Source organism: Porphyromonas catoniae ATCC 51270 (genome assembly GCF_000565015.1).
GTDB classification, from domain to species: domain Bacteria; phylum Bacteroidota; class Bacteroidia; order Bacteroidales; family Porphyromonadaceae; genus Porphyromonas; species Porphyromonas catoniae.
The window spans coordinates 115,343-173,013 of record NZ_JDFF01000009.1 but is presented as its reverse complement, the minus strand read 5'-3'; the positions used below and the strand labels follow the sequence as shown (position 1 = coordinate 173,013).

40 protein-coding genes (2 of these 40 running past the window's edge) are annotated in these 57,671 nt (G+C 50.8%); 9 read left to right on the top strand and 31 right to left on the bottom strand.

Going from position 1 to position 57,671, the window contains the following annotated elements; genetic code table 11:
* The 5 genes from HMPREF0636_RS02440 to HMPREF0636_RS02420 form a co-directional block, all read right to left on the bottom strand.
* Window positions 1-1,159, bottom strand: partial view of an LpxZ family protein gene (locus HMPREF0636_RS02440; protein ID WP_248616857.1) — the 5' portion only. 35 nt of this gene lie to the left of the window's left edge; the window shows 1,159 of its 1,194 coding nt (coding positions 1-1,159); it begins with the start codon at window positions 1,157-1,159; the stop codon falls past the left edge of the window.
* Window positions 1,160-1,618: 459 nt separating this feature from the next.
* Complete coding sequence (locus HMPREF0636_RS02435) at window positions 1,619-3,667, bottom strand: M13 family metallopeptidase (RefSeq protein WP_044168259.1); 2,049 nt, start codon at window positions 3,665-3,667, stop codon at window positions 1,619-1,621.
* A gap of 182 nt (window positions 3,668-3,849) precedes the next feature.
* A complete protein-coding gene (locus tag HMPREF0636_RS02430) occupies window positions 3,850-5,634 on the bottom strand; it encodes an aminopeptidase P family protein (RefSeq protein WP_044168258.1) in 1,785 nt (594 codons plus the stop codon).
* Window positions 5,635-5,673: 39 nt separating this feature from the next.
* Window positions 5,674-7,218, bottom strand: a complete 1,545-nt coding sequence (locus HMPREF0636_RS02425) for a DUF4301 family protein (protein ID WP_044168255.1) — start codon at window positions 7,216-7,218, stop codon at window positions 5,674-5,676.
* Window positions 7,219-7,494: 276 nt separating this feature from the next.
* Window positions 7,495-9,285, bottom strand: a complete 1,791-nt coding sequence (locus HMPREF0636_RS02420) for a hypothetical protein (protein ID WP_155807273.1) — start codon at window positions 9,283-9,285, stop codon at window positions 7,495-7,497.
* Window positions 9,286-9,465: 180 nt separating this feature from the next.
* On the opposite strand from HMPREF0636_RS02420, the gene HMPREF0636_RS08430 reads away from it, so the two are divergent.
* From HMPREF0636_RS08430 to HMPREF0636_RS02395, 6 genes are all read left to right on the top strand, one after another.
* A complete protein-coding gene (locus tag HMPREF0636_RS08430; protein WP_155807272.1) occupies window positions 9,466-9,615 on the top strand; it encodes a hypothetical protein in 150 nt (49 codons plus the stop codon).
* Window positions 9,616-10,241: 626 nt separating this feature from the next.
* On the top strand, window positions 10,242-13,175 hold the full coding sequence (gene secDF / locus HMPREF0636_RS02415; protein WP_044168253.1) for a protein translocase subunit SecDF: 2,934 nt from the start codon (window positions 10,242-10,244) through the stop codon (window positions 13,173-13,175).
* A gap of 507 nt (window positions 13,176-13,682) precedes the next feature.
* Complete coding sequence (msrB, locus tag HMPREF0636_RS02410; RefSeq protein WP_044168252.1) at window positions 13,683-14,744, top strand: peptide-methionine (R)-S-oxide reductase MsrB; 1,062 nt, start codon at window positions 13,683-13,685, stop codon at window positions 14,742-14,744.
* Window positions 14,745-14,853: 109 nt separating this feature from the next.
* Window positions 14,854-17,559 carry a DNA gyrase/topoisomerase IV subunit A gene (locus HMPREF0636_RS02405; protein WP_044168251.1) on the top strand — a complete coding sequence of 902 codons (2,706 nt, stop codon included), beginning with the start codon at window positions 14,854-14,856 and terminating at the stop codon, window positions 17,557-17,559.
* Complete coding sequence (locus HMPREF0636_RS02400; RefSeq protein WP_044168250.1) at window positions 17,556-18,533, top strand: DUF3316 domain-containing protein; 978 nt, start codon at window positions 17,556-17,558, stop codon at window positions 18,531-18,533. Before HMPREF0636_RS02405 ends, HMPREF0636_RS02400 begins: the two co-directional genes overlap by 4 nt.
* An 8-nt stretch (window positions 18,534-18,541) precedes the next feature.
* A complete protein-coding gene (locus HMPREF0636_RS02395) occupies window positions 18,542-19,609 on the top strand; it encodes a S41 family peptidase (RefSeq protein ID WP_044168249.1) in 1,068 nt (355 codons plus the stop codon).
* Window positions 19,610-19,754: 145 nt separating this feature from the next.
* Here the strand turns inward: HMPREF0636_RS02395 and HMPREF0636_RS02390 are convergent, their stop codons facing one another.
* From HMPREF0636_RS02390 to HMPREF0636_RS02285, 21 genes are all read right to left on the bottom strand, one after another.
* Window positions 19,755-20,186, bottom strand: a complete 432-nt coding sequence (locus HMPREF0636_RS02390; protein ID WP_044168248.1) for a DUF2141 domain-containing protein — start codon at window positions 20,184-20,186, stop codon at window positions 19,755-19,757.
* A 23-nt stretch (window positions 20,187-20,209) separates the two neighbouring features.
* Complete coding sequence (locus HMPREF0636_RS02385) at window positions 20,210-22,372, bottom strand: TonB-dependent receptor (protein ID WP_044168246.1); 2,163 nt, start codon at window positions 22,370-22,372, stop codon at window positions 20,210-20,212.
* Window positions 22,373-22,996: 624 nt separating this feature from the next.
* A complete protein-coding gene (gene secA, locus HMPREF0636_RS02380) occupies window positions 22,997-26,299 on the bottom strand; it encodes a preprotein translocase subunit SecA (protein WP_044168244.1) in 3,303 nt (1,100 codons plus the stop codon).
* Window positions 26,300-26,405: 106 nt separating this feature from the next.
* Complete coding sequence (locus HMPREF0636_RS02375; protein ID WP_044168242.1) at window positions 26,406-27,998, bottom strand: alkaline phosphatase family protein; 1,593 nt, start codon at window positions 27,996-27,998, stop codon at window positions 26,406-26,408.
* The gene (locus HMPREF0636_RS02370) at window positions 27,985-29,352 is read right to left on the bottom strand and encodes a lipoprotein N-acyltransferase Lnb domain-containing protein (RefSeq protein ID WP_044168241.1); all 1,368 of its coding nucleotides are present in this window, start codon (window positions 29,350-29,352) and stop codon (window positions 27,985-27,987) included. Before HMPREF0636_RS02370 ends, HMPREF0636_RS02375 begins: the two co-directional genes overlap by 14 nt.
* Before the next feature lie 551 nt (window positions 29,353-29,903).
* On the bottom strand, window positions 29,904-31,985 hold the full coding sequence (locus HMPREF0636_RS02365; protein ID WP_081748378.1) for a S9 family peptidase: 2,082 nt from the start codon (window positions 31,983-31,985) through the stop codon (window positions 29,904-29,906).
* A gap of 12 nt (window positions 31,986-31,997) precedes the next feature.
* Window positions 31,998-32,654: a WbqC family protein gene (locus HMPREF0636_RS02360; RefSeq protein ID WP_052328708.1), complete on the bottom strand. Its 657-nt coding sequence runs from the start codon at window positions 32,652-32,654 to the stop codon at window positions 31,998-32,000.
* Between the two features lie 9 nt (window positions 32,655-32,663).
* Window positions 32,664-33,326, bottom strand: a complete 663-nt coding sequence (lepB, locus tag HMPREF0636_RS02355) for a signal peptidase I (RefSeq protein WP_044168238.1) — start codon at window positions 33,324-33,326, stop codon at window positions 32,664-32,666.
* Entirely contained in the window at window positions 33,316-34,761 is a 1,446-nt protein-coding gene (locus HMPREF0636_RS02350; protein WP_044168236.1) for a S26 family signal peptidase, read from the bottom strand. Before HMPREF0636_RS02350 ends, lepB begins: the two co-directional genes overlap by 11 nt.
* A 16-nt stretch (window positions 34,762-34,777) precedes the next feature.
* Window positions 34,778-35,506, bottom strand: coding sequence for a 4-hydroxy-tetrahydrodipicolinate reductase (locus HMPREF0636_RS02345; protein WP_044168235.1), 729 nt, complete (start codon window positions 35,504-35,506; stop codon window positions 34,778-34,780).
* 583 nt (window positions 35,507-36,089) lie between these two features.
* On the bottom strand, window positions 36,090-37,595 hold the full coding sequence (locus HMPREF0636_RS02335; RefSeq protein ID WP_044168233.1) for a lipopolysaccharide biosynthesis protein: 1,506 nt from the start codon (window positions 37,593-37,595) through the stop codon (window positions 36,090-36,092).
* Between the two features lie 14 nt (window positions 37,596-37,609).
* A complete protein-coding gene (ruvB, locus tag HMPREF0636_RS02330; protein WP_044168232.1) occupies window positions 37,610-38,653 on the bottom strand; it encodes a Holliday junction branch migration DNA helicase RuvB in 1,044 nt (347 codons plus the stop codon).
* A gap of 7 nt (window positions 38,654-38,660) precedes the next feature.
* Complete coding sequence (locus HMPREF0636_RS02325) at window positions 38,661-39,710, bottom strand: alpha/beta hydrolase (protein WP_052328707.1); 1,050 nt, start codon at window positions 39,708-39,710, stop codon at window positions 38,661-38,663.
* 485 nt (window positions 39,711-40,195) lie between these two features.
* Entirely contained in the window at window positions 40,196-41,344 is a 1,149-nt protein-coding gene (locus HMPREF0636_RS02320; RefSeq protein WP_044168231.1) for a DNA polymerase III subunit, read from the bottom strand.
* A gap of 11 nt (window positions 41,345-41,355) precedes the next feature.
* Complete coding sequence (locus HMPREF0636_RS02315) at window positions 41,356-41,985, bottom strand: anthranilate synthase component II (RefSeq protein WP_044168230.1); 630 nt, start codon at window positions 41,983-41,985, stop codon at window positions 41,356-41,358.
* Window positions 41,986-42,046: 61 nt separating this feature from the next.
* Window positions 42,047-42,577, bottom strand: a complete 531-nt coding sequence (locus HMPREF0636_RS02310) for a T9SS type A sorting domain-containing protein (RefSeq protein WP_044168229.1) — start codon at window positions 42,575-42,577, stop codon at window positions 42,047-42,049.
* Window positions 42,578-42,674: 97 nt separating this feature from the next.
* Window positions 42,675-43,445: a diadenylate cyclase CdaA gene (cdaA, locus tag HMPREF0636_RS02305; RefSeq protein WP_005467256.1), complete on the bottom strand. Its 771-nt coding sequence runs from the start codon at window positions 43,443-43,445 to the stop codon at window positions 42,675-42,677.
* A 20-nt stretch (window positions 43,446-43,465) separates the two neighbouring features.
* Window positions 43,466-44,371 carry a dihydropteroate synthase gene (gene folP / locus HMPREF0636_RS02300; RefSeq protein ID WP_044168286.1) on the bottom strand — a complete coding sequence of 302 codons (906 nt, stop codon included), beginning with the start codon at window positions 44,369-44,371 and terminating at the stop codon, window positions 43,466-43,468.
* A 7-nt stretch (window positions 44,372-44,378) separates the two neighbouring features.
* Window positions 44,379-44,942, bottom strand: a complete 564-nt coding sequence (locus tag HMPREF0636_RS02295; RefSeq protein WP_044168228.1) for a 5-formyltetrahydrofolate cyclo-ligase — start codon at window positions 44,940-44,942, stop codon at window positions 44,379-44,381.
* Window positions 44,918-46,585, bottom strand: coding sequence for a S41 family peptidase (locus HMPREF0636_RS02290; RefSeq protein ID WP_052328706.1), 1,668 nt, complete (start codon window positions 46,583-46,585; stop codon window positions 44,918-44,920). Before HMPREF0636_RS02290 ends, HMPREF0636_RS02295 begins: the two co-directional genes overlap by 25 nt.
* A 37-nt stretch (window positions 46,586-46,622) precedes the next feature.
* Window positions 46,623-47,063, bottom strand: a complete 441-nt coding sequence (locus HMPREF0636_RS02285; RefSeq protein ID WP_005467261.1) for a deoxycytidylate deaminase — start codon at window positions 47,061-47,063, stop codon at window positions 46,623-46,625.
* A gap of 404 nt (window positions 47,064-47,467) precedes the next feature.
* Between HMPREF0636_RS02285 and prfB the strand changes: the two genes are divergently transcribed.
* The 3 genes from prfB (at window position 47,468) to HMPREF0636_RS02265 (ending at window position 50,012) form a co-directional block, all read left to right on the top strand.
* Window positions 47,468-48,584, top strand: a protein-coding gene (gene prfB / locus HMPREF0636_RS02275; RefSeq protein ID WP_155807271.1) for a peptide chain release factor 2 whose coding sequence is annotated in 2 segments (ribosomal slippage) — window positions 47,468-47,530 and window positions 47,532-48,584 — 1,116 coding nt in all. Because the reading frame shifts where the segments join, the coding sequence is not laid out codon by codon here.
* A 118-nt stretch (window positions 48,585-48,702) separates the two neighbouring features.
* Window positions 48,703-49,386, top strand: a complete 684-nt coding sequence (locus HMPREF0636_RS02270; protein ID WP_044168225.1) for a redox-sensing transcriptional repressor Rex — start codon at window positions 48,703-48,705, stop codon at window positions 49,384-49,386.
* On the top strand, window positions 49,383-50,012 hold the full coding sequence (locus HMPREF0636_RS02265; protein ID WP_044168224.1) for a fumarylacetoacetate hydrolase family protein: 630 nt from the start codon (window positions 49,383-49,385) through the stop codon (window positions 50,010-50,012). Before HMPREF0636_RS02270 ends, HMPREF0636_RS02265 begins: the two co-directional genes overlap by 4 nt.
* Window positions 50,013-50,139: 127 nt before the next feature.
* Here the strand turns inward: HMPREF0636_RS02265 and HMPREF0636_RS02260 are convergent, their stop codons facing one another.
* The 5 genes from HMPREF0636_RS02260 to leuS form a co-directional block, all read right to left on the bottom strand.
* Window positions 50,140-52,131, bottom strand: a complete 1,992-nt coding sequence (locus tag HMPREF0636_RS02260) for a TonB-dependent receptor (protein WP_044168223.1) — start codon at window positions 52,129-52,131, stop codon at window positions 50,140-50,142.
* A 19-nt stretch (window positions 52,132-52,150) separates the two neighbouring features.
* On the bottom strand, window positions 52,151-53,611 hold the full coding sequence (locus tag HMPREF0636_RS02255) for a sodium:solute symporter (protein ID WP_044168221.1): 1,461 nt from the start codon (window positions 53,609-53,611) through the stop codon (window positions 52,151-52,153).
* Between the two features lie 44 nt (window positions 53,612-53,655).
* Entirely contained in the window at window positions 53,656-54,780 is a 1,125-nt protein-coding gene (locus HMPREF0636_RS02250) for an acyltransferase family protein (protein WP_044168220.1), read from the bottom strand.
* Window positions 54,781-55,195: 415 nt separating this feature from the next.
* On the bottom strand, window positions 55,196-56,194 hold the full coding sequence (locus HMPREF0636_RS02245; RefSeq protein WP_005467270.1) for a YitT family protein: 999 nt from the start codon (window positions 56,192-56,194) through the stop codon (window positions 55,196-55,198).
* Between the two features lie 50 nt (window positions 56,195-56,244).
* Window positions 56,245-57,671, bottom strand: partial view of a leucine--tRNA ligase gene (leuS, locus tag HMPREF0636_RS02240; protein ID WP_044168219.1) — the 3' portion only. It continues 1,375 nt past the right edge of the window; only the last 1,427 of its 2,802 coding nucleotides appear in the window; its start codon lies off the right edge, out of view — the gene reads right to left on this strand; its stop codon occupies window positions 56,245-56,247.

Below are 57,671 nucleotides of genomic sequence, written 5' to 3'. Positions count from 1 at the left end.
GGTACGCCTCTATGTAGCTACTCATCCGATCTGCCGAATGGGGGTGCATCCATACGCCAGCAGATAAAGAGAGCGAATACTTCATACTCTCCATGATTCGATAGCTTGCGCTCAGAGAGAGGTACCTTGGATGATGGGAGTGAATGACCTGCCTACCTTTTCGCCCGACACTCTGGGCAAAGGGCACCCCGAGTACACCAATGAAATCGGTACCATACCAAAGACCCATCTTCGCCTGCCACCTTCGCCATCTTGCCTCACTCTCTGCGTAGATTCCCCAGCCTTCGTTCACGGAGTAGTGCTCACCCCGCTGTGTATAGCTCAGAGCGAAGGCTGATGTGCGCCAAGAGAGGGGGGCCTCCATGACCTTAAATTGGTGTTCGTAGCTTATCCCTAGAGCAGTGTTTAGCCAGGTATGTACCGTGTCTGCCTGTTGATTCAGCACGCCTCCCCTATGGTGTGCCAGAGCTTGTAGCTCTAGCCCTAGACTAGAGATGCTACTCAGGGGGAAGCGGTGACGTGCTGTAAGTCCAAAGATAAAGGCCTCGGGATGTGCCTCCCCACGGAAGATAAAGCTCCGCCAATCAACCCATGTATCTATTTTCGTTCGCTCACCTAGATATTTAATCTGAAGTCCTGTTTCCTCATCAGCTGTGAGGTTAAGCTCGGGATTGTAAAGAGGCTCTATGAGTTCGTGCTTCGCTCCTCCCTCGAGTCCTCCGAGGAGGATAGCCAGCCCCTTGGTAGGGAGTATAGATGCTTGGAAGAAGGGACGCAAGCGGAACTTCGTGTATCGCTCCCCTTCGCCATTCCAGTAGGGCAAGTCAAGGTAGGCCATGGCGGAGGGGTAGCGTGATGCGCCCCAATAATAAAGGTTGGACACGCCAAGCCGTAGCTCTACGGGGAAAGAAGTGTTGGGGCGAAAACCGAGGTCAGCACGAAAGCGGTAGCCTGGTAGCGTGTAGTCTGCTATGAGGTCGGAGGCATATTCATTGTTGCGGAAGAAAGCCTCAGCCAAGAGCCGTAAGGATAGTCGATCACCGAATGCGTCGAGTGTGGTGCGCGATGGTACCTCTGCCTGGTAGTTCCCTTGTGCCATGAGATGGGGGGCTAGGCATAGGCACATGAGGGTGCAGAGGGCATGGATTAAGCGCATCATTTGGTCGTGACTATTCTCTACAAAGATAGGGCGTTTTTCATTTCTGTTTCCCTCGTTATGGGGTTGGTCACGTGCTCTTGTAGCACGAGCTGCGCTCTCTAAGGTCGCCTAGCCCAGGATCTCCCCGAGGTGCTTGTTGAGACCCATGCATGGGGTGGAGAGGGAACCCATGCAAGCATTGCCTAGGATCCCCTTGCATGGGTTCCTGTGCCATCCTTGCATGCCCTTCTTTTTGTCTCTTACGTCCGTCTCCTTCACCTACTGTGATACATAAAGGCTAGAGAGAAGGCAAGGGATGGAGAGCTAAGAGCTGACCTCTTCACGTGGAGGCGATACCAAGAAGAAGGTCAGGCCACACCATAGGTATACCGTATGATGTAGCCTGACCTTGAGATAAGGGGTGAGGAGGCTCAGTTGGTCTGCCCTAGCGAGGGTAGCGTGATGAGCCTCAGAGGGGTGTTACCAGACGAGGACACGATCCTTGGGGGCTATGTACATCTTGTCCTTGGGCTTGATGTCAAAGGCCTTGTAGAAGGTATCAATGTTCTTCAGTGCTTGATTGACACGTAGGAGACCGATGCTGTGTGGGTCGATCTTCGTCAGACGACGTACCTCTGCCTCAGTGATATTCTGCCCCCAGAGGCGAGCGTAGGCAATGTAGAATCGCTGAGCAGGGGTGAGACCCTCTAGCTTCTGAGTGCTCTTGCCCTCACCGGCTAGTTGGAGTGCTAGGTAGGCGATGGTAAGCCCCCCTTGGTCGGCGATGTTTTCGCCGAGGGTTAGCTCCCCGTTGGCATGGAGACCTGGAGCAACGATGTTTGCAGAGAATTGCTTGGCAAGGCGTTGTGTGGTTGCCTCGAACTTCTTCCTATCCTCTGCTGTCCACCAGTTATTCATGTTGCCGTCCTTATCAAAGTTGGATCCTTCGTCATCGAACCCATGGGTCATCTCGTGACCGATAACGACGCCAATCGCACCATAGTTAACAGCATCATCAGCATCCATATTAAAGAATGGAGGCTGGAGGATACCTGCAGGGAAGCAGATCTCATTCGTCGTTGGCATGTAGTAGGCATTAACCTCCTGCGGGCTCATGAGCCATCTAGTCCGATCGACAGGCTTGCCCAGGTCGCTGAGGTTATCGGCCTGCATGAAGCGAACCATCTCTTGTAGGTTCTCGTAGTAGGACTTTGCTTCGTCGATGTTCATAGAGCTATAGTCCTTCCACTTATCGGGATAGCCAATCTTGACAACGAAGCTACTGAGCTTGTCTAGGGCTCTTTGCTTGGTCTCTGCACTCATCCATGATAGACCTTTCACACGTTGAGCCAAAGCCTTCTGGAGGTTCCCCACGAGCTGTAGCATGCGCTCCTTAGCCTCTGGTGAGAAGTAACGCTTCACATACGCCTGTCCTAGAGCTTCACCCAGAGCCCCTTGGACGATACCAAGGCTACGCTTCCAACGTGGGTGCATCTCCTTACGACCACTGAGCTGCTTCCCGAAGAAGTCGAACTTAGCCTCCGCAAACTCATCGCTAAGTGCCTCGGCTGCACCACTAACCGCACGAGCTAGGAGGTAGTCTTTAAGCTCGTCAATGGATGTGGATGCATACCATTTGCTGAAGGCCTTGAAGAAGTCCAGCTGGGAGAAGTTTGCAGTCTCCAGCGTAAGACCGCGGAGGTTGAGGTAGGTGACCCAATCAAAGCCTTGGAAGTCACGCGTAAAGTCCTTGATGCGGACGATGTTGTAGTTCCGCTCGGAGTTGCGTAGCTCGGTATTGGAGTAAGAGAAGCGTGCTAGCTCCGTCTCGAGCTTGAGGGTGTTGGCTGCGATGCGCTCTGCCTCGTTTGCTCCAAAGCCTGCTAGGGTGAGTACACGGATGAGATAAGCCTTGTAACCCGAGCGTATCTTCTGCATGTCTTCACCCTCCTCTACATAGTAGTCCCGAGTATGAAGACCGAGTGAGGTCTGACGCAGGATGAAGATATTCATCGTGCTGTTTTTCTCATCTGCTGCTACGTATGAGGAGAAGAGAGCCCCATCACCATACTTCTGGTCTTGCAGAGCCATCAAGCGCAGGAGGTCAGACTTATCCTTGAGTGTCTGGATCTGCTCTAGCTCGGGTTTGAGGGGTGCAGCACCAAGGCGATTGCGTGTGAGGCTATCCATCGCTTGGTTGTAGAGTACCGCTATGCGGTAGTCGTTGGTGCCTCGGGTCTGAGGGCGTGTGGTAATCTCCTCGATGATTTTATGGATCTGAGATGTCATGGTATCGCTGAGTACGTCGAACGTACCGAAGCGACTATAAGCAGGCTTGAGAGGGTTCTTGCGAATCCACCCACCATTGACATAGTGGTAGAAGTCGTTCTGTGGGCGAACGGACTTGTCCATGTCTGCGAAGTTAATCGCAGGTGTCTTAGTCTTGCTCTGCGCACTCATTGTGATGCTACTTCCTTGGGCTAGTAATGCTCCCAGCGCAAGGGTAAAGATGCTTGTTCGTATTTTCATAAGAGAGAATATTCTATTTCGTACTTGTTTCTAGCCAGAGACCCATATTTAAAGCTTATGCCTAGGGTCTGGAGTGTGGTAATGCCTATATACATATACCATTGCTTCTGTCTTTCATACTCTACGAGAGGGACTCGAAAGAGTAATCTCGATATCTGCTAAACGGATAGTGAGGAAAGAGACTATAGAGGAAGGGTCTTGCTTCTCAGCCAAGCTGATTCTTCGGCAGAGAGATCTGGGGAGAGGGTCTGGTAGACACGCTCTTGATAAGCGTTGTACCAAGTAATCTCTTCAGATGTGAGTAGCTCCTTCTTGACTAGAGAGTTATCTAGGAAGCAAAGGGTCACAGTCTCGAAGCCAAAGAAACGACCGAACTCAGTCTCTTCACGAAGCTCTGTCACGACAAGATTCTCGATGCGAATACCATACTTGCCTGAGCGATAGATACCAGGCTCGTTGCTGGTAATCATCCCAATCTCTAGCTCTGTTGGGTTAACCTCCGTGCGGATGTTCTGTGGCCCTTCATGTACATTGAGGAAGTATCCTACGCCATGCCCTGTGCCATGCCCATAGTTTAGCCCACGATCCCATAGAGCCTTACGAGCGAGGATATCTAGTTGGCTACCTCTAGTACCCTCGGGGTACTTTGCTAGTGCGATTTGGATATGCCCCTTTAGGACAAGTGTGTAATCGGTACGGACTTCGTCGTCAGGTGTGCTCAGGGCAATCGTACGCGTGATGTCGGTTGTACCATCCAAATATTGACCTCCGCTGTCTAGGAGCAGGATGCCTTCGCTGCGTACTGTTGCGCAGCCTTTTTCTGGCGCACGATAGTGGACAATGGCACCATTTCCCTTGTAGCCACATATCGTGGCAAAGCTATCGCCGTAGAAGTTCTTCCCCTTGGCTCGATAACCATTAAGGTAAATGTCTAGCTCGTGCTCTGTGTAGGTCTCTCCGCGTTGAAGAGCCTCCTCAAGCCACTTAAAGAAGCGGGTTAAGGCGACACCATCACGAGCCATTACTTGACGTAGGTTAGATAGCTCAGTATCGTTCTTGATCGCCTTGAGCTGTGTGAGGACTGATACTCCGAAGATCTTACGACAGTGCTCTGGAATCTGTGAGAAGAGGCGATGAGTGATGCGCTTCGTGTCGATGAGCAGGCGGATATCGCTTGGTAGTGACTTGATGAAGCTGTCGATCTCGGTGTAAGGCTTGATATGGATGCCATTCTTTGTGAGCTGATCTCGTACCTCAGGGGTTACCTTCTCGGGTATAACGAAGAGAATGGCTTCCTTCTCACCAATGTAGCCGAAGCCCATCGCTACGGGGTTATAACTCACGTCATAGCCACGGATGTTGAAGACCCATGCGAGCTCATCAACCATCGTGATGATAGTTGCATTTGCTCCTTGCCCCTTGAGTCGGTCACGAATCTCTTGGATGCGCTGGGCAGATGTGCGACCAGCGTACTCTTCGGGATGAAGGAAAATAGGTTTGTCGGGGATCGAAGGTCTATCCCTCCATACTGCTTCGAGGAGGTCTTGGCAGAGGTGATATTCTATCCCATAGACCGCTAACTTGCGCTTGGTGTCGTCTGCCTCTTGTGCTGAAAGACATGCACCATCGGCAGCTACTACGTCTCCTGCTTTTAGTTCGCTAGAGAGGAAGGCTTCTATACTTGGTACGCCTGGGACACCCATCTTAAAGAGATCAATGGTTGATCCCTCAAGCTGTGTAGTGGCTTGTAGGAAGTAGCGTGAGTCAGTCCAGAGACCAGCCTTATTGAGGGTGACGACGACCGTACCTGCAGAGCCATTGAAGCCACTGATCCAGCTTCGTCCTTGCCATCTAAGTGGTGTATATTCGCTCAGATGAGCATCTGAGGAGGTGATGATGTAGGCCGAGATATTCCTTGCTTTCATCTCCTGGCGTAGGAGAGCTAAGCGTTCTGTGATTACACTCATAGCTATTGATGTTTAGACGTAATATGATGTTTTGTTTTCTTACTCTTTGGTCTGGTGCTCCTTGCGTAATAGGTCATTCACTTCCTTGACCGGGTTGAACGTCTCTAGGGGAACTTCCACAAAGATGGTGTTCCAGTCATGCATTGCACCATTCCATAGGCCTGGTAGCTCTAGAGCTCTCAGCTCTCGTCCTCCCACACTCTTGTTTGCGATGAAGGCCGTACGAGGATTGACGTATTTTGTCAGATCAAAGGGGGTACCCTTGTAATCACGTATGGAGCAGACGAGGTCTACGGGGTTGAAGTATCCCCCTGCCTCAAAGTAGGCACGTTGCTCTGCCTCCTCCATGTTAATCTGAGTGCTCTCCAGTATTTGCAGGGAGCTACTCCCATCCAGATCCCGTATGATGAAGGGGCCACCACCAGGTTCACCCTCATTACGTACCATGCCACAGACACGTATTGGACGATTTAGCTTAGCTTGTATCCAAGTGCTGAGGCTTGTATCGTCATGCTCTAGTGTCTCAGGGGGACAGATGCAGAGCTGGCTTTGCATAAAGCTGAGGATTTCCTCTACGAGAGAGTGTGAAGGTTTCCCTCGGTCAAACTGTTTAAGATAGGCAAAAATCTGCTGACGCACGCCTATGAGAATACCCCCAAGGAATTTCTTATACATCACCGTTGCACTCTTGTACTGATCCAGCACGACGTTGTCAATATTCTTGATGAAAACGATGTCAGCAGGTAGAGCATTTAGGTTGCGAATCAGTGCGCCATGCCCCCCAGGGCGGAAGAGGAGTGTTCCATCTTCTTTACGGAAGAGCTTGCCGTCTGGGGTAAGCGCTAGTGTGTCGGTAGAGGGGAGTTGCTCGCTGAAGGAGATGTCGTAGAACACCCCATAGTGCTCTTCGTAGCTTACCTTGATCCGAGCAATCAGAGCCTCGAAATCCTTGCGATGCTCCGGTGAGACGGTGAAGTGTAACTGTACCTTACCATCGCGATCCTTGGCATAGAGAGCGCCTTCGACGAGATGCTCTTCAGCTGCGGTACGTGTGTAGCTGTTGTACTTGTGGAAGAGGAGAAGTCCTTTGGGTTTATTCCCATAGTTTAATCCCTTGGGGAGCAGCAGATTCTCGACGATTGCCTTATATTCTTCGCTAGCTAGGAGCTTGGGAATGGTCTTCCAGTTATTGCGTAGACAGACCTCATTGAGGCTGTCGTAAAAGGCAAAGCTACTTATATGGTCGAAGAAGAGCTGTTCGGCAGGTTTCTCTGGCTTGGTATAGGGTGCATCCAAGAAGCTGTAGAGCATCTTAAACATCCGAGAGGCAGCCCCCGAGGCAGGGATCATCTTGCAGACGGAGGCTTTCCCTGAAAGCAGGTATTCCTCCCAAAGATCCATATAACGTGCCTCTTGGTCGTGATCTACTCGGACAATCCCTTGCTCAAGCGAGGCGGAGGCCATGATATCAAGGTAGGGGAAACCACTACGGATATCGCGCACTTGTTCCTCGGCCTCTTCACTCGTGATGCCACGTGCCTGGAGCTCCTCTAGGTCTTGTGCGGTAAATAGTTCTTCTTCCATAAAATACTATGCCCTTGTATGGGAATACAATCCCCGAATGTGTCATCTCTAGCATACCCATCCACCCCCAATCTTTAGCAGGCTGATGCAAGAGAGCTTGGGGTAGATGATACCCGATGTTTGCCGTAAAGTTAGTGAATAAGTCCATACCTTGTTGCTAAAACTGTTTATGTTCCTAGCACGAAACACCGAGGTAGAGCAGTGAAGCTGGAGGGGTAAAGTAAAGCGGGGGCAAGAGCCTTAACGACTCTTGCCCCCGCTTCACTTTAGTCCCTCTTACCTCTTGTTGTAGAAAGGACGAGTCCACAGGGTGATAGAAGCAAATCCACCAACTCCACCATCTACACCATTAGGCAAGTAATCGGATATTTCTGTCTTCGTAGCAACTGGGCCTGTAGATTCCCCCAGACTTAGGGATCCGTAAATAAAAGGCTTACCATTCTTTTGTATTCCCCAGTATGCTAGGTAAGTAGACATGCCATAGGGGCCTGAACCAGATCCAAAATAATCTACTGTGTCATGCTCCTCAACAAAAAGTCGAGTAATATTCCTCTCGGGATGGGTATCCCACCAGCTAGCATTCTGGAGTGTACTTAGAGTTACATCTTCCCAGAGAGGCACCCAACGACAGGTGATTTGGAGATGAGAGAATGCACCTCCAGAGTCGTACCAGTGATATCGCCATGCGGAACGGAAAGGACTATTCTTGTACCGAATCGCATAGGTCTCTCCTAAGCTAGTGAGAAGCTCTCCAGTATTTTCAAAATCACTCTTATAGGTTTGTACCGGATGTTCACCCCATTCTATAACCTCGTCAACATCCATATACTCGAGGGCTGCCCATGGATCCACAAGTATATTCGCAGTTCCACCTGCCCAAAAAGGGAATATACTACTTGCCTCTTCTACGGTAGGCAAATGCTGTCCAGCAGGTATCAAGTTGCGTAAAGCTAACACATCTGCAGCTCTAGAGATGATGTCACTTGGTCCATTACTCTCTGTGATGTACTCCAGTGGGAGCTTGATACGTTGAGTCGCCTGAGCCGTGAGGCTACGTATCTGACCATTTCGTAGTGGTGTGGTTGTTGACCTTTTCTGATGGTCGGTAAGGAAGTACGGTGTCGGGTGCTGGATCGCGGTATTATCAAATTTACCTCCTAGATAGACCGTTGTCTCTGGCGTCGTTACACCTGTCCTAGGCATTATCCACACCAGATAGGTTTTATCTTCATCAATCTTGTTGTATTGGAGGGCATGAGTAGAGGCGAGGTCATACTTGAGGAAGGCATCGCCCTGGCCTGACTTAGTTACCCATTTGGGGATATCACCTCCAACTATGCTGGAGGGGCTCATGTCAAAGCTCCCTTCATCATCAAAGGCATTCGACTGAATAACTAGAGGCCCATCAAGCGTTATATTCGCCTTGTTCTCAACTTGATTACCAAGCTTAACTCGGAGCATTACACCCTGAGGATGGAAAGGCACAGTAGTTTTGGTTGATACCTGTATCTTCCCTTCATACTCTGAGCACGCTAGCTCCATCCAGGGAGAGACCCATGGGACAACGATGCTATTAGGTGTCGCACTATTTATTGGCTTGAGAGACGTATGCAGGTCTGTCTGCGATACGTTTACCTTCATGCCTGTTGCATCTAAATCTCCTCCTATGACGGCACACATGTACCATGTAGCAGAGGAGCTGGGTGAGATATTGAGTCCAGCAGGGATCGTTAGCTTAAAGGCACGCAGACGTAGTCTTTGTGTGCCAGGGATACGATCCCATAGGATTGTCTGAGCAAAAGACTCCCCGATAGAATTGCGGAATATGCAGTGCACTGGCACTTGGGTGATATCATCTGCTAAAAGCTTGCTAATCTTCCTCCCGTCCGAGCCTACGGGGATGCTGGGCAGTCCTGCGACACGAAGTTCTGGACCAACCCCTTCGGCCGTGAAGCTGATAGCGTATTCGTTACTTGTTTGAGCCAAATCTAGGTCGCTCTGCTTATTGCAACCCATCAGCCCTACTAGTCCTAGAAAGACTAGGATAATCTTCGTAAATCTAATCACACACATTTTAGTTGTTATGTCACGCAGATATTAGCGGATATTAGTTGATGAAATGGAAACGGATGAAATGGAAAATCTAGTCGTTGACTCATTCCTCTGAAACATTACAATCAGCGAATGACTTATCCCCTACATAGAAGAACCTCAAGACTGTGATATTTTCGTGGTAATGAAAAAATCATGAAGTCAATCTGGGCGCAAAGATACACAATTACTCTTGTACTTCCAGCCATCCTCACCGAGGAATGTGTCAAGCATGTAGTGCATCTGATTCTCTATCTTCCTATGATTACGGATGGCGCTACAGAGACACGCTCGCTATCTGTATAGAATAGTAGGCTATTGCGAATGGTCCCTTGATGTTGTTGATAGGGAGAGTTTGACCTCTTGAAAAACGCCCTAGCTAAAGGCTCTCTAGAGGGGGCGTTGCGAGTTACCATAAGTCGTCTCAGAGAGTTATGGTAACTCGTTTGAACGAGTTATGGTAACTCGTCATGAAGAGTTATGGTAAGTCGTTTCGGAGAGTTGTGGTAACTCGTAGAGGCTCCCATCTATCTGTCTGTTTGGTAGGTGATTAGTAGTGTGTCTGGAGGGCTTGCAAATATCATGGTGATGACGGCGAGAGCAGGAGCTGTCTCTTTGGATGAACATCGTGGAAAGGATGCCCCACAAGCCTGTGTAACCCTTCGTGCAGAAAGCTCCATACATCCTTTCAGAAGGGCTTCACGCTATCTGCCCTCCATGAGGTTGGGTAGGTGCCCTTTTTTGTGGCTAGGTACACCCATTTTCTTCGACAAAAGCCAGCATGACGTAAGGTGCCTGTGCTTTAGAAATCTCTGATGTAGACCTCTAGAGAGAGGCACCCTCTGGATGTTACGGAAAAATCGGCTATTTTTGTGGGCGTATTGTGCCTAGACATAAAGAATTCAAGATATAACAACTAAGTAACAAACACGATGCAAAACAAAGGATTTGTGACCTTCATCACAGCGAGTTTGGCTTTGATCTGTGCGTTTTACTTGTCGTTCTCCTTCATTACAAATCACTATGATAGTAAGGCGGAGAAGATGGGTGATGCCGCAGGCAAGGCATATCTCGACTCCATGGCCAACGAAAAGGTCTTCCTAGGCTATACGCTCAAGGAGGCTCGTCGTCAGCAGATCGGACTTGGCCTTGACCTCAAGGGAGGGATGAATGTGATCCTCAAGCTCAACGCTGGGGATCTGGTCAAGAACTTAGCCAACAACTCCGAAGACCCTAACTTCAAGAAAGCAATCGATGCTGCCTCCAAGAGCACCTCTCAGAGCAACTACATCGACCAGTTCGTCACCGAATACAAGAGGTTAGTGCCTAATGCAAATCTAGCTGTACTCTTCGGTGCTGGTGACCTACGTGATCAAATCAATCCTTCGACCTCGGAGGCTAAGGTCATTGAGCTCCTCAAGGAGAAGTATAACAGTGCGGTTGAGGCTTCGTTTAACGTCCTTCGTACACGTATCGACCGCTTCGGTGTCGTAGCTCCTAACCTACAGCGTCTGGAGGGTCAGGGGCGTATCCTCGTGGAGCTCCCTGGTGTCAAGGACCCAGAGCGTGTACGTGAGCTACTGCAGCGTAGTGCCAACCTTCAGTTCTGGCGCACCTATAAGTATGAAGAGATTGCCAGCGACCTTCAGGGTCTCAGCGCACGTCTCCTTGCGCTTTCTGCTCCCGAGGCTCAGCCGATCCCTGTCCCTGCAGAAAACCCATTAGATGACAGCCTCGCTGTTGTAGAAGTGCAAGAGCCTGCACCTGTGGCTAAGGCTCCCGTAGCTGTGCGTGATACACTGAGCAACTACCTCATGCTCGGTGGACGTGGTGGCGCAACGGTGGGTATGGCTCGCGATAAGGATCGCAACCGCATTGACTCACTCCTGGCCATTGCCTACGAGTACCAGCTCCTCCCAGAGGACCTTACCCTGCTCTGGGGTGCTAAGGCAATCCAAGACCCACAGACACGTAAGGTCACGGATCTCTATGAGCTGTATGCTATTCGTACCAATCGCTCAGGCAAGCCTGACCTCTCTGGGGACGTCGTTACCACAGCAAAGGCAGACGTTGATAACCGTGGTATCGGTGGTGTGAACCCACATGTCTCCATGTCTATGAACCCTGAGGGCGCACAGATTTGGGCACGCTTGACCAAGGAGAATGAGAAGCGCTCAATCGCAATCGTCCTCGATGGTGTCGTGTACTCTGCTCCTAACGTAGAGAATGAGATCACAGGTGGACAATCCTCAATATCTGGGAACTTTACCATTGAGGAGGCAACTGACCTTGCGAACGTGCTTAACTCAGGTAAGATGGAGACAAGTATCGTCATTGAGCAGGAGAACGTTGTCGGACCTACCCTTGGTAAGGCATCCATTCAGTCGGGGATTATCTCCTTCGCTATCGCACTAGTCCTGCTGATGATTTACATGTGCCTAGCCTATGGATTTGTCCCTGGTATGATTGCCAACCTAGCACTCGTGGTGAATAGTTTCTTCACGCTTGGTATCCTGGCTTCTTTCAATGCTGTGCTCACCCTCTCGGGGATCGCTGGTCTTGTCCTTACGCTGGGTATGGCTGTCGATGCCAACGTGCTCATCAACGAACGTATCAAGGAAGAGCTACGCCATGGTAAGGGGATGACTCGCGCTATCGCTGATGGGTATGGTAATGCCTTTAGCGCAATCTTTGACTCCAACCTTACGACGATTATCACGGGGGTAGTACTCTTCTACTTCGGTACTGGTCCTATCAGAGGGTTCGCTACGACTCTTATCATTGGTCTGATTGCGTCTTTCATTACAGCGGTCTTCCTGACCCGTATGGTCTTTGAGGCTCTTGACAAGCATCACAAGCTTGATAAGGTGACTTATACGACCTTCATGACCAAGAATCTCCTCGTTAATCCTACTTATAGCTTCCTCAGTGCCCGTATCAAGGGGTATGCTCTTCCTCTGCTTATTGTAGTGGCAGGTCTCGTAGGCTACTTCACTGTAGGTCTTAACCAAGGGATCGAATTCTCAGGTGGACGTAACTACATCGTTAAGTTTGACCAACAGGTCGATAACCAGCAGCTCCGAGACAAGCTTGCACCAGAGCTCGGTGGTAAGCTTGTACTTACCGCAATTGGTACGGAGGGTGACCAAGTACGTATCTCCACCAACTACCTCATTGAGGATGCAGGAGATGACGTAGAGCATCAGCTGGTAGATAAGCTCTACAATGGTCTAAGCAGCTTCTACAAGACCCAGCCAACGAAGGAGGTATTTGCCGACCAGTACATCGTTAGCTCACAGAAGGTGAGTGCGAGTATGTCGAGCGATATCACTCGTCAGGCACTTATCGCCGTTGGGCTCTCTCTGCTCTTCATGGCGATATATATCCTCATTCGTTTCCGTAATGTTGCCTTCTCTATTGGTGCGTTTGCCTCCGTCACGACGACGACGCTGATGATTATCGCTGTCTATGTCCTGCTCTGGAAGGTAATGCCTTTCACCATGGAGGTGGATCAGAACTTCATTGCGGCTCTGCTTGCTATCATCGGTTATGCAATTAACGACGTTGTGATTGTCTTCGACCGCATACGTGAGGAGATTGGTAATCACCCACAGGGAGATCGCTTTGAGATCGTCAACGGTGCGTTGAACTCAACGCTCTCTCGTACGTTGAATACCTCGTTCACGACCTTCCTTGTAATGGCAATCGTGTTCATGTTTGGCGGTGCTTCGATGCGTAGCTTCACCTTCGCAATCCTGCTTGGTGTCATCTTTGGTACGTACTGCACGCTCTTCGTTGCCACACCGATTGCTTACGAAGTAGCCAAGCGTCGTCGTGAGAAGGCAGCGACTAAGCCTGCTAAGTAGTCCTGCGCAGAAGGAATTAGATAATCGTAGATAAAGAGACCGTGCTTCTATCCCTCAGTGGATGAAGCACGGTCTCTTTGCTTTTTTCGTAAGGTTTTGGTACATATGCGTCTACCGCGGCGGATAGTTTCCCTCGATACCTTGGGGGAGGTATCCTCGTAACCTCCTTGTAGTTTCCCTCAGTACCTCGAGGGAGGTACCCCCGAAACCTCTGAGGGGCTTCTCTTGGTATCTCAAGAGGAGGTAATCTCAAGGGAGGCTAAAGGAGATCTGAGAAGGAGGAGTTTTGAGGCCTCGGTGAGGATGAAAGCCTTGGGGGAAAGGAGATGAGGAGGAAGAGGGCAGGGTAGGATGGAAAGAGAGGGGGGAAGACTCTAGGGGCATGGAAGGTAGCATTTAGAGGGTGGATATATCAACAAGAGGAGGGAAACACGTTATTTATAGAGCAACACCTGGTACATTTCCCTGAGGGGAATATGTTGAAACTGCTAATAAGAGACACAAGAGATGAGACACAAAGAGGCGTATGCTATCCTGTTGGGCTTAATCGTATCAGTGAGTATCTTTGCCTTATTCATCCACGCTAAGGATACAAAGAGCATGAACAGTCAGATAAAGACAAAAGAAATCTATCTAGCTGGGGGATGTTTCTGGGGGACAGAGCATTTCTTCAAGCAGGTGCGTGGGGTTATCTCCACCGAAGTAGGCTATGCCAATGGGAATAAGGAAAACCCTACCTACGAGGAGGTTTGCCAGCACAATACAGGCTTTGCTGAGACGGTGCATGTCGTCTATGATCCAGAGCAAATCACCCTTGAGAAGCTCCTTGACCTGTACTTCTTGACCATTGATCCTACATCGAAGGATCGCCAGGGTGGGGACATCGGGAACCAGTATCGTACGGGGATTTATTACACCGATAGTGCAGACCAAGCAGCGATACAAGCTGCCCTGCAGCGATTGCAGCAGCGATATACCGCTTCGCTAGCAATCGAGACTGGCCCTTTGCAGAACTTCTATTCAGCTGAAACCTATCATCAGGACTACTTAGACAAGAACCCTTCGGGCTATTGCCACATTCGCCCAGAGCTCTTTCGCCTAGCACGTGAGGCCAATCCCTATGTCAAGCCCTCTGACGACACCCTTAAGAAGCGACTCACCCCTACGCAGTATGCTGTGACGCAGAGAGGGGCAACGGAGCATGCCTTTGACAACGAATACTGGGATGAGCATCGGGAGGGGATCTATGTGGATATTACCACGGGGGAGCCTCTGTTTACCTCGCTAGATAAGTTCGACTCTGGCTGTGGATGGCCGAGCTTCTCCCGACCAATTGACACGGCGCGTATCGAGGAGAAGACAGATCTCTCGCACGGTATGCGTCGCATAGAAGTCCGAAGTAAGGGAGGAGAGGCACACCTCGGGCATGTCTTCGATGACGGCCCAGTGGCTAAGGGTGGCCTGCGCTACTGCATCAATAGTGCTGCCCTGCGCTTCATCCCTAAGGAAGAGATGAAGCGTGCAGGTTATGGTAAATACTTACACCTCTTTGAGAAAGGGGGAAAGTAGCCTTCTGTTGGAGCTGAGAGCATAGGGAATCTCTTGGCTTCATCCCTTGCCCTCAGCCTCGGAATTAGCTATCTTTGTAGCTAGAATATACAGAGTTATCTACACAAGGATGATGCCTGAGCTAGACGAAGAGCAAGAAGAAACGACCCCAAGAGAAGACTTCATGTCACTCACCGACCCCTCCGATGAAGAGCTGGGGGAGGCTGAGGAGACCACTTATCGCCCTCCCGAGGGCCTTCCCTATCGCCCTGAGATGGGGAGTCTATCACGTATGTATCGTACGTGGTTCCTAGACTATGCCTCCTATGTTATCCTAGAGCGTGCTGTACCTCATATTGATGACGGGCTAAAACCTGTACAACGACGTATCCTCTATAACATGAAGAAGGTCGATACGGGGAAGCTCATCAAGGTCGCCAACATCGTGGGGGAAACCATGAAGTACCACCCTCACGGAGATGCTTCCATCAATGATGCTCTTGTCCAGCTGGGACAGAAGGGATACCTCATCGACACGCAGGGGAACTGGGGGAACATCCTAACAGGTGATGCTGCAGCGGCAGGTCGTTATATCGAGGCGAAGCTCTCGGTCTTTGCTCTAGAGGCCGTCTTCAGTGACCGAGTCACGCCTTGGAAGAAAACCTATGATGGGACAACGGACGAGCCTGTGGCTCTTCCCGTCAAGTTCCCGCTCCTGCTTGCCCAGGGAGCAGAGGGGATTGCCGTGGGGCTCTCCTCTAAGATTCTCTCACATAACTTCGTTGAGCTAGCTGAGGCTGCATGTGCTTACCTTCGTGGTGAGAGCTTTACCCTTTACCCTGACTTCCCTACTGGAGGGATGATTGATGTCACACGCTACAATGATGGGGAGCGTGGGGGGAGCCTCAAGTCTCGTGCGAAGATCGATAAGCTGGATAGTAAGACGCTGAGTATCTCGGAGCTCCCAGCAGGTAAGACCACAACGACCCTCATAGAGTCCATACTCAAGGCTGTAGAGAAAGGCAAGATCCGCATCCGACGTGTCGATGATATGACAGCTGCTATGACGGACATCCGTCTGACCCTTGCCCCTGGAGTCTCTTCAGACAAGGCGATAGACGCACTCTATGCCTTCACTGACTGCGAGGTGAGCATCTCACCTAACTGCTGTGTCATCTACGAGGAGAAACCACTCTTCACCTCCGTGAGTGAACTCCTACGCTACAGCGTCGAAAGGACGAAGTACCTCTTTACAGAGGAGCTAAAGATTATGCTCCACGAGAAGGAGGAGGCCTACCTAGCAGCTTCGCTTGAGCGCATCTTCATCGAAGAGCGTATTTACAAGGATAAGGAGTTTGAAGAGGCACAGAGTGAGGAGGCTGCACTTGCCCATGTGGCAGAGCGGCTTGTCCCCTTCCACGATCGTCTACTTCGTGCTGTGACCGAGGATGACCTAAAGCGTCTGCTGGAGATACGTATGGCCCGTATCCTGCGCTTCAATCTCCCCAAGCACGAGGCTTACTTGCTCCAGCTAGAGGAGGAACTCAAGCAGCTCCGCTATGACCTAGATCACATCGTAGACTACACGATACGCTGGTATGAGCATCTGGTTAGTCGCTATGGGGCAAGCTACCCACGGCGAACAAAGATCACGAACTTTGGTACGATTGAGGCCTCTAAGGTAGCCGAGCTCGATACCAAGCTCTACATTAACCGTGAGGAGGGCTTCTTTGGTACGGGATTAAAGGATGCAGAGTTCGTGTGTAACTGCTCCTCGCTAGACGAGATCATTGTCATCCTGCGCTCGGGGAAGTATTTCGTAAGTAGAGTAGAGGAGAAGCGCTTCTATGGCGAGGAAGAGGTGCTATACATCGGACGTTACCAGCGTGGGGATGAACGCACAATCTACAACATCATGTACCGAGATGGTAAGATAGGGGCTGTGTATGCAAAGCGATTCAACGTACTCTCTATCATCCGTGACCGTGTCTATGATCTCTCCCGAGGAAAAGATGGCTCACGTATCCTCTACCTCTCGGCAAATGCCAATGGAGAGGCAGAGAAGGTCTCCATCAAGTTGAAGATAAGGAATGCACGGCAGAGGCTCTTTCAGTTTGAGAAGGATTTCTCCGAACTCCCTGTCAAGAGCCGAGGTAGTGTGGGCTTCCTTGTGACCAAGGCAGAGGTACACTCCATCACGCTTTCCTCGAAGGGTTTCTCCACGCTAGGTGGACGGGATGTATGGCTGGATCGTGATGTGATGCGACTCAATTATGATAGGCGAGGAGAGTATCTAGGTTCGTTCCATGCACGAGACCGCCTGCTCATCATCCGTGAGTCAGGAGAGTGCTACACAACGGATTTTGCTGAAGGGATCCATATAGAGGACGACCTGCTACGCATCGAGAAGTATCAAGAGAAGAAGCTTTGGACGGCTGTCTACTATGATGCCGATGCGGGGTGTGATTACATCAAGCGCTTCATGATTGAGCCCGAGCAAAAACGTGAGAATATCCTCGGGGACAACCCTCAGAATCGCTTCCTCATCCTCACCGATACCTATTACCCTCGTCTTGCCCTCGGCCGTAAGGAGAGAAGTGGAGAGATACGTATGTCAGAGCTGGATGTAGAGACGTTTGCGCTTGTCAAGGGCATTCGAGCTAAGGGGAAGCGACTAGCTAACTACCCTGTTGTAGAGCTCTCGGAGCTACCTCCGCTCAAGGAATCCCCAATTATCGAGGACGAGGAGCCTAATACCTCTACGGAGGAGGGCGAGGAAGATCTCTTTGCCCCCTCGGACTTCTCTCCCGAAGAGGACAACGCCACACAGCAATGAAGAAACGTATCACCTTGCTCTTCCTCTTAGTTTGTGCCTTGCTCCCTTGGGGGGCAAAGGCAGAGTGGTTCCCTACGGATAGCACGGCACATGAGGATAAGGCAAAGTCCTCCCTCTTTGCCGTCCCTCCTCCCCAGACACGCTTTCACAATGTCACGATGACTACTCGCTCCATTGGGATCGGGGGGATACTTCTGGGCGATACCTACCTTACGCCACTGAGCTACGGAGGGACACACTTCTCTTTCGTATCACAGTCCTTGCATCGTGGTTACAAGAGGCAGAGGGAATCCTCGCTTGCTCGTGGGTCTCTCTTTGCCTATACCCCTCGCACACTTGACCCGAAGTGGCTACACCACACGCTCTTCTCTCTCGGCTATGCTCGTACCCTCAACCCCGCGGGAAATGCGAATATCCATACTCTGGAGCTGAGCTACAGTCGTAGTTTGCTCCGCCAAGTAGCTTATGGTACATGGGGCGAACTCTTTGCTGGGGGAGCCCTTGCAGGGCGAGCTGAGGGACTTTACAGCACTCGTAATGGGAATAATCCAGGGACAATCCATGCATCCGTTGGGCTGAATGCCGCAGTGCTTTACAGCTTTCGCTTTGGGAATGATCGCTTTCCTATCCTTGCCAAGCTCTATGCAGAGACGAGGCTTGCTGGAGCAACGTTCTCACAGGAGTTTGGGGAGAGCTACTATGAGCTGTACTACTTCTCGCCGATAGGTAGACGCATACATTTCGCTCATTCCCTCAATACTCCCTCCCTTAGAGCTGTCGCAGGGTTTGATTTACCTATTCTGGACTACTGTACCCTCCATTTGGGCTATCATCTCTCTCTAGAGCGTCAAGTGATTAACCACTTGCGCTACTATCGCTCTACGCACAGCTTACTTGTGGGCTTTACCACAACTGCTCTTCCCTTGGGTGGGCGACGTATGGCTCGGTCATCTCAGCCTCCACTTCCCCTTTAGTTCGTACTATGTTTCGCAAGTTCCTTTATAGCCTCATTGCCTCAATTTGGGTACTCTCCTCGTGCTCTACTGTGGATGAGTTCTCCAGCGATCCGTATAAGAACTATGATCAGCTGTGGGAAACGCTGGATAAGAACTATTGTTACTTTGATTTGAAGCTTCCCAGGGGAGTTACCTGGCGTGACCTATATCATAAGCATAGAGTGCATCTGCGCCCGAATATGAGCTCTGATTCACTCTTCCTCATCATGACCCAGCTACTCTCAGAGCTGAAGGATGGACATGTGAATCTGGCTACCCCCTTTGACTACGGAAGGTATTGGCGTTGGAAATCAGATTACCCTCGGGGATACGATACGGAGCTTATTGAGGATTACCTCGGTGACGACTACCGTATCGCAGGGGCTATGCTCTACACAAGGCTGCAGAAGAACGGTCACTTAGCAGATAGCATCGGTTATATACGTCTCTCATCTTTTGCTTCGGGGCTGTCAGATGGGAACATTAATGCAGCTCTCTCTCGACTTGTTGATTGTCGTGCTCTCATCCTTGATATTCGAGGTAATGGCGGTGGTCAAGTAACCACTTCGGATCTCCTTGCTCGGCACTTTATCAACAAGGGACGGCTCATCGGCTATATGTCTCACAAGACAGGCCCAGGACATAATGATTTCTCCCTCAAACACCCACTCCATCTAAAGCCCCTAGAGCGTGGACTGAAGTGGCTACGCCCTGTCGTGCTGCTTGTTGATCGGGGTGTCTATAGTGCGGCTAATGACTTCACCCTACGCATGAAGGGTCTTCCCTTCGTCACGGTCATGGGTACACAAACTGGAGGAGGAGCAGGCCTGCCGATGTCCTCTGAGTTACCCAATGGGTGGGGGGTGCGCTTCTCTTCGAGTCGAACCTTTGATGCCTCTGGAGCAGATATTGAGTTTGGCATCCAGCCAGACAAGGAGCTACAATTCAGTCAAGAGAAGTCTCGGCTGGGGTATGACACCATGATTGAAGGTGCTGTTATCTACTTGAGAGACCGCTTTGAGAACTTTAAGCGGACTCGTCGCTGGGAGAAGTAACCTTCTTCCGTACTTCCTTTTCAACCTACTACTATCATCTGGGGATGTGAGCGGGTAGATTTCGACCGATACCCCTTGTTCAATTAAATACGTACGGCGAAGATTCCATAGGAGTCTTCGCCGTGCGTGTTTGTAGAGGGATAGGTTAATGAACCGTGATGTATTGCTTGCTGTCGGATTTGAGTAGGAAAGCAGCATCCTTGAATGCAGGTAGTCCCATCTGTCCGCGTGCGTTATTGCTGAAGCCATACTTCTCTAGAGGAATGCCATATTCACCTTGATCTAACTTCTTATTGCCATTAGCATCGTGGAAGAGTGAGATGACATATTGCCCCTCGGGAAGGATGAGTGTGACATGTTTGATGAGGCTATCAACAGGAGCAGTCTCGTATTTGAAGGCTTGTTTGGGGTAGCTCTCTTCCTTGTTGTAGATGGCGATGAGTAGGTCACCCTTGGTCTCAGTCATACCATCGACTTCGAGGATAAGGCGGTAGGTTTTCTCCTCTTGGGGTGAGGAGAAAGCAAGGCTCGACCCTACGAAGAGGGTGAGAAGTAGGAGGGGAAGGAGTCTTTTCATTGTGAAGTAGTATTGTGATAGGATTAAATGCTAAGAGAACGCTTGCCTAGGGCAAAGAACAGCCCAACATAGACGAAGCGTGAAGAGGGTGTGGTACGGAGCCCATCGGGATCACTTGCGGGGTAGCTGGGATCGAAGCCCCAATAGTTTCGTGTACCGAGGATGTTCTGACAACCAGCATGGATAGCTAGGCGTGGGCTAACGACGTAGGTCCAAGATAAGTCTAGACGGCTACGTGAAGGGATTGAGATCGGAGTGAGAGAAGCGTCATAGCCTGTGGCCCCAGCATCGAGGTAGCAGGCCAGACCAATCATTGACGAGAGGGAACGAGCCCAATAGCGCAGGCTAGCCTTAGCTGCGTGTGGGCTGAGATAGTCAGGTCGTACACGATGAGTGAAGCGATCATAGCTGAGCTTGGCCTCGGTGAAGCCGTAGGAGAGTGTGTAGCTAAGGGCTTGGATCTTGCCCGTGTAGATGAGGTTGATGCCATAGCTTTCTCCCCGACCTTTGCTGTCGAGAGACGGTGGATAACTGCTACTCAACCTGCGCATGAGGCCATGATAGCTTTTATAGAAGAGTGCGAGCTGGAGGGAGTGTTCGCCTGAGGTGAAGCCGTAGGAGAGTTGGCTTACTGCGGCACGTGGACTAGCTAATGAAGGCGTGAATAGAAGCACGTCTGATGAAGGAAGCTGGGTGAAGTATCCCCATGAGGCAGCCAATAGATGCTTGCCAAAGCGATAGCCAGCATAGAGTCTTGGAGAGAGGGTGCTTTCGCCAAGGAGTGAGCTATACGTACCTCGCAGACCTACACTTGCAGTGAAGCCTCGATACAGTAGGCTCCCCTCGCTGAAGAGTGCTGTTAGGTGATTGCGGAAGTGCAACGGATATTCATTACGGTGGGTGTAGGTTTCGTGGTAGTCACGATAGCTGTAATCGATACCTGAGGTTAGGCTAAGTATGGGTGTGATACGCCAACGGATAGCACTCCGTAGCTGAGCATAAGCATCTCGATCCTTCACCGCATCCTCTGCTCGCTGCAGGTTGCTCCCTCGGAAGTCCTTGTACTGAAGATGCCCACCAGACTCCCAGTCTAGCTTAGAGTTGATTGCCTTGCTTAGCGTGAATCGGGCATACCAACGGTCATCGGCAAGATCACTCGCTAGAGCTTCATGACTGCTATTGGTACGGTCGTAGCCAAATCCCATGTGGCTGTAGCTTAGTTGCCCTTTGAGGTGCCAACCATTCAGCTCGCTGAAGAGTGAGGCTGAGAGCGAGGGGGATGAATAACTCTTGCGCCAATGGTAGCTGCTGGGGATGAGCTTGTCTTTGAGGAAGAGGCTTGTATAGTCGGCTACTAGCTGTACCTTGGTTTTGGGCGAACCCACAGTGGTGCTTATGTTCCCTCCCAGCAGGCTAAGGCTAAGCTCTGTACCCAGAGCTACCTCCCGTGCCTCCTGTGTCTCTAGGAGAAGCACACCAGAGAGTGCCTCCCCATAGGCTGCCGAATATCCACCCGAGAAGAGGCGCACTCGCCGACACGCACTAGGATTGATGGTCGTACGTGTCCCACCGTTGTAGGACGAGAGGGTATAGGGTGAAGGTAGCAGTAGACCATCCACATAAACCTGCGTTTCGCCTGGCGCACCGCCCTGTACGAGTAGCCGTCCGTCTGTGTCCGAGACTTGAACCTCGGGGGCTTCACTCACTGCGCCAAGGATGCTACCTAGGGCACGTGGTGAAGTAAGGATTTCCATCTTGGTCATCTGCGTACTGAGGGGAGCAAAGGCGGTGACCTGCTGTAAGCGATGGGCACGCACAACGACCTCACCTAGCCTTCTTTCACTGGGTAAAAGGAGGATACGATATACTTGTTCCCCAGGGGTAAGCTCCATCTGTTTCGTGTGAAAGCCCTCTGCGACAAAGCTTAGTGTAATTCTTTGCAGACTATCAGGTAGAGTAAGTATAAATTCCCCTTGGGCATTACTTGTTGCTAGGCATGTGCCTTGCTGCATATCATAGACTTCGACTTGGGGAATAGCTTGCCCCGATAGGTCTAGGATCTGCCCGCGCAAGGGCTGTGTAGCCCTGAGGGTAAATGAGGAGAAGAGGCACAGGAAAAGGCAGAGGAGGGTTAGTCTAGCCTTCCAGAGGGTGCGGGGTGTGCTTACTGAACTTTGCCCGTGCATAATGCCAAGCCTTTACAGGGTGTATTATACCACCAAAGGTAGTGAATGGTAATGCAATAGCCAACTCACCCCTATATCAAACTCCCGATTGGTTCTTACTTGAGTCTGAGTCTTGGTGTAGGCTGTGGGTGGCTAGGAATGCAATGGGAGTATAGCCTTGATTAGTGTATCCTTGTCCTCTAGCTAGCAACTCATCTTTTGAAGGGTTTGGAGAGATTGTTCTAGCTAGAAAGTAATGCCGTGCATGCTCGATTTGAATGCAATTTCTCTTCGATTACCAATAGCTTCTTTCAGCCACCACCTACTCGTTATTTAAGGGGCCTTTGCGAGAGGATACACACAAGTTGCCACAAGTCGCTGAAACAAGTTATGGTAACTCTTCATAATGACTTACCATAACTCTTTGAAACGACTTACCACAACTCGTCACGACGAGTTACCATAACTCGTTGAGGCTCTTCTTTGCTTCTTTCTATTTCGTTGGTTATAGGTATGTTATGTATGGTTGTAAGAAAGTGGGGATTGTAAACAGTAGCGTTTCATTCATCTCCCTTAGAGAAAAGAGAATCCCCCGACCAGCAGAGGCTAGTCGAGGGATTTCGTTGTTTGAGCCTGAGATATAGGCTAGAGGTGCTTGCCGTGGCAGTGCTTAAACTTCTTGCCGCTACCGCAAGGGCAAGGGTCGTTACGCCCTATGGTATGCGTAGACTGTGCTGGTCTACGGCGTGCCTCGGCCTCAGCCTCGGGGCTACCAACCTCATGACGGCTCTCATGGTAGCTTGGTGTGGGGCGATGCTGCGATGCCTCAGCCTGACGAACCTCTACCTCACGTGGAGCTTCGGACTCGGCAGGTGCAAGGTGTAGCTGGATACGCATGAGGATCGAGGCGGTCTTACGATTCATCTCTTCGATCATCGTACGGAAGAGTTCGTATGACTCGAGCTTGTAGACAAGGAGAGGATCCTTGTTTTCGTAGCTGGCATTCTGCACGGAGTTGCGCAGCTCGTCCATCTCACGTAGATGCTCCTTCCACTGCTCGTCAATGATGTGTAGGACGATAGCCTTCTCAAACTCACGCATGATGCTACGCCCCTTGGTTTCATCAGCTTCCTTGAGGTTGCAGGCCACTTGATAGGCACCACGACCATCGGTTAGAGGGATCATGATTCGCTCGTAGTGCTGACCTTGCTCAGTATAGACCTGATGAATGGCAGGGTAGGCTTGGTCTGCGATGAGCTGAGCGCGACGAGCAAAGGCCGCCTCAACAGCATCATAGAGCAGATCTGTTAGTTCGTCTGCCTTAGAGTGGCGGAAGGTCTGCTCATCGAATGGAGCTTCGATGGCGAAGAGACGCATGACATCATCTGAGAAGCTCTCATAGTCCTCCATAGGATGATGCGTGTCAACGAGGATGCGCCCTGCATCGTAGAGCGTATTCATCACGTCCATCTCGATGCGCTCACCCATGAGGGCATGGCGACGACGCTTGTAGATAACTTCGCGCTGAGAGTTCATCACATCGTCATACTCGAGGAGACGCTTACGGATACCGAAGTTATTTTCCTCTACCTTCTTCTGCGCACGTTCAACGGCCTTGTTCAGCATGCTGTGCTCAAGTACTTCTCCTTCCTCAAAGCCCATCTTGTCCATCATAGCAGAGAGGCGATCGGAGGCGAAGAGGCGCATGAGGTGGTCCTCAAGAGAAACAAAGAAGACAGATGAGCCAGGGTCGCCCTGACGACCAGCACGACCACGGAGCTGACGGTCTACGCGACGAGACTCGTGACGCTCCGTACCGAGGATGGCAAGCCCACCAGCTTCCTTGACCTCGGGCGTTAGCTTGATGTCGGTACCACGACCTGCCATGTTCGTTGCTATGGTGACGACACCAGGCTTGCCTGCTTGGGCAACGATCTCAGCTTCCTTCTGGTGAAGCTTAGCATTGAGGACGTTGTGTGGGATTTTACGTAGTGTGAGCATCTTGCTCAGGAGCTCGGATATTTCGACCGAAGTTGTACCCACGAGTACGGGACGACCAAGCTCTACGAGGCGGACAATCTCCTCAATGACGGCTGCGTACTTCTCACGAGCAGTCTTATAGATGCGGTCGTTGAGGTCGTGACGTGCGATGGGGCGATTGGTTGGGATGACAACCACGTCAAGCTTGTAGATGTCCCACAGTTCACCAGCCTCGGTCTCAGCGGTACCCGTCATACCTGAGAGCTTGTGATACATGCGGAAGTAGTTTTGTAGGGTGATGGTAGCGAAGGTCTGTGTCGCTGCCTCTACCTTCACACGCTCCTTGGCTTCGATAGCCTGATGTAGTCCATCGGAGTAGCGGCGCCCGTCCATGATACGTCCTGTCTGCTCGTCTACGATGAGTACCTTGTTGTCGATGACGACGTACTGGTCGTTCTTCTCAAAAAGTGTGTAGGCCTTGAGGAGCTGATTGACGGTGTGTACACGCTCGCTCTTAACGGCATAATCAGCTAGTAGTGCCTCCTTGCGTTGTGCCACTTCTTCGCTAGAGAGCCCTTGGTTAGACAGCTCTGCGAGGAGAGAAGCTATATCAGGGAGGATGAAGAAGGTCGGATCGTCCGTGCCACGAGTGAGTAGATCAATCCCCTTATCAGATAGCTCAATGCTGTTATTCTTCTCATCAATGACGAAATAGAGCTCCTCGGTGACGATGTGCATCTGACGCATGTTGTCAGCCATGTACTCCTCTTCGACCTTCAGCATGCCCGTCTTGATGCCAGGCTCACTGAGGTATTTAATAAGAGGCTTGCTCTTGGGCATACCCTTGTAGGTGCGGAAGAGCAAGAAGAAGCCTTCCTCTTGTTCCTTCTTGTCTTCGGAGGAAATCTTCTTCTTCGCATCAATGAGAAGCTGTTGGCAGAGCTTACGTTGTGCCTCGACGACAACCTCTACGTTGGGGAGGAATTGCTCGAAGAGTTGGTCGTCTCCCTTGGGGACAGGGCCTGAGATGATGAGAGGCGTACGTGCATCATCAATGAGGACGGAGTCTACTTCGTCCACGATGGCATAGTTATGCTTGCGCTGTACAAGGTCTTCGGGACTGGTGGCCATGTTGTCACGTAGATAGTCGAAACCAAATTCGTTGTTTGTCCCGAAAGTGATATCGGCATTGTAAGCAGCACGTCGCTCAGGGGTATTAGGTTGATGCTTGTCGATGCAGTCTACACTGAGACCATGGAACATGTAGAGCGGTCCCATCCACTCGGCGTCACGCTTTGCTAGATAGTCGTTCACCGTTACGACGTGTACACCATTCCCTGTTAGTGCGTTGAGGAAGACGGGGAGTGTAGCAACAAGTGTCTTACCTTCACCCGTAGCCATCTCAGCGATCTTGCCCTTGTGCAGTACCGTACCTCCGAATAGCTGTACATCGTAGTGTACCATATCCCAGGTAATCTCGTTGCCACCGGCAGACCAATGATTTTGATAAACCGCTGTATCACCCTCTATGTGTACGAAGTCATGGCTGACGCTTAAATCTCGGTCGAAGTCTGTAGCACGGACACGTATCTCCTCCTGCTCAGCAAACCTGCGAGCAGTGCTCTTAACTATTGCAAAGGCCTCGGGGTGTACTTCATCTAGCACTACCTCAAGTTTCTCTAGGATTTCCTTTTCAATCTTATCAACCTTTGTCCAGATCTCTTCACGTGCATCTAGGTCTTTTCCCTCTACGCTGGCCTTGAGCTTTGCGATCTCTTCTCGCTCGCTCGAAACATAAGCCTGTATGCGCTCACGCAATGCCTGAGTGCGCTCACGTAGCTCATCGTTACTTAGTGCATCGATCTCTGGATATACCGCTTGGATGCGCTCCACCCAAGGGGTGATTTCCTTGAGGTCTCGTTGTGATTTATTGCCGAATAGCTTCGACAGGAAGTCAATGAATCCCATTATATGTATGTATTATTTCTGCTGAATGAATGAGGATAACCTACCCATGTAAAGGGGATGCTATCAAATATAGTGCCACTAAGGCCAGTAGGGTAGGTGGGCTACCCTAGTTTGCTGCATTCGGGGGACGGATGCGCAGTATATGGGCAATAGCCTTAGCGACATCGGGTGCCGTAAGGATGGGGTAGTTGAAGGTCTTGGGATCAAAGCCTGCTCCGAAGAGGATGCAGGGAGATTCTATGGCTTGTGATTGGAGCCATAGATTGGGGTTATCGGCTGTTTCCTCTACCTCCCATCCAGGAGTGAGCGTCCAGTATACATCTGCCAGATACTTGTTGTGTACAGCACGCCTCAGGGCAAGGCCTGCATCACTGAGCGAAGACTGTGCTGTGAGGTTATGCCCAGCGATAGCCATGCCGATGCCTTGCATCTCTTCGATGAAGGCAGCGGCCTCTTCTTGTAGTGTTGGCAGGGAGAGCTTCTTGGTCTCTGCGAGCTTCTTGTTGAGGTAGATTCGACCGTCTGCCAGACGCTCTACCCAGTTCCCTTGGCCATGTATGGCCGAGAGGTATAGATTCAGTAGTGCGGTGCCCTTCTTAGAACTAAAGCGTCCGTAGCGAGCCTCTGCACCCTTTAGTTTGGGTCGTCGATAATGTGTGTAGCCCGTGCCTGAGAGTGCGACGAGGTAGTTGTTTGCCCCGAAGGTCTGCTCTAGCTTCGTTAGGAGAGTTTGCACATTCCTACTGAGGCGTACGTAGGCATCTACTTCCTCTATACTTAGCTCGCTGGATAGGGCGTCGTGGGGTGTAACATCGAGGCTGTAGGATAATGCGAGCATGCCAGGTGCCTTAGACTCGGTGTAGCCTCCTTGGTCAAGGAGCTTTAGAGCTAGGGCTGTTATCTCCTCATTGGCTAGGGCGCTACGCTTGAATTCTGTTACCTGAAAGCCCTGATAGCGGTAGCTAAAGCCCTTGCTCCAGTCTGCCCAATGCTCATTAGGCTTATGAGGGTAGGATCGGATAGGGCTCCATGTCATCTGCCCAGCGACGAGACGCTTATTGGGACCATCGCTGGAGCGGTTGTAGGCCTCTAGGAACTTGGGCATCTGCTCGTAGTAGGTTGAGGTTGCCCATGAGCCAATCTTACTATCGAGCCAAAAAACACCGTTGGCAAACCAACCACCCGAGGCAATAGCGACCTCCGCATCTGAGGCTAGGGAATAGACGAGTGAAGAGCCCGAAGAAGCTTCACGTAGTCTATCGCCTAGCGTGTTGACCAGCAGCGCTTTGGGGGAATAGGTATCTCGCGTATAGTTACCTAAGACACTAGGGTCATTGAAGACGTTCTCCCACTTGTTTTGTCCCGAGAGCCATAGAGTGGGTCGCTCTACTCCATGCTGGTAGGGATAGCTCGCTGTGTGTAGGGTTGCAGTAGCTGATGCTCTATTTATCTCCCCTAGAGGGAAAGAAATATGTTGATAGAGCTTGCCCTCAGTCAGCATCCGTTCCAGCCCCTTCCCCTCGAAGAGTGGGCGTAGCTCTTGTAGGTAGTCTCCCCTGAGATCCTCGATGGTGATATAGACCACGATCCGAGGTAGCTCTGCCGATAGAGCCACCTGTTGGATGGCAATAAGGGCAAAGAGAGATATGATGAGACGTCGGACGCCCCGTTGCTGTAAGCTCTTCTTAGTGGGACGCATGACGCTCGGTAGATTTGATAAAGGGAGGGAACCAGCCGATACGCCCTACTGAGAGTATGACTAGCGACAGGGCAATGAGGTACACACTGGTATTGATTGTCTGCCCAGCGATGTGGGCAACGAAGGGGAAGGCAATGAGTGGCAGGAGGAGGATGAGGTGCAACACACGTCTCACTCGCTGTGTCTTCTCGCCGAAGGGTATGAGTAGCGCGATAATGAGGTATGCGGGGTGTAGGACAAGGAGATTCCAATTAGGATTTACCATGGGATGCTCGGAGAAGAAGGTAAGGAAGAAGAGTAAGCTTCCCCCTAACCCTGCTATGAGGTAGAGCATGAATTCTAGTATCCCTGGTACACGTTTCCCTCGTGCACGAGCTACATATATAGAGAGTGTAAGAGTCAGAAGTAAGCTAAAAACCACGAGCGGATGTGTCAGACTAATGCCTCCTCTCTCCTCTGGTTGCTGTGGATCTTCCCCTTCAGTAAGATCTTCCCTACACGGAGTATAATAGACACTCGTTATTTCGTTAAATCGCTCGTAGGAGGCAACGGAAAGAATCTCTGCGGCATCCATAGGGATGAAGAGGCGTTCCTCGATGCTCATCTCTTTATCCAGCTCAGGTCCCATGGCTAGGTCTGTGCCAAGCACGAGCCATGGTTGTGCAGACTCCAGCCTATTGATCACCTTGCGCCACGTCGTAGGATGCCAGACCTCCGGACGTCGCTCCATGGGGACGTCGGGGGAAGGGAAGACCAAACGTGCAGAGTCTAACTTCGCCTCTATGCCTGGTGGTACACTCAGTGTCTCGAAGTAGAGATCTAGCGGGCGTGTACTGCAGTTGTTGCGAAAGGCATTGTAGCGATAGACCCTATTCTCGGGTTTGATATTCTCCAGCAGGAGTGACCACATCTTGCTACGCTGTGTGCTGTCGGTCTCGAGTACGATCTCTCGCACTTTGCGCCCTGCATAGCTCGAGCGGTATACCTCGGTTGGCATGGGGAGCACGATGTAGTCCGTCTTGCCCTGTAGGTAGCGTATGAGGAAGTCTTCTGAGAAATCGAAGATCCCATAGTTGAAGACTACATCCATGCCCTGTTCTGCATCCCAGACTCTTAGCCCTGCATGACCATAGACTGTATACACCTCGTCATTGCTGGGGGCTGCCGCTAGGAAAGAGATCTGTGCTGTTGGGCTTAGCGAAGTTGGATATTCTGTGAGGACGGAGGTCTCTTGTGCTGTGGCTACACTACTTACTCCCAAGAGAACGCAAAGAGCCATCACCAGCAACCATAGTCGCTTGTGAAGGCTCATCTGATGGGGGATAAAGGGCCTATCGAATACCTGAGTATGCATAAACTACTTAGAGAGATTGGGGTAGCCTGCAGAGAAAAATCCCCAGCTCTCTAGCCATTGATTTCTGACAAAGATAGCAAAACTCTCCTGCTTTACCTCGGCTTTAGCTCGCTCAGTAATCGTGTTTCGTGTACACGATTGTTTCTTTGCCTCTTCTTAGCCCTAGATATCTCAGATGACCTAGGTGTACTCACACCTGCTCGAGGAGCATGAGCCAATTCTTTTGCCCTACTTTGTAAGTAGCTGTTTTATAAATGACTATGGTGGATGAAAAATCAGCCCTCGATGAGTTACCACAACTCGTCTCGGCGACTTATGGTAACTCGTTTGAGCGAGTTGTGGTAAGTCTTTGCAACGAGTTATGGTAAGTCGTACGAGCGAGTTATGGTAACTCGTAGACGCCCCTTGCAAAAGCCTGTAAATGGGGGGTGTTTACAAGAGGCGGAAGAGATTTATGAAATGGTCTGTTGGGAGTGCTTTATACCCGAAAGGAAGAGCTTCACTTTAAGCTCAATGTGAAGCGTGAGTGACTCTTTCTCTAGACTCTTGGCTTAAAGAGAAGAGATGAGAAAGGCGTATTCAAAGGCTGTATCCCGTATCCCATCGTAGCGACCTGTTGCTCCGCCATGCCCCGAGTCCATATTCATGTGCAGCAGGAGTATATGGTCGTCTGTCTTGAGGCTACGGAGCTTGGCTACGTACTTCGTAGGCTCATGGAAGAGGACTTGTGAGTCATTCAGCCCTCCTGTCACGAGTAGGTGCGGATAGTCCTGAGCACGTAGGTTATCGTAGGGAGAGTAGCTAAGCATGTAGTGGAAGTATTCCTCATCGTTGGGATTACCCCACTCCTCATATTCACCTGTGGTCAGTGGTAATGTGTCGTCAAGCATCGTGGTCACTACATCCATAAAGGGTACTTGCGCAACAGCTGCATGGAAGAGGTCTGGGCGCATGTTCACTACAGCACCAATCAGTAGGCCACCGGCACTACCACCCATAGCCATGAGCCGAGAGGGGGAGGTGTATCCCTTTTGGATGAGTGCCTCGGCACAAGCTATAAAGTCGGTGAATGTATTTCGCTTCTTCAGGAATTTACCTTCCTCATACCACGCTTCTCCTAGGTCGCTACCTCCTCGTACTTGTGCTAGTGCATAAACAAAGCCCCTGTCTACAAGGCTTAGAATCGAGACACTGAAGTGGGCATCCATAGCTATGCCATAGCTCCCATAGCCGTATAGTAGAGTTGGGAGAGACCCATCTAGTACGAGATCACGACGATAGAGTAGAGCTATGGGGACACGTGTGCCGTCCTCGGCCTCAGCCCACTGTCGCTTGACGATGTAATCCTCTGGGGAGAAGCCCCCTCCGACTTCTTGCTCCTTCAGTAGGCGACTTGTCCCCTTGGTGAGGTCGTACTCATAGAGAGATGTGGGGCGGTTCATTGAGGAGTAGACGTAGCGGATGGTGGTCGCTTCATAATGGCTATTGCCTCGTAGGCTGATCGTGTAAACGGGCTCTGGGAAGTGAATCTTCCCACACTCCTCTGCAAGGCTTGTGAGGATACGAATTTCAGTAAGTCCGTTCCTTCGCTCCTCGAGAGCAATGTAATCCTCGTAGACACCTATGCTGTCTAGGCGTACATCCTCACGATGAGGCACGAGGAGGGTCCAGCTCAAGCGATCGGATACGTGTACCCGAGGAGCAGTATAGACCATGCCATTCAGATGCTCCTTATCTCGATAATAGATATAGAAGCGATCCTTGTGGGTGAGGATCGAGTAGCGTACGTCACGCTCTCTTGGGAGAAATAGCTTGGGCTCACGATCCTCCCCCGAACTCCAGAGGTAGTACTCCTCGCTTGTGGTGCTACTAGAGGTCGTGATGAAGATAAATTCACGTGTCTTGGTCTCACTCACACTGCATGAGAAGCGAGCATCAAGCTCTTCGTAAACGAGCGTTGGCTCCGTGTCGTCAAGACGTTGGGCGAAGATGCGGCTCGAGCGAAGAGTCTCATCAATGAGCGAATAGTAAATCGTCTCACTGTCCTCCGCCCAAGCAAGCGAAGAGACGCCCTCTAGTTGTAAGGGAAGGTCTCTGCCACTCTTGATGTCACGGATGCGTAATGAGAACTCGGCGTATGACCCCGTATCGTTTGAGAAGTAGGCCACTAGCTTATTGTCAGGGCTTACTGCATAACCTGCGAAGATGAAGGCAGACTTTCCCTCTGCCATCTGGTTGACATCGAAGAGCAATTCACCCCCAGTCACCTCGTGTGGCTTTTCACTCCATTCACGATTGAATGCTTCCTCTTCGTAGCGGTAGTGTGTAGGATATTGCTTGCCCTTCTCTGTACACGTGTAGTAATAGTAGCCTCTGCGTAGCGTGGGGTAGCTTTGATCATCTTCCTTGATGCGTGAGAGGATTTCATTGTAGAGTTGCTCTTGCAGCTCCTTGCTCTCCTGCATGACCTCTTCGGTGTAGGCATTCTCTGACTCAAGGTAATTAATCACCGAAGGATTGGATTTGTCACGTAGATAGAAATAGGGATCTTGTCGCTCCACACCTAGGTGACGAAGTAACTCTGGGTGAGCCTCTGCATGAGGGACGTTAGGGAAGTCTGATTGCTTAAACACGTGTTCTTTTACTTAGGGAGTGGGGCAGGGGGCTTTACTATCCCGTAGGATAAGTAAGCTCTCTGGCCCCATATTAAAGAGAAGATCGAGTATGCTTAGGTCGGGTACGAAGTCAAAGCGCTCTCGATAGACTTGATAGTAGGGTTTAGGAATAAATGTGGGATCGGGCGTTGGATGCTTAGGGCGGAGTCCGTACCGCCAATCGTTAGGATGCTCCCCAATCTTTGTAAAGGTTTCAGTACGCTCCCACCGTATATCTATGTCAAGGAGAGCCAGTAGTCGCTCTAGGAAATCACAGTTAAGATCCCAGAGGAAGTGATGCTTACGCTCATAGATGGGGCGAAGATCATCTATGTAATATTCATAAAAGGGAGAAGCTCCGTATGCTGTGGCGATGGCTTGAAGGTGTAGGTGACGCCAAGAACCATGCTCTGAGAGCTTGACATCACGAATTGAGGTCTTTAGCTCGGAGGATTGCTCAATCGGGATGGTAAGAGCTTGCACACCATTTGGGGCAAGGATATGGCAACGATTGCGGTAGGTTTGCTTGAGGTAGTTCTCATGCGCCTCTATACCGATGAGTGCACCCTCATTGTGGTAGAGCTTCGTGAAGTAGCTTACCGGAGGGGCATAGGCTGTAGAGAGAAGGAGACTAAAGCTCTGGTACACGATACCCCGTTAGAACGAAAAGAAGACAATACCCTCTATCGCATCACTTGGTATAATGCCTAGGTGACGAGAGTCTGGTGCTTCGCTAGGGTCGTCAACAAGCACCCAGTAATAGTCTCGATAGAATGTGCGGTAAGGGTTACGCCTCAATGCCTCGATCCATGTGGCAGGGTTTGTGCCAAGATGCTCCTTGCGGTCACGGACTAGTCCAAGACGCTCTTCTTCGATAAGTGCCGTACGATAAGCCACAAGACTTAGAGGAGAAATTGGGTATACTCCGCCCTCACGTGGTAGACGAAGGGCATAGCTCTCATGGGTACGTCGTAGTCGGTAGTCACGCTGAGGGTGCGCATTGACCCACAGCACCCCATCTCGGAGCTCTACGGAGTCGCCTGGTAAAGCAACAACACGAGCTACTGCACGCATCTGCCGCTCTTTATTCCCTGTGACCTTGGCAATTTCGAAAAGGACAATATCACCAATTCTAGGCGTTTTCCCTTGTAGTGCAAAAGCCCAAGCTCCCTCACGGAGCTTAGGCTCAATCGCACGAGTCTGTACTCGGAAGGGTAGTAAGACGAAGAGGCGCAGCGCAACTACTAGGGCTAATATCCCTAGAGGAAGGGCTACATAGCGTAGCCATTGACTGCCACCACTCTGTCTCTTACTTGCCATGAATAAGTCGCATCATACGTCCCCAGCGAATACCCCCACTGAAGAGTGGACGTTCGCTATTGATCGACAGCCAGAGTAGCGCAGGCTTCCCAACGATATGGTCCTCTGGTACAAAGCCCCAGTAACGGCTGTCTGCGGACATGTGCCTGTTATCTCCCAGCATGAAGTAATAGTCCATCCCGAATACATAGCTGGTCTGAGGCTGTCCATCGATGAGGTAAGTGCCGTCGGCTCGTTGCTCTAGAGTATGCCCCTCGTAGTTACGAATGCATCGAGCGTAGGCAGCGACAGTCGTTGGTGTGAGGTTAATCCTTGCTCCTCGGCGTGGTATGAAGAGGGGGCCGTAGTTATCACGTGTCCAGCCAATCTTCAGATCCAGTGGGTACACATCTCCTGAGGTCTCACTTGATGCCACCTCTACACCGATAGCTTTGATATAGCTCTCACGCTCGAGTCGCTCTTTCATCTCGAGGGTCAGAGGAAGGTGGTAGATCAATCCGTAGCCACGCCCACCGATAGGCTTAAAGTTGAGCTTCATTTGGCGAAGGAAACCGGATAGGTTTACTTCCTCCCCAGGTGTATAGGAGTAGAGGATCTGGACATCTCGGTCGTTGATGCCAAGCTCATCTAGTAGATTCTCCGAGAGAGGTGTGCCATCGGTCTGCAGATAGTAATTGAGCTGCATGTTGCGAGGGTTGGCTATTGCCTTGCCATCGATGTAAACCTGATTATTCCTAATTGCTATGAACTCTCCAGGCAGACCAATGCATCGTTTGACGTAATGGTCTCGTCGATCGACGGGACGATAGACGATGTCGCCAAACTGCGCCTTGTCAGACCAAACGTTCTCTCTGCCGTAGGCGGCACAGAGCGTGTAATAGTCAGGGTTGGGCATGCTTAGTGCCACTGTGTCTCCAGCTGGGAAGTTAAAGACCACAAGGTCATTACGCTCTACCTTGCCGAAGCCCTTCAGTCTCCGATAGGGGAGGGATGGCTTGTCGAGATAGGACTTCCTGCCGAAAGCCGTGTTATGTGCCAGCGGTAGAGCGATGGGGGTCATCGGTACACGTGGCCCGTAGCTGAGCTTGTTGACGAAGAGATAGTCCCCGATGAGGAGTGTTTTCTCTAATGAGGAGGATGGGATAGCGAAGTTTTGGAAGAAGAAGGTGAAGATAAACGTCACCATCGCTACCACGAAGACTATATCCTCTAGCAAGACCCCTAGTGTGCGTACGAGAGGATTTGGGTGCTTACGTAAGTAACGCCAGTTAATTAGTCTTGTGAAGTAGAAGTCCACAAGGAAGGGAAGTAGTATGAGCCACCACAGTCCAGCCCAGAGGCAGAAGACGAAGTAGAGTGTTACGATGATGCTCCCTTTAATTCGTGTCCAAAGGATCTTACGTGCACTCTGTCCTTCGATCGGGTATCTTTTCATTCGCTTGTTGTCGTGATTAGTCTAGTTTGAGCAGGTCATCCATCGTCAGCCAACCTTGGTGCTGGGCGGCATACTCAGCCGCGAGTATAGCACCGAGTGCAAAGCCTTCTCGTCCAAAGGCCTCGTGTGTGAGGCTAATGCGATCGACCTCGGAGGTATAGTGTACGGTATGAATACCTGGTACCTCACCCTCACGATGTGCCTGTATGGGCAGGGTATGCTCCTCGGGCGTCTCTGTTAGCTCCCATCGCTTGAGTTCGTGACGTGCTGCTAGCAGGGTTTCGGCAAGGGTAATGGCGGTGCCACTTGGAGCATCCAACTTGTGGATGTGATGCGTTTCCTCGAGGCTGAGGTGATAGTTTGGGGCAGCCTTCATGAGCTCGGCTACCTTACGGTTGATCCGAAGGAATAAGTTGACGCCGATGCTGAAGTTCGAGGACCAAAAGAAGGTCTTACCCTCTTTTGCACAGAGCTCCTTCAGCTCTGGTAAACGGTCATTCCAACCTGTTGTACCTGAGACGGTAGGGAGGTTTCGCTTCAGAGAACGCAGACAATTGTCATAGGCCTCTTGGGGAGCGGTGAACTCAATGGCTACGTCAGCTGTGAGGAAGGATGGGTCATCAAAGCGATCCTCTTGACCTCGGTCAATGGTTAGCACAACTTCGTGACCTCGGTTGGTGGCTATTTGTTCTAGCACGTGCCCCATCTTCCCATATCCAATGAGCACGATCTTTAGACTCTTCATTTCTTATTCTATCAAGTATGGGATAAACCTAGTGGAGCAAGTAGAAATCTCCCTACAAGTTCGTATGCAGTTTATGTCCCATACAAAGATAGAGCATCTTACGCTAAGTAGGGAATAGGGGGGTAATAAATTGCTCGTATAGAAACTTGGTAAAGAAAGCGCGTGAAAACTTCGTAATAGCCCTCTGCTTCATAAAGAACCAAGTAGAAAGCGTTACCAACGCTCCTTCCCCTCTGATAGCTAAGGGCTTATCGTTGACTGTTGCTTTTGTGTCTGCCTTGTAATTTACCCTTGCGTTTTCCCCTTCTGATACCCTTTGCAACTCGCTTGTAGTCAGTCCTCTATTGATGTGTAAAAACAAGGTGGTGGAGAGTTACTATAACTCGTCTCAGAGAGTTGTGGTAACTCGTCCAAAAGAGTTATGGTAAGTCGCTAAAGAGAGTTATGGCAAGTCGCTGAGACGAGTTATGGTAACTCGTTTAGCCCTCTTTGCAAATACCCTAAATACGGGGATAACAAAGCCCCGACAAATGCCGTGGCAAATGTCGAGGCTAGCTTCTGGGTATGAGGAGGTGGGAAAGCTCTACCGACCAAGGAGCTTTTTCCTTAGAAGAGCAAGACTTCCCTTGGGTACCTCGTAGTGGAAGATAATAGTAACGAAGGCAAGTAGAATGAGGCTATTGAAGCCCAGTAGTAACGGTGTTTTATCAGTAAATGCCTTCGCAAGCAGGTTTTCTGCTCCGTAGCAAAGTGCAGTTAGCAGGGTGTACAGGCCAAGTTTGCGTAGCTCATAATGAACGGGATAGTACTTCTGACCAAGGAGGTACGAGATGAGCATCACCCCACCATTGGCCACCACCGAGGCCCAGGCACATGCCATGAAGCCGTAGCGAGGCGCAAGTACGACAATCATCACGACCGTCAGTAGGCAACCCATGACCGAGAGTATTCCTCCCCAGTAGGTGCGATCTGTGACCTTGTACCACAACGAAAGGTTAAAGTAAATGCCAAACATGAGCTGCCCCGCCATGATCCAAGGTACGACGCTGAGCCCAGGGTAGTAGGCTGGACGGATGAGGAGTTTCAGCACGTCTATATAGCTCGTGACCGCTAGGAAGATGAAGAACGTGAAGAGGACGTAGTATGTCATCGCTGACGAATAAGCCCTTCGAGCCGTCTCTTCACCCTTTTTCTTCTCTGCGAAGATGAATGGGTCGTAGGCATAGCGGAAGGCTTGGGTGAAGAGTACCATCACGACCGCTAGCTTGTAGCAAGCTCCATAGATACCTAGTTGCTCATGGGCATAATGAGGGTCGTCAAAGAGTAGCGGGAAGAGGATCTTATCTGCTTGGTTATTGAAGTTCCCAGCTAGCCCCAAGAGCAGTATAGGGAAGGCGTAGCGGAGCATCCCACGTAGGAGAGAGGCATCAAACCGCCCCGTAGCCTTGCGCAGTGTGGGTAGGAGGAGTATGAGCTGTATGGCGTTACTGACCAGATTAATACCAAAGATGTAATCCAGAGCTTGCTCTCTCGGATGAAAGCCACCAAAGGTGCTGGGCATTGTCTTGCTCAGCCAAGGAAGGACATAGAAGCTAAAGAGCGTAAGGACGATGGTTACCAAGACGAAGCTCATGCGTACACCGAAGAATCGCCACGGACGCTGCTCGTATCTCAAGTAACCCAGCGGTATAGCCATGAAGGCATCGCTAGCGATAATGAGCACGAGACATACCAAGAGATTGCTTTGCCCAGCTACGTGTAAGGCCTCAGTGAGTGGGCTAAGTAACGCCAGAGCGATGAGGACAAAGAGTAGCGAACTCCCCCCTAGGGCATAAAGGGTCGTCGTGTAAACATCCTCTGGACGATCATGCTTGTTGGCATAGCGGAAGAACGTGGTCTCCATCCCGTAGGTCAGTATGATCATCAGGATCGCTGTCCAAGCATAGAGATTGGTCATCATCCCAAACTCCTCGGGGACCATTATCTTGACATAGACGAACGTCAGTAGCCAGTTTAGGAAGCGACCAAACATACTACTTAGTCCGTAGATTGCTGTATCCTTGATGAGCGAGCTGAGGGTACTACCCATGGTATCTTGTAGGACTAATAATTGTCGTTATCGAAGAAGCCTCCCACAGCTCGTACCCTAGGTGTTCGCCCGAGGTGGCTATAGGCTAGGTCTGTGGCTTCACGACCTCGTGGTGTACGCTTGAGGAAACCTTCCTTGATGAGATAAGGCTCGTACACTTCCTCTACTGTACCTGGGTCTTCACCTAGTGCCGTAGCTATTGTGGTTAAGCCCACAGGACCTCCAGCGAACTTGTCAATAATCACTCCCAGCAGTTTGTTGTCGATGTAGTCGAGACCATGTCGGTCGATGTTCAGAGCCTCTAGGGCAAAGCATGCAATCGCCTTATCGATGCGTCCATTCCCTTTTACCTGAGCGAAGTCTCGCACCCTCCGCAGCAGGGCATTGGCGATACGTGGTGTGCCTCGGCTACGAGAGGCTATCTCGACCGCTGCTGAGGTCTCACAAGGCACCTGCAAGATGCTTGCTGAGCGATGGATGATACCTGCCAAGGTCTCTATATCATAGTACTCGAGATGAAGGTTGATGCCAAACCGTGCACGTAGCGGAGCTGTTAGGAGACCGCTTCGTGTCGTAGCACCGATTAGTGTGAATGGGTTGAGGTCAATCTGTATGGAGCGAGCTGAGGGACCTTTGTCCAGCATGATGTCGATACGATAGTCCTCCATGGCTGAATAAAGGTATTCCTCCACGATGGGACTAAGCCGATGAATCTCATCAATAAAAAGGACATCATTTGGCTCAAGTGAGGTGAGTAGGCCTGCTAGATCTCCTGGCTTATCGAGTACAGGCCCCGAGGTAATCTTGATCCCTACACCTAGCTCACCCGCTACGATATGTGAGAGGGTTGTCTTCCCCAGACCTGGAGGGCCATAGAGTAGTACATGATCGAGGGCATCCTGACGCATCTTCGCCGCCTCTACGAAGATTTTCAGATTACCTACGGCCTTATCTTGCCCTGCAAAGCTACCGAAGGAGATGGGGCGAAGGGCTCGGTCAATCTCTTGCTCCTCCTGCGTATAGGTTGCTTCGCTACGTATGTCAAATGTTTCTTCCATCTATTTACTATTGAGGTAAAGAGGAGCTTGAGTGGCGATCCAAGAATTCAAAGAGGGCTCGGTAGGCCATTGCGTAGGCCTCTGGGTCAGCAGATAGGAAGAGATCATGCTGCCCTTTGGGTATCTTTTGACCTTGTACGTTAGGGCCTAGCTTTTCCCCATAATGCCACATATCGGCGACGTCTAGTACGAGATCCACTTGGTTGTATTCGGGCCTCCATGTCTTCTCGGGGCGAATACTCTTGTCCGAGGATAGCAGTAGGATGGGGAGCTGCAGATCTAGCCCTTTCTGGAGACGCTTGTGGGCGTTGCGTATAGCTTTGAGCCAAGAGAGACGGATGGGATGTCCATGGTCTTTCTTCCAGTTGGTATTGTACGTCCAGCGCCCGTGATACTTACTGAGTAGTGTCTGGGCATACATGTCGGGTGTCTCCGATATCCCAGAGATGACTTTGTTCGGCATAAGTGAAGCCGTGGTGGTCAGCAAGGGAAGTACAAACCGCTCCTGTGCTGGAGAGAAGTTGAAGTCTAGGAAGGGACTATTTAGGACAAGCGCACGTACGCCATCTCGGTTCTTCGTGTCGTGCAGGAAGAGGGGTGTAATCAGTCCACCTGTGGAGTGGGCAAGTAAGAATAACTCTGTGTGTCCCTCTGCACGCATGATCCTAAGAGCTTCGCTCAGCTCCTCTTGGTACTCAGTGATATCTCTTAGCTCAAAAGCATCCTGATGAGGGAGTATAGAGCGTCCATACTTCCTGAGGTCAAGGGCATAGAAGGAATAGCCATGTCGTACGATGCTATCACCAAGAGCCTTTTGGAAGAAGTAATCATTGTAGCCATGCACGTAGAGTACAGCTCGCTTGGTACTCTGTGGGGTGAGGTGACGCACGAGTGTGGCTACGACATTACCCGAATAGTCAGGTTTCATCACGAGCGTTCGTTGCTCATAGCCAGGTAGGCTATCGGCTCTCCACTGAGCGGTGATCGTACCAGTCAGTAGCGTGAAGGTGAGGCATATCGTGATGCCACGTAGGATATGTCTTAGGCTAAGTTTCATTGCTTTGTCTTTGTAGCGTAGGGGAAAGAGTCACCAGCTATCTCTGTGCGCTTTACCCACCATACAAAGATAACCCAATTTAGGCTAAGATAAGGAGAGATAGCTCCCTTGGGTAGCCTTGCCTGCCCATACCTCAGAAGGTGAGGCTGCGCAGTATCATTCGTCCATGGATTACGTCAAGCGTATTTGTCAAAGCAAAACCAAGGAGTCCTGAAAAGTTCGTTTAGAGGGAAAGAAAATACGCCTTCTTCGAGTGGTTTGTATCCTCCTGTTAGTTAGTTGTTTATGGGATTTCTGAAGAAGGTGAAAACGAGTTACCATAAGTCGTTACAGCGAGTTGTGGTAACTCGTTTATAAGAGTTATGGTAACTCATCAAGACGAGTTATGGTAAGTCGTTAAAGCGAGTTATGGTAACTCGCTAATGAGCCCCTCTGTGCTGGTTGGTTGATTGGTTGAGTGCAGAGAGGTGGAAGGAGCTGTGAGGTCAGCGTATCCCTTGCTGGCGATAGCTGGGGGCGAGCGCAGAGGTGAGGCGAAGAAGGAGGTCAAAGAAGACCATCTTGCTGTTTACGTTCTGTGCGATGTGCCGACGTGCTAGATCGAGTTCGCTCTCTACCACTCGGACGTTTTGTCCCGTGATACAGCTCCGTAAATAGCTCGCTATACTGGTCTCTTTGCTCGTTAAGTAGTTCAGTTTCGGTAGGTCAAGGTTGAAGAGATAGAACTCTCGGAACATACGTGCAAGATAAGTGATGAGTGCTAGTTGCTCATCTCGGCTGGTCGTAGCTAACTCTTCAGCTAGGAGCTTCATCTCGGTTGGCTGAGCATTTACCGTGGCACGTAGGATACGTTGTAGGTAACGCTCTTGGCTAAGGTGCTCTTCGCTTCGCCCTAGGTAGCTATCAAGAGCTACCCGATAGTTCCCTTCGCTCAGATGGGCAGCTAGTGTCGCCTCTACACCGTCCGTCCCTTGGGGTATGTGGTGAAGTGCTTCCTCAATAACTTGTGGGGCAAGTGGCTGAAGGCGTAGGGTCTGCATCCTACTCCTCAGCGTACCCAGCACAGCCTCTTCCTCCATCGTTACCATGAGGATGATGGTACGAGCAGGTGGCTCCTCTACGAGCTTGAGGAGCTTATTGCCTAGAGCCTCCTGCATCTTCTCTGGTAACCAAATGAGCACGATGCGATAACCTGTACCTGCCATCTGATAGCTTAGACTCTGCTGGAGTGCTTCGCCCTCTCGGGCAAAGATCGAGGCTTTTTTCCCGTCTCCACCAAGGAGGGAGAGCCACTCGTCATAGCGAACGTAGGGCCCTTGTGCCAAGAATGATCGCCATTCAGGGAGGGTGTCTTCGGCTAGGTTCTTGCCAGAGGCATTCACGATAGGGAATAGGTGGAATAGGTCTTGCTCTGCGAAGGTGTCGTAGCGCTTGCACGAAGGGCAGTGTCCACAGGCATCGGTCTCTCCTCGCTGTGTGCAGTTGAGATAACGGGCATAGGCATAGGCAAGCCCTAGAGCTCCCTCTCCGTCTCGCCCGACGAAGAGCTGTGCGTGGTGTATAATCCCCATCTGCACTGACGAGATGAGCTCTGCCTTGAGGGCCTCATGTCCGATGATGTCGTGGAAGTACATGCGATACCTTGTTATGTCGTGGAGGACTGATTACTCTGGTGAAGGTGTCGCTCTACGGCGTTGATGAAGCCATCAATGTAGAGCTTGCCATGCTCGGTGATCATACTCTCGGGGTGGAACTGTACGCCATAGATGGGGAGCGTCTTGTGACGGAGAGCCATCAGCTCGTACCGGGTGTGATCAGCTGCATGTGTGTGGGCTGTGGGTAGCAACTCCTCTGGGAGGCTATCTTCATCTACTACCCAACTATGGTAACGCCCCACGATACTTCGCTCTGGGAGCTGACCCACAACAGGGTCTTGTGTATCTATGTGGGTTAACTCTGCTGCATGCCCGTGCAGAGGGTGAGGGAGCTGTCGTAGCTTAGCCCCAAAGCTGAGGGCAAGAGCTTGATGCCCGAGACATATACCCAGCATAGGATACTGCCCGATACCAGCTTGGATGAGCTTCATCATTCGGGGAAACTCGTGGGGGAGACCTGGACCAGGAGAGAGCAGTAGAGCATCATGGCAGAGCATTTCATCTCCTTTTAGTTCGTCCTCAGAGATGAGGGTATAGCTCACTCGTGGGTGCTCACGGAGGAGCTGAACAACATTGAAGACGAAGGAGTCATGATTGTCTACTACGAGTAAGCGTATCATGTGCGTAAGAGGTAGGACAGATTGCTTCTAGAGCTTATGTCTGGAGGCAGAAGCAAGCGACCTAGCGAATCGTAAGTCGACAGACAAGGGTCTCTGTTGGGAATATAGCTCGGATGAGGTAGACACCTGAGGGGAGGGTGAGCTTGACCTCTCGGCTGTTTCGTGCTGTGATTACCTTACGCCCTGTGATGTCCATGATGTCAAGCTGGGTCACAGGTGATGGCATACGTAGTTGGTCAGCTGTGAGCCAGATTGTTGTGCTGGTGGTTAGCACTTCGTCTTGTCGCTTCAGTACATTTCCTTCGCTCCCTGCCTTGTAATAAATCCCACCTACAACAGAGCCTCCAGAGATGAGGTAGCTCCCTCCGTTGATGAGCGTTACGGTACCATGGTCTGGGGCAACGAAGTGACGCATCGAGAGACGTGTGTTGGCGACACGGCTACTGAATGAGGGTAGAGGACAGACACTATCGCCTTGGATAATCTTACGAAAGCCAAGAGGAAGGCGACCCTCTTGTGCTAGGCTGAGACTAGAGAGTGCAAAGACTGTCAGGAGTGAGATGAGTAGGAGATAGGGGAGACGATGCCGCATATAGGGAACGAGACCAGGGGTCTGCTGAGTGTGAGGAGTGATGAGGGGTGACTTTCTTCTTTAGAGAGGAGAGGAATGAAGGGTTTAATGAAGTCTACTATTCTGCTGATAGGAGTTCGCGGAGCTCGTCTGCCGTGATGTCTACGATGATCTCACCACGATAGGCTAGGGAGATTGTACCACGCTCCTCGCTGACGATGATGACCTTTGCATCGGTCTTCTGTGATAGCCCTAGGGCGGAGCGGTGCCGTAGACCTAGGTCCTTATTCAAGTCAGGGTTGCTTGCGACGGGTAGGATACATCCTGCTGCACATATCTTCTCCCCTGCGATGATCATTGCCCCGTCATGTAGGGGACTATTCTTAAAGAAAATAGCTTCGATGAGACGGGCATTCACTGAGGCGAGGAACCGCTCTCCTGCATGCTGATATGGGGTAAGATCCATGTTCCCCTGTACAGCAATGAGTGCTCCAGTCTTCTTGCGCGCCATGTTCATACATGCCAAGACTACGGGGGCTACATAGGCTGCCTCTACCCGAGCTTGCTCCCCTCGGTCACGGAAGAGGCCTCTTATCTTCCTCCATCGCTGTGCTGAGCCAATCGTGACGAGTATCTTCCGTACTTCGTCCTGGAAGATAATGACGAGTAGGAGGAAGCCTATGTTCACAAACTTGTCCAGCAACGCACCCATCAGGCGCATCTGTAGCACTTGTGAAATCAGGAGCCAGAGGATAATGAATGTCACGATCCCCATGAAGAGGGAACGGCTACCCGAGTAACGGAGCGTGACGTAGGTATAGTACAGACATACGGCTAGTAGTAGTATGTCGATGATGTCCTTAATCGATATTTGAAGCCACCAGAGCATTTTTGTTGTCTTTGCTGAGTTTAATTGGCGGGATCCTGCCTATGATAGGTATAGTGTATGGCTTCGTCCCTACGCTGATAGGGTTGCATAGCCTCGTATAGCTTGATTGCCTCCATGGCTGGGGCTACGTCGTGTACCCTCAGGATTTTGGCACCACGCTCTAGGGCAAAGGCATTCAGTGCTGTTGTGCCATTGAGGGCGTCAGAGGGTGATGAGTCGAGGAGGCGATAGATCATGCTCTTGCGTGACACCCCTACGAGAAGGGGCTCTGATAGGGTAGCATGAATCTCGCCGAGACGCTCTAGTAGCTCGTAGTTCTGCTCCAAGGTCTTGCTGAAGCCAAAGCCAGGGTCTAGGATGATGTCATGTACACCGAGCTCTCGGAGTTGACCTATACGCTGGATGAAGTAGTCAAGCACCTCAAGGGTGACATCCTTGTAGTCAGTCATCTCACCCATCGTCTTTGGGTTGCCCCTCATGTGCATGAGTATATAGGCTACCTGGAGGTCTGCTATGGTGCGGTACATATCCTCGTCCAAGCCTCCTCCAGAGATGTCATTGATGATTGTAGCACCATACTCCTCTACAGCGAAGCGGGCAACCTCAGCACGGAAGGTATCAACGGATACGGGGAGCTCGGGGTATTCATCCCGCAGGAGGCGAAGGATGGGGGTGAGGCGTCTTCTCTCCTCCTCGCTGCTGACCTCCTCTGCTCCAGGTCGTGAGCTGTATGCCCCGACATCGGCAATCGCTGCTCCCTCTCGTACGAGCTCTTCGACACGAGTCCTTAGAGCCTCCTCCCCCGATACACGGCTGTCGGGATAGAAAGAGTCTGGGGTGACGTTGATGATCCCCATGACGACTGGGTGCTCCAGAGAGAGGAGCTTGCCTGAGAGGTTTAGTGTCAGTCGCTGATTGTATGGCATGATAATCCTAGGGGTAGAGTACTGCATCCATTGGGATATCCCAAGAGGCATGTGGAAGGGTAATATCTCGCTGTAATCCGAAGCTAACGCCTATACGCTTGGCTTTAGTTCGAGCAAGGTATCTGTCATAGTATCCCTTACCACGACCGAGGCGATAGCCCTCACAATCGTAGGCTAGGGCTGGTACTACGATGAGGTCAAGTACCTGAGGGGAGATAGGCTCTGTCCCTTGTGGCTCATAGAGTCCAAAGCTCCCTGTTTGCTTGAGATGCTCCCAAGAGATGAAGGGAAAGAACTCCATAGCCTCAGCCCCGAGTACACGAGGAAGGTAAAGAGACTTCTCTGTTGTGGACTCCTCCAGGAGTGGACGGAGGTTGGGCTCGTCAGGTAGTGCAGCATAGAGCCCAATATGCTGGGCGGAGAGCCAGAGAGGATGACGGCAGAGTTGCTCCATGATGGAGGTACTCCACCGCTCTCGATCTAGGTCGGTGATGGTCGTACGCCCTAGGGTACGTAGCCTCTGGCGTAGTTCATGTTTTATCTTCCTTACCTGCTCTTGGTGGGCTTCCATTCGTTTGTTGTCAAGCACTGTAGGGCTCGCTGCACCTCGGGGTCACGCTCATTACGGATGCGGTAGTAGAGGTTACGTTCACCTCCGAGCATATCCGCAACGAGGGCTACGAGGTCACGCTTTAGGATTGATAAGGACTCCTGTAGCATGCCTGGACGTTGAGGTACACCTTGCCCTTGGGCATAGGAGGCATAGCTGTAGACGAGCTGATCCCCTATGCTCCAGAGGTAGTCGGAGAGAGCCTTGGGAGAGGCAAAGCCTGTGAGGCGACTACGGTTCATGTCTGCATAGCTAAAGGCGAACCGTTGGATTGTACCCGAGCGGAGTAAGCGAAGGTAATAGCTGTTTATCCCTGTACTGTCTCGAGGAACGAATATATCAGGGGTGATACCACCACCGCCATAGACTACGCGCCCCATACGGGTGTAGTACTTGGTCGTATCGGGCTGGGAGATGCTGTCGGCGGAGAATAGCTCTCCATGGAGGTAACGATCCTCGATGTCCTCGATGTAGGCTTCAAGCCCTTTGGCGTAGCTCTTTTGTATACTTCTGCCTGATGGGGTATAGTAGCGTGCTACGGTCAGACGCACTACGGAGCTGTCAGGTAGATCAAAGGGTACCTGTACAAGTCCCTTACCGAAGGTACGACGACCTACGATGAGTGCACGATCAAGGTCTTGGATAGCTCCTGCGAAGATCTCGCTTGCACTAGCACTATTCTCATTAACTAGCACGGTGATGGGGAGCTTGCGTAACCTGCCATCACGAGGGCTCTTGAAGTCTTCACGAGGGTAATGTGCTCCTTGGTTGTAGACGAGTAGATCACCTGCACCGAGGAACTCGCTGACGAGTGATGTTGCAGCTTGTAGGTAGCCCCCTCCATTATCTCTTAGGTCAATGAGGACACGCTCTACACCCTGGGAGGCATGCTCCGCATAGGCTTGCTGGAACTCTAGTGGGGTCTGTGCTCCCCACTTGTTGAGACGCACATAGAGTACGTGTGGCTGTATCATGTAGGCGGCATCAATCGTAGCCACGGGGACGAGTCCACGCACGACTGAGCTCTCAAAGGTTTTCTTGCCTCGTTGGATGAGTAGACGTACGACTGTATCCTCAGGGCCTTTAAGCGCCTTCATCACATCGTCTGAAGAGATAGAGTCTCGGACCAGGGAAGTGGTGTCGGCACGGAGTATGCGGTCTCCTGGCTGAAGCCCCGCACGCTCGCTAGGCCCTCCCTCTATGACCCGTACGACGACGACTGTATCGAGTAGGGTGTTGAACTGTACACCGATCCCAGCGAATGATCCCTCTAGTCCCTCGGTCTCCTGCCTATTTAGCTCAGCGTTGAGGTAGACAGAGTGTGGGTCGAGCTGTGATAAGACGTAGGGGATGGATTGCTCCTCTAGACTATCCAGATTGACCGAATCAACGTAGAAGCGATCAATGAGGGAGAAGATCTGTTCGAGCTTCCCTGAACTTCCTCTGCGCCTCCCTATGCCGAAGTACACGGAGGTGAAGACCCCTAGGAGGAAGATGATACAGAAGACTGCGATGTAGGTCAGGGTACGGAGGAAACGCCCCTTGCGGTGGTTGGTACCGCTCGTGGGAGAGGGTGTTGTAGGATGAGTAGAGTTTGATTGCATAGACTATGTTTCGTGGGTAGGGGATGGAGGGAGAGGGTTATTCGCCCTCCTCTAGTGGGATATAGTCCACGGTGATGCCTGCACGGCGTAGGAGTTCGATGCCCTCTGCGAGGCGGTACTCAAGGCTGTAGACGACACGGACGATGTGGCTCTGGATAATGAGCTTAGCACACTCAATGCATGGGGCATCGGTCACGTAGACAGTTGCCCCAGAGCTGTTATTGGTGCTGCTGGCGAGCTTGGTGATAGCGTTGGCCTCGGCGTGCAGGACATAGCGCTTGGTCAGCCCATCCTCGTCTTCGCAGACGTTCTCAAAGCCTACGGGTGTGCCATTATATCCATCAGAGATGATGCTCTTGTCTTTGACGATGAGGGCACCTACCTTCCTACGCTCGCAATAGGAGTTCTCAGCCCAGATGCGAGCCATGCGGAGATACCGCTTGTCGAGTGCTCGTTGTTTCTCCTCAATAGTCGTCATTCTTTTGCTTGATTGTACTACATTAGACATCGCTACACAGAGACAAAGATAAGGCTTTGTCACTATACGTGGGTTACCTTAGGAGGAATGTTTATCCTATAGGGGAGCTAAGTGTAGATCTCGCTGTCATGCGGGTATTCCCCTTGTGTTTAGATGCTTGTAGGGATTGGGAGGAAACCCATGCAAGGATGTCCCCTAAGACCCATGCAAGGGTCTCTGGCTAAACCCATGCAAGGGTTTCTCTTGGACCTCACTCGTGGGTTTGCAGAGGAGTGTACTCGTGGGTTTGGAGGTAAGGTGATGAGCTATGCGAAGGCACGAGCCACGTGGGGCTAGCGACTATGTGTATGATTCTTTGTACCTTCGGAGGATAATCACTTTCCATTACAATACATCACAAATAGATGATAACGACAGACCAGCTCAATGCCCTGCTGGAGCGCAAGTGTGCGCTGAGGAGGTATCTTTGACGTCGATGCACGACGGCTACAACTAGAGGAGGAAGAGCTCCGTACTGCTGACCCCTCCCTCTGGGAAGATCGGGAGCAGGCAGAGAAGCAGATGCGTAAGGTCAAGGACCTACGTAAGTGGCTTAATTTCTATGACGAGATTGATCGACTGACAGAGGAGGTCTCTCTCGCTGTGGACTATTACAAGGAAGAGATTATCACCGAGGCAGAGGTTGATGCAGCTTATCAGCTCGCTATTGATCTCTTTGAAGAGGTGGAGCTGAAGAACATGCTCCGCTCGGAGGAGGATAACCTAGGGGCTGTGCTGAAGATCAATGCTGGTGCAGGGGGGACAGAGAGCCAAGATTGGGCTTCGATGCTTGCACGGATGTACGCCCGATGGTGCGATAAAAAGGGCTACAAGACCACTGTCACGAACTGGCAAGACGGTGATGAGGCTGGTATCAAAACCATGACCATGCAGGTCGAGGGAGAGCAGGCCTATGGCTTCCTCAAGAGTGAGACGGGGGTGCATCGCCTCGTACGTATATCACCCTACAATGCTCAGGGGAAGCGGATGACGAGCTTTGCATCGGTTTTCGTTGTCCCCCTCGTAGATGACACGATCGAGGTCGAGGTGAACCCTGCCCTGATGAGTTGGGATACCTTCCGATCCAGCGGTGCTGGGGGCCAGAATGTAAACAAGGTGGAGACGGGGGTACGTCTTCGCTACCGATATACCGATCCTGATAGTGGTGTGGAGGAAGAGATCATCATCGAGAACACCGAGACTCGGTCACAGACCGACAACCGAGAGAACGCTCTCCGTCTACTCCGATCCCAGCTCTATGACAAGGAGCTAGAGCGTAGGCGTAAGGCGCAGGTTGCCGTAGAGGCAGGTAAGAAGAAGATCGAGTGGGGAGCGCAGATACGTAGCTACGTCTTCGACGATAGGCGCGTTAAGGATCACCGCACAGGCTATCAGACCTCGGATGTTACAGCCGTCATGGATGGCGATCTGGATGGTTTCATCAAAGCCTACTTGATGGAGCATGCTAAGGGAGAGGTATAGACTGTTAGTGCACAGAGGAGAGCTAGTTAGCTCTCCGATTGCAGACTCTGTAGCCCTCGAGCTGAAAGAATAATCGCATCCCAACCACTATGCACAGACACTCATAGGACAAACCGAAATGAGCACAAAGAAAGAAACAAGAGCTAGGACGTTCACCATCCCTGAGCCGACGTTGCGTCGCCTGCCTTGGTACCTATCCTTCGTACAGCTCCTCAGGAACGAGGGGCACGAATACGTATCCTCTACCCGTATCGCTCAGGGGGTAGGCGTGGACTCGGCTCTCGTGGCCAAGGATCTATCCTACGTACAGCTACAGGGGCGGACACGTGTGGGCTATGAGACCGAGGCACTTATAGACTACTTAGAGGAGTTCTTGGGCTTTAGGACACAGCACCGTGCATTCCTCATCGGGGTGGGTAGCCTTGGATCGGGATTGCTAGCTGATAAGGGCTTACGTCAGTTTGGGCTAGAGGTACTAGCTGGATTTGATGTAGCAGAGGAGGTCATAGGCACAGAGGTCGCAGGCATCCCCGTATATCATATTGATGAGCTAGCCTCTCGTATACGATCGGAGCAAGTACAGATAGCTGTGCTCACCGTACCCGTACTACAAGCTCAGCTGATGACCGATAGGCTCGTGAGGGCAGGCATCCGTGCGCTCTGGAACTTTACCCCTTTCCGTATCCAAACCCCTGCAAATGTGGTCGTGCAGAATACCTCTATGTATGCACACCTTGCGCTCATGTTTACTCGTATGAAGGCAGCGCAGGAGGGCTCTGGGCTCTACCATGATGAGCCATGAAGATTATCGGTGTAGGATATAACTATCGTCCACATAGGGAGGAGGCCTCTGAGCGTGGCTTCCTCTCGGGGCATGAGGGAGATGAGCCTATTTTCTTCCATAAGGGGGATGCTCTACTTCGCCCTAATACCCCATTCTTCCTTCCCGATATGGGCTCTACTATTGAGTACGAGGCTGAGCTAGTAGTTCAGATTAGTAGGGTGGGCAAGCAGATTGCCGAGCGGTTCGCCCATCGCTACTACAACGATATTACCTTGGGTATAGACTTCACGGCCCGAGATATACAGCGTAGGGCTATTGCACAGGGGCATCCATGGCTTATGGCGAAGGTCTTTGATGGCTCTGCGGTCGTGGGCTCTTGGCTCTCAAAGGAGGAGCTATCTTACCCTGAGCAGCCGATCCCCTTTCGGCTGGATGTGGATGGTGTGACGAGACAGCAGAGCAATTCCTCCGAGATGATCCACAGCATCGATAAACTCATTGCCTCAGTGAGTCGCTATCAGACACTCCGTATGGGTGATTTAATCTTCACGGGGACACCGAGTGGGGTAGGGCCGATTCAGATAGGTCAGTTCCTAGAGGGATATATCGGGGAGCGTAGAGTGCTCCAGCTGTCCATTAAGTAGCTAGCTCTAATAGACCTCCAAGGAAAGGGTATAAATGATAATGACCAAGGCGGTAGATACACGAGGTGTCTACCGCCTTGGTCGTTATCGGTTTGCTCTGTTTAGCTTACTGTCTGATAGGCATCAGCTAGAGGCGGCATGTGATGCCTGCCGAGAGCCAGAACCCCGGTTGTATGACGCTGGCAAAGTCATAGTAGCGAGTGTCCGTGATGTTATTTGCCTGTATGCCGACACGCACCCGTTCACTGAAGAGGTAATCTAACTTCCCATCAAGCGTAGCGAAAGGTGAGGTTTGACTGACACGGTCTTGGTACCGGAAGTCCCAGCTACCTTCCAGTCGACTACCAATGCTATAGGTAAGACGAGCGGTGAGCTTGTGCCTAAGGTAATTCAGTGAATATAGTGAGATGAGCTTCTCTGAGCTATGCTCCTGATGGATGTAGAGGTAGTCTAGCTGGAGCTTGCTCTGTGACCCAAGGACGGGAAGGTAAGCACCATAGCAGAAGGTTACCCCAGCCTCGATGCCGTAGTTATCTATCTTGGAGTGATTCCAAGAGGACCACTTATCTGTGGGATTGTGCTTCACCCAGTCGATCAGATTCTTCCCTGCGGTCTTAAACCCAGCCAAGTGAGCCTGGAGGATAGGAGTATGATAGCGTGCAGAGATTTCATAGGACTGCGAATACTCAGGCTGTAGCTGTCCGCTGGCGTTATGTGTCTCTGTGGTGTACCAGAGATCAACAAAGGTCGGGGTGCGCATGGACTTACTCCACCCCGCAGAGAAGCTCCAAGCCTCGGTAGGATGATAGGTGAGGCTAATGGAGGGAAGGAGCTTATAGACGTCCTTCAGTAGGCTGGTATGGTTGAGCATCGCACCAGCGGAGAGTGTGAAGTCTGATACGTGTAGCGTGTGCTCCAGGCTAAGGCTAAGATTCGTACGGCTATCCCAGCGTGTGTAATGTCCCTCTGGCCTTGAGCGTAGATAGCCAAGCTTGCTACTGACTACATCCTCACGGCGTACATCCCCTGCGAGTGTAGTCATCCCTAGAGCAGAGAGGTAGCTAGCGGCGAGGTTTACACCATAGTTATCCGTGCGATGATAGTTTCTGCCTATATCTGATCCCTTGGTGAGATCAAACTGGTCAAAGGCACGATCCCAATAGAGTGCAGGTATGAGGCGAAGGGTCTTTGAGCCTACCTCACCACGGATAGAGGCGAGGTAGCGACGGGTATATTCGTACTGGAGAGGGAACTTGGCTGTGTAGAACTTATTTGCTCCGAACTGCTTCTCGTTGTAGCCTGCTTGCAGGTCAATCTTATTCACCTCACCCAGCTCGAGGCGTGTCTGCCACAGAGCATTGTTAATCTGGTAATCGGTGTTGTCCGTATATCCTGCACTGGAGCGGCTGCTTGCTGAGATGGAGTTGATGGTATTGCCCAAGCGGCTTGATCCACGTAGCTCTACACCGCGTAGGCGATGCATACCTGCTGTGATGGAGGCATAGAGTCGGTCGTGTGTGTCGTGGCGAGTGATGATGTTTATCCCCCCAGAGAAGGCTCCGATGCCATAGATAAGCGCAGATGGACCTCGAAGGATCTCAATACGCTCTATGTCCGAAAGATTGATGGGGATGTCGAAGCTAAGGTGTCCTGCCTGGGAGCTATTCAGGTTAATGCCGTTCAGTAGGACCATGGTTTGGTCTTGTGAGCCACCACGGATAGAGATGTCTGCTTGCACTCCGTGGCCTCCTCGCTGTGCTACGTCTACGCCTGCTACATAGACGAGTAGGTCTTGTAGGGAGCGTATCGGCGCAGAGGCAATGTCCTTTGCCGAGATAACGGTAATGAGCTTGGCTGCTTGATTGAGTGGAGTGGCGAGCTTAGAGGCTGTGACAGTCACTTGCTCGAGCTCATGTTCCTTCTCTGGCTCCGTTGTCTGTGGGTCGTTGCTTACGACATTTTGTGCGCTAGCTGTACTTGCATAAGCACAGAAGAGCGCAAGGCTAGACAGTGTGCCGATTGTCACCACTCGGTGCAGCGTGTTGAAAGCAGCATAGCTCTTCCGTGTCATTCGTCGGAAGCGAAGCGTAGCTGCTTGTTGCAATTGAGATTGCGTCATTAGAAAATAAATTAAGGGATTAAACAAACACCTTCTTCCCATCTCTCTGTCTGATTAGCCAAAGAGCGGAGAAGGTGAAGAGTCCATTGAAAAGAAGTATTTCATAGCCTACTTTGTAGCCGAGGGTTAGCTCCAGCATATAGGCTAGCAGATAGCTCACTAGGGGAGACGCTAGGGCTATATAGGGGGTAAGACGATCATGAATCGGATACTTGGTGATAAGCCCAAAAGCAAAGAAACCGAGTAGTGGCCCGTAGGTATAAGACACTGCGGTATAGATTGTCTTCAGAAGAGAGGTCTGCTGCAAGCTCCCTATGATAAGTACCATCAGAGCAAAGGCGATACAAATACCTAGGTGTATCCAGTGCCGTAGATCTTTCTCACTCTTGCCTCCCTTCATATCCATCCCTAAGAGATCTGTGCATACAGAGGTTGTAAGGCTAGTGAGGGCAGAGTCTGCATTGGAGAATGAGGCTGCTGTAATACCTAATGTGAAGCAAATGAGTACCCAGGAGCCAAGGTGGCTAGAGGCAAGGTAAGGGAGGATACTATCCGTCTTCTCAGGTAGGGCGATACCTTTTGCTCCTGCATAGTAAACGAGCAGGATACCGAGGGTGAGAAAAAGGAAGTTCAAGGGGATAAATCCAAATCCATAGCTAAGCATGTTTCTCCTTGCCTCTCGTAGGTTTCGACAGGTGAGGTTCTTCTGCATCATGTTTTGATCCAGCCCCGTCATAACGATTACGATGAAGGCTCCACTGATGAGCTGTTTCCAGAAGTTGAGTGGGCTACCCCAATCGTCAAAGACGAAGATCCGATTATGCTCAGAGTGTCTGACTACATCAATCATGCCTGAGAAACCTAATCCAAGCTGAGAGGAGAGCTGGTAGATGATGAGTACAAGTGTGGTAATGAGGCATAGCGTCTGTAGGACATCCGTCCAGATGATTGTTCCCATCCCACCTCGCTGGGTGTAGAGCCAGATAATCCCAACGACCCCCACAACCGTTAATGAGTAGGGTACTCCTAGGGGAGCAAAGACAAGCTCTTGTAGGATAAGCGTAATCACATAAAGCTTAGCTGCAGCACCGAAGAGCTTTGAGACAAGGAAGAAGACCGCCCCAGTACGATAGGTATACAGCCCAAATCGTTTCTCAAGGTATGTGTATATGGAGACGAGGCGTAGTCGATAGTATAAGGGGAGTAGTACATAGGCTACGACGATATAGCCGAGGAAAAAGCCAAAGACAAGTTGCATATAGCTCATACCCGAGTGAACTACGTCACCAGGTACAGAGACGAATGTAACTCCTGAAATCGAATCGCCAAGCATCCCGATTGCTACAACCCACCACGGTGTAGCACGATGAGCGAGGAAGAACGTCGCGTTGTCATCCGTTCGCTTCGTCATCTGGCTGATGATGAAAATAAAGATTATGTAGGCTAAGAAGGTGAGGAGTACCCCTAGGGTGCTTGGCATGATTCTGTTATATCTGGTACAACAAGAGTGTAAATAGCTTAAGGTTAGCTTTCTGTCTTGCTGATGCTCGGGATGGAACGTTTCACGAGCATGCTGAGCCTGTCGTAGATAGGAGAGCCGATATATTGCCACAAAGCGATACGTAGCTTATCAATCAGGATACTCCCGAAGAAGACAGCGACAAGAAATAGGAGTAGATAGATGAGGAAAAGTATCATCGGGTAGAAACTTAGCACCCATACAGTACTTATATACCAATTAATTAATCCCTCATTGCAGTGAATGAGATAGACAGCAAGCGTTGAGGAGGCAATCCAATTGATGGCCTTACTCTGTATCCTAATCCGAGAGAATAGCAACACCAGACATACAGCCCCTGCTATGTTAATCGGGGAGGAATAGGCTAGTAGCAACCCTGCTACCATACCCTTGTTTGCTAGGTCAGCGGGGATACTCGGCACAAAGAGATGCAGAGCTGTAAGCAAATACAAGGCGAGGGCATTCACAAAGCTAAGTATGAGGAAGAGTTTTAGGTAGAAAGACCCTTGATACCGCTTAAAATCCTCTGCATAACGATTCAGATACCTTCCAATCAAGTACAATAAAACAAACGATAGCACAGAGTATCCATTTTGTACTTGTAGATGATTTACTCCCCAGCCGAATATGGCTTCAAGTGCCACCCCCAATAAAATGAGGCGTGCAAGTGATTTCTTTGGGACTTGTTCGGCGTAGGTATTCAATGCTGGAGAGACGAGCATCAACCCGACATAAATAGGGATAAACCAACCTCCCGTAGGAGCAAGAGGGGAGAAACTTAATAATAGCCGCTTGATTGAAATTGGCTCGTCTAGAGCGAGGACTAAAACTAGGTAGATGCCAAGGATATAGAATCCTGATTGAAAGAGTAGGCTCATGAGACTTTTTCCTCGCAGGCGTATCCCAAAGTACCCTGAGATCAGCACAAATGTATTGACGGCAACAATTGTTATTGCCTCCAGCCATATCCTTAAGAAAGAAGAGATGGGGCTTACGCTTACCTCTGAAGAGGTCGGAAAGTGAAATGCTAGCCAGTTAGCATGTAGGAGTAAGACGAAGAACATCGCTACAATACGTAGTAACTCAAAGTTCGACTGTCGAGCGGTCTTTAGTGGGGTACTTTGCTCCATATATATATATTTAATGTTGGGTGTTGCGGCTACTCCGCACCAAGTGTGAAGGCGTACATATACCTCGTCTTTGATAGGAAAACGTAGAATAACTGTTGATGCCTATTTAAATATTGCCCCAAAAGTACTGAATTTTTCACCAGGGAGTAGGTCTATTTTCATTCGTGACAAATAGCTCTATGTGGGATTTATCTGAAAGTGCATAGATTCCATTCAAAAAGTCTAGTACTTCTTTTGAGAAAGTATAATGTTTCTTTCAGAAAAGTATAATGTTTTTTTGAGTGTGCAGGGCGTTAGTCAGAAGGGGCGGTAGGGTGGAAATAGAAAGTACTTCGGGAAGGGTGATAACTCCCTTCCCGAAGTATAGCTTGAGAATCTTATACTTTCTCTTTGGTGAGCTTGATGCTGTGAGGTTTTATTTCAACTTCTTTAAGCTCTCAAAGCCTTCACCATAGACGCCCTTGACTGCACCTTGGGATACGAAGGCTTTTGGGTCAATCTCCTCAATGATGCGTGAGATGGCGACAGAGTGCTGCTTACGGACGACTACGAGGAGGACCTTCTGAGGCAGACCTGTGTAGCCTCCCTTGGCTTCCAGCATCGTGCAACCACGGCGAAGCCGCGAGGTGATAGCATCATTGAGCTCTTGGCATTTTGTGCTGAAGATCATGAATTGTACCGATTGCTTGTTACTACTCGTGTACCAGTCCATTGTCATCGCTAGGAGAACGACCTCAATAATCGACATGACGAGCTTATCGAAGGCTGCAAGTGCATCGATTTTGATGTCGGCTAGGTAGACATTGGCGATGTATGAGAAGAGCACAATTGAGCCATCCACAACGATGAATATTCGCCCGAATGACATGTTCTTGTACTTACTGATGAGGGCGACGATAACGTCTGTACCTCCCGAGCTCCCATTCACCGAGAAGATCATCCCAAGACCGAGACCACACATCATCGCTCCCAGGATAAGAGCAAGCAGAGGTTGATCTCGAAGGATCATCAAGTGCCACATCTCCTCGATGCGAGGATCGGGAATGGCTGTTCGGGTAGCAATGGGTACAACGATGGCAAGGATACCGATACCGATAAGAGTCTTGAGAAAGAAGTTCTTATCCAGGAAGATGAATGCCACTACAAGGAGCGATATGTTCGCTATGTTGTAGGGTATATCGACCTTGATCCCCGTGATGATGGTGATGATGTTACAGATCCCCATGAGACCACCTGTGGTGACTCGCTGTGGATAGATGAGGAAACTGAACCCAATCGTATAGAGGAGTATCCCTAGGAATACGATGAGGAGGTCTCGCCAGAAGTACCGAGAGAGAGCTTGCTTAGATAGCTCGTTGCCTAGGTCACGGAACTTCTGTGCGAAGAAGCTAATGAGATTGAATTTCTCTGCCATGATATAAGTGCGTTTACTGTATGTGCGGTGTCGCTGTTTAGGTCTTTATGTTAGAGGACGATGTTGATAATACGTCCTGGTACGACGATAACCTTTTTTGGACTCTTCCCCTCAAGCCAACGCTGAGTTTCATCATTCGCTAGTACAGCCCTCTCGATCTCCTCACGCGAAGCTGTGGTGGGGAGCTCTAGGGTGAAACGAGTCTTACCGTTGAAGCTGACAGGGTACTTAATGCTGTCCTCTACGAGGTGAGACTCATTGTACTCAGGCCAAGGAGCGGAGGTAATTGAAGCCTCTTCGCCCAATGCATGCCAGAGCTCCTCTGCTATGTGTGGAGCAAAGGGAGCAAGGAGTATCAGTAGGGGATGGAGTACCTCATGAGAGGAGGTCTTCATCCCTTGTAGCTCGTTGATACAGATCATGAAGGCCGCCACGGAGGTATTAAAGGAGAATTGCTCGACGTCTTGTGTGACCTTCTTGATGAGCTTGTGTAGGCTCTTCAGCTCTTCTTTTGTGGCAGATGTCTTGGTGACACGTAGCTCATCCGTGGAGTAGTAGAGAGACCAGAGCTTCTTGAGGAAGCGATGTACGCCATCGATGCCATTGGTATCCCATGGCTTGCTCTGCTCGATGGGTCCAAGGAACATCTCATAGAGACGAAGTGTGTCGGCACCATAGCGCTCTATGATGTGGTCTGGATTGACGACATTGTACATGGACTTACTCATCTTTTCGACTGCCCATCCACAGATGTACTTCCCGTCCTCTAGGATGAAGTCTGCCGTGCCGTATTCAGGACGCCAAGCCTTGAATGCCTCCAAATCCAGCTGGTCGTTGTAGACAATGTTTACATCGACATGGATGGGGGTTGTCTCATAGCTGTCTTTTAGTCCGAGGGAGACGAAGGTATTGGTGTCCTTGATACGGTAGACGAAGTTCGATCGTCCCTGTATCATACCTTGATTAACCAGCTTACGGAAGGGTTCATCCTCAACGATGATACCGAGGTCGAAGAGGAATTTATTCCAGAAGCGACTATATATAAGGTGTCCTGTAGCATGCTCCGCTCCTCCGACATAGAGGTCTACGTGACGCCAATAGGCGTTCTTTTCCTGTCCCACAAGAGCCTTGTCATTGTGTGGATCCATGTAGCGTAGGTAGTAGGCGGAGCTCCCTGCGAAGCCTGGCATTGTACTCAGCTCGTATGGGCACCCTTCCTTCGTGTGCCACCCTTCAGCTCTACCAAGTGGAGGCTGTCCATCGGAGGTAGGGAGGAACTTATCAACTTCGGGCAAGCATAGAGGTAGCTCGTCTTCGTTGACGGTGTGAGCAATGCCCTGCTCATCATAGTAGATGGGGAAGGGCTCACCCCAGTAGCGCTGACGGCTGAAGATTGCATCTCGCAGACGATAATTGGTACGTACTCGTCCCAGCTGTTGCTGCGCAAGGTAATCCTTCATCTTGGTGATGGCATCTG

What these genes read in the sequence shown, in the direction of transcription:
- HMPREF0636_RS02265 (WP_044168224.1), top strand. Translation starts at nt 49,383, where the DNA reads ATGAAGATTATCGGTGTAGGATATAACTATCGTCCACATAGGGAGGAG.
- HMPREF0636_RS02320 (WP_044168231.1), bottom strand. Translation starts at nt 41,344, where the DNA reads ATGTACTTCCACGACATCATCGGACATGAGGCCCTCAAGGCAGAGCTC.
- HMPREF0636_RS02390 (WP_044168248.1), bottom strand. Translation starts at nt 20,186, where the DNA reads ATGAAAAGACTCCTTCCCCTCCTACTTCTCACCCTCTTCGTAGGGTCG.
- HMPREF0636_RS02345 (WP_044168235.1), bottom strand. Translation starts at nt 35,506, where the DNA reads ATGAAGAGTCTAAAGATCGTGCTCATTGGATATGGGAAGATGGGGCAC.
- HMPREF0636_RS02245 (WP_005467270.1), bottom strand. Translation starts at nt 56,194, where the DNA reads ATGGCAGAGAAATTCAATCTCATTAGCTTCTTCGCACAGAAGTTCCGT.
- HMPREF0636_RS02255 (WP_044168221.1), bottom strand. Translation starts at nt 53,611, where the DNA reads ATGCCAAGCACCCTAGGGGTACTCCTCACCTTCTTAGCCTACATAATC.
- HMPREF0636_RS02310 (WP_044168229.1), bottom strand. Translation starts at nt 42,577, where the DNA reads ATGCGGCATCGTCTCCCCTATCTCCTACTCATCTCACTCCTGACAGTC.
- HMPREF0636_RS02370 (WP_044168241.1), bottom strand. Translation starts at nt 29,352, where the DNA reads ATGCATACTCAGGTATTCGATAGGCCCTTTATCCCCCATCAGATGAGC.
- HMPREF0636_RS02350 (WP_044168236.1), bottom strand. Translation starts at nt 34,761, where the DNA reads ATGAAAAGATACCCGATCGAAGGACAGAGTGCACGTAAGATCCTTTGG.
- folP (WP_044168286.1), bottom strand. Translation starts at nt 44,371, where the DNA reads ATGCCATACAATCAGCGACTGACACTAAACCTCTCAGGCAAGCTCCTC.
- HMPREF0636_RS08430 (WP_155807272.1), top strand. Translation starts at nt 9,466, where the DNA reads ATGAAGTCAATCTGGGCGCAAAGATACACAATTACTCTTGTACTTCCA.
- HMPREF0636_RS02430 (WP_044168258.1), bottom strand. Translation starts at nt 5,634, where the DNA reads ATGAGTGTAATCACAGAACGCTTAGCTCTCCTACGCCAGGAGATGAAA.
- msrB (WP_044168252.1), top strand. Translation starts at nt 13,683, where the DNA reads ATGAGACACAAAGAGGCGTATGCTATCCTGTTGGGCTTAATCGTATCA.
- lepB (WP_044168238.1), bottom strand. Translation starts at nt 33,326, where the DNA reads ATGGCAAGTAAGAGACAGAGTGGTGGCAGTCAATGGCTACGCTATGTA.
- secDF (WP_044168253.1), top strand. Translation starts at nt 10,242, where the DNA reads ATGCAAAACAAAGGATTTGTGACCTTCATCACAGCGAGTTTGGCTTTG.
- HMPREF0636_RS02295 (WP_044168228.1), bottom strand. Translation starts at nt 44,942, where the DNA reads ATGGAAGCCCACCAAGAGCAGGTAAGGAAGATAAAACATGAACTACGC.
- HMPREF0636_RS02285 (WP_005467261.1), bottom strand. Translation starts at nt 47,063, where the DNA reads ATGACGACTATTGAGGAGAAACAACGAGCACTCGACAAGCGGTATCTC.
- HMPREF0636_RS02260 (WP_044168223.1), bottom strand. Translation starts at nt 52,131, where the DNA reads ATGACGCAATCTCAATTGCAACAAGCAGCTACGCTTCGCTTCCGACGA.
- HMPREF0636_RS02405 (WP_044168251.1), top strand. Translation starts at nt 14,854, where the DNA reads ATGATGCCTGAGCTAGACGAAGAGCAAGAAGAAACGACCCCAAGAGAA.
- HMPREF0636_RS02335 (WP_044168233.1), bottom strand. Translation starts at nt 37,595, where the DNA reads ATGGGTAGTACCCTCAGCTCGCTCATCAAGGATACAGCAATCTACGGA.
- HMPREF0636_RS02425 (WP_044168255.1), bottom strand. Translation starts at nt 7,218, where the DNA reads ATGGAAGAAGAACTATTTACCGCACAAGACCTAGAGGAGCTCCAGGCA.
- cdaA (WP_005467256.1), bottom strand. Translation starts at nt 43,445, where the DNA reads ATGCTCTGGTGGCTTCAAATATCGATTAAGGACATCATCGACATACTA.
- HMPREF0636_RS02400 (WP_044168250.1), top strand. Translation starts at nt 17,556, where the DNA reads ATGAAGAAACGTATCACCTTGCTCTTCCTCTTAGTTTGTGCCTTGCTC.
- HMPREF0636_RS02395 (WP_044168249.1), top strand. Translation starts at nt 18,542, where the DNA reads ATGTTTCGCAAGTTCCTTTATAGCCTCATTGCCTCAATTTGGGTACTC.
- HMPREF0636_RS02250 (WP_044168220.1), bottom strand. Translation starts at nt 54,780, where the DNA reads ATGGAGCAAAGTACCCCACTAAAGACCGCTCGACAGTCGAACTTTGAG.
- HMPREF0636_RS02270 (WP_044168225.1), top strand. Translation starts at nt 48,703, where the DNA reads ATGAGCACAAAGAAAGAAACAAGAGCTAGGACGTTCACCATCCCTGAG.
- HMPREF0636_RS02435 (WP_044168259.1), bottom strand. Translation starts at nt 3,667, where the DNA reads ATGAAAATACGAACAAGCATCTTTACCCTTGCGCTGGGAGCATTACTA.
- secA (WP_044168244.1), bottom strand. Translation starts at nt 26,299, where the DNA reads ATGGGATTCATTGACTTCCTGTCGAAGCTATTCGGCAATAAATCACAA.
- HMPREF0636_RS02325 (WP_052328707.1), bottom strand. Translation starts at nt 39,710, where the DNA reads ATGAAACTTAGCCTAAGACATATCCTACGTGGCATCACGATATGCCTC.
- ruvB (WP_044168232.1), bottom strand. Translation starts at nt 38,653, where the DNA reads ATGGAAGAAACATTTGACATACGTAGCGAAGCAACCTATACGCAGGAG.
- HMPREF0636_RS02385 (WP_044168246.1), bottom strand. Translation starts at nt 22,372, where the DNA reads ATGCACGGGCAAAGTTCAGTAAGCACACCCCGCACCCTCTGGAAGGCT.
- HMPREF0636_RS02315 (WP_044168230.1), bottom strand. Translation starts at nt 41,985, where the DNA reads ATGATACGCTTACTCGTAGTAGACAATCATGACTCCTTCGTCTTCAAT.
- HMPREF0636_RS02290 (WP_052328706.1), bottom strand. Translation starts at nt 46,585, where the DNA reads ATGCAATCAAACTCTACTCATCCTACAACACCCTCTCCCACGAGCGGT.
- HMPREF0636_RS02375 (WP_044168242.1), bottom strand. Translation starts at nt 27,998, where the DNA reads ATGCGTCCCACTAAGAAGAGCTTACAGCAACGGGGCGTCCGACGTCTC.